38 protein-coding genes, 4 pseudogenes and 3 CRISPR repeat arrays (1 of these 45 running past the window's edge) are annotated in these 57,671 nt (G+C 44.6%); of the genes and pseudogenes, 9 read left to right on the forward strand and 33 right to left on the reverse strand.

What is annotated here, in order from left to right; all coding sequences use genetic code 11:
• The 12 genes from NC994_RS21390 to NC994_RS21445 form a co-directional block, all read right to left on the reverse strand.
• A partial coding sequence (locus NC994_RS21390; protein WP_190433813.1) for a type I polyketide synthase occupies positions 1 to 5,427 on the reverse strand: 5,427 nt, incomplete at its 3' end.
• 86 nt (positions 5,428 to 5,513) lie between these two features.
• Positions 5,514 to 6,632 (reverse strand): DegT/DnrJ/EryC1/StrS family aminotransferase, encoded by a 1,119-nt coding sequence (locus NC994_RS21395; RefSeq protein WP_190430785.1) that lies wholly within the window; start codon positions 6,630 to 6,632, stop codon positions 5,514 to 5,516.
• An 18-nt stretch (positions 6,633 to 6,650) separates the two neighbouring features.
• Positions 6,651 to 7,718 (reverse strand): glycosyltransferase family 1 protein, encoded by a 1,068-nt coding sequence (locus tag NC994_RS21400; RefSeq protein WP_190433815.1) that lies wholly within the window; start codon positions 7,716 to 7,718, stop codon positions 6,651 to 6,653.
• Position 7,719: 1 nt separating this feature from the next.
• Complete coding sequence (locus NC994_RS21405; RefSeq protein WP_190433817.1) at positions 7,720 to 15,216, reverse strand: non-ribosomal peptide synthetase; 7,497 nt, start codon at positions 15,214 to 15,216, stop codon at positions 7,720 to 7,722.
• A 742-nt stretch (positions 15,217 to 15,958) separates the two neighbouring features.
• Positions 15,959 to 16,189 carry a hypothetical protein gene (locus tag NC994_RS21410; protein WP_190429996.1) on the reverse strand — a complete coding sequence of 77 codons (231 nt, stop codon included), beginning with the start codon at positions 16,187 to 16,189 and terminating at the stop codon, positions 15,959 to 15,961.
• An 8-nt stretch (positions 16,190 to 16,197) separates the two neighbouring features.
• Positions 16,198 to 16,320, reverse strand: coding sequence for a hypothetical protein (locus tag NC994_RS21415; RefSeq protein ID WP_347276935.1), 123 nt, complete (start codon positions 16,318 to 16,320; stop codon positions 16,198 to 16,200).
• Positions 16,311 to 16,577, reverse strand: a complete 267-nt coding sequence (locus tag NC994_RS21420) for a hypothetical protein (RefSeq protein WP_242029118.1) — start codon at positions 16,575 to 16,577, stop codon at positions 16,311 to 16,313. Before NC994_RS21420 ends, NC994_RS21415 begins: the two co-directional genes overlap by 10 nt.
• Positions 16,552 to 16,905, reverse strand: coding sequence for a hypothetical protein (locus tag NC994_RS21425; RefSeq protein ID WP_242029119.1), 354 nt, complete (start codon positions 16,903 to 16,905; stop codon positions 16,552 to 16,554). The genes NC994_RS21420 and NC994_RS21425 overlap by 26 nt, the downstream gene beginning before the upstream one ends.
• A gap of 30 nt (positions 16,906 to 16,935) precedes the next feature.
• Positions 16,936 to 18,582 carry an SAM-dependent DNA methyltransferase gene (locus tag NC994_RS21430; RefSeq protein WP_190433819.1) on the reverse strand — a complete coding sequence of 549 codons (1,647 nt, stop codon included), beginning with the start codon at positions 18,580 to 18,582 and terminating at the stop codon, positions 16,936 to 16,938.
• 12 nt (positions 18,583 to 18,594) lie between these two features.
• Entirely contained in the window at positions 18,595 to 19,557 is a 963-nt protein-coding gene (locus NC994_RS21435) for a XamI family restriction endonuclease (RefSeq protein ID WP_190429998.1), read from the reverse strand.
• Between the two features lie 205 nt (positions 19,558 to 19,762).
• Positions 19,763 to 19,972, reverse strand: coding sequence for a hypothetical protein (locus NC994_RS21440; RefSeq protein WP_190429999.1), 210 nt, complete (start codon positions 19,970 to 19,972; stop codon positions 19,763 to 19,765).
• Between the two features lie 76 nt (positions 19,973 to 20,048).
• A complete protein-coding gene (locus NC994_RS21445; RefSeq protein WP_190433822.1) occupies positions 20,049 to 21,017 on the reverse strand; it encodes a site-specific integrase in 969 nt (322 codons plus the stop codon).
• A gap of 294 nt (positions 21,018 to 21,311) precedes the next feature.
• Between NC994_RS21445 and NC994_RS21450 the strand changes: the two genes are divergently transcribed.
• Positions 21,312 to 21,410, forward strand: coding sequence for a transposase family protein (locus NC994_RS21450; protein WP_206753517.1), 99 nt, complete (start codon positions 21,312 to 21,314; stop codon positions 21,408 to 21,410).
• Positions 21,411 to 21,692: 282 nt separating this feature from the next.
• On the opposite strand, the gene NC994_RS21455 is transcribed toward NC994_RS21450, so the two are convergent.
• From NC994_RS21455 to NC994_RS21490, 8 genes are all read right to left on the reverse strand, one after another.
• Positions 21,693 to 25,478 (reverse strand): plasmid replication protein, CyRepA1 family, encoded by a 3,786-nt coding sequence (locus NC994_RS21455; RefSeq protein ID WP_190433824.1) that lies wholly within the window; start codon positions 25,476 to 25,478, stop codon positions 21,693 to 21,695.
• Between the two features lie 494 nt (positions 25,479 to 25,972).
• Positions 25,973 to 26,131 (reverse strand): hypothetical protein, encoded by a 159-nt coding sequence (locus NC994_RS21460; protein ID WP_190433826.1) that lies wholly within the window; start codon positions 26,129 to 26,131, stop codon positions 25,973 to 25,975.
• 423 nt (positions 26,132 to 26,554) lie between these two features.
• Positions 26,555 to 28,162 carry a helix-turn-helix transcriptional regulator gene (locus NC994_RS21465; protein ID WP_190433828.1) on the reverse strand — a complete coding sequence of 536 codons (1,608 nt, stop codon included), beginning with the start codon at positions 28,160 to 28,162 and terminating at the stop codon, positions 26,555 to 26,557.
• Positions 28,163 to 28,317: 155 nt separating this feature from the next.
• Complete coding sequence (locus NC994_RS21470; protein ID WP_190433829.1) at positions 28,318 to 28,467, reverse strand: CopG family transcriptional regulator; 150 nt, start codon at positions 28,465 to 28,467, stop codon at positions 28,318 to 28,320.
• 155 nt (positions 28,468 to 28,622) lie between these two features.
• Complete coding sequence (locus tag NC994_RS21475; RefSeq protein ID WP_190433831.1) at positions 28,623 to 28,898, reverse strand: hypothetical protein; 276 nt, start codon at positions 28,896 to 28,898, stop codon at positions 28,623 to 28,625.
• A 351-nt stretch (positions 28,899 to 29,249) separates the two neighbouring features.
• On the reverse strand, positions 29,250 to 29,498 hold the full coding sequence (locus NC994_RS21480; RefSeq protein ID WP_190433833.1) for a hypothetical protein: 249 nt from the start codon (positions 29,496 to 29,498) through the stop codon (positions 29,250 to 29,252).
• Complete coding sequence (locus tag NC994_RS21485; protein WP_190433835.1) at positions 29,495 to 30,085, reverse strand: ParA family protein; 591 nt, start codon at positions 30,083 to 30,085, stop codon at positions 29,495 to 29,497. The genes NC994_RS21480 and NC994_RS21485 overlap by 4 nt, the downstream gene beginning before the upstream one ends.
• A 365-nt stretch (positions 30,086 to 30,450) precedes the next feature.
• Positions 30,451 to 30,636 (reverse strand): hypothetical protein, encoded by a 186-nt coding sequence (locus NC994_RS21490; RefSeq protein ID WP_348225609.1) that lies wholly within the window; start codon positions 30,634 to 30,636, stop codon positions 30,451 to 30,453.
• Positions 30,637 to 30,887: 251 nt separating this feature from the next.
• Here NC994_RS21490 and NC994_RS21495 point away from each other — a divergent pair, with 251 nt between their 5' ends.
• From NC994_RS21495 to NC994_RS21510, 4 genes are all read left to right on the forward strand, one after another.
• Positions 30,888 to 32,702: a site-specific integrase gene (locus NC994_RS21495; RefSeq protein WP_190433837.1), complete on the forward strand. Its 1,815-nt coding sequence runs from the start codon at positions 30,888 to 30,890 to the stop codon at positions 32,700 to 32,702.
• Between the two features lie 549 nt (positions 32,703 to 33,251).
• Complete coding sequence (locus NC994_RS21500; protein ID WP_190433840.1) at positions 33,252 to 34,103, forward strand: site-specific integrase; 852 nt, start codon at positions 33,252 to 33,254, stop codon at positions 34,101 to 34,103.
• 228 nt (positions 34,104 to 34,331) lie between these two features.
• Positions 34,332 to 35,198, forward strand: a complete 867-nt coding sequence (locus NC994_RS21505) for a site-specific integrase (protein ID WP_190433842.1) — start codon at positions 34,332 to 34,334, stop codon at positions 35,196 to 35,198.
• Positions 35,199 to 35,452: 254 nt separating this feature from the next.
• A complete protein-coding gene (locus tag NC994_RS21510; RefSeq protein WP_199299530.1) occupies positions 35,453 to 35,758 on the forward strand; it encodes a hypothetical protein in 306 nt (101 codons plus the stop codon).
• Between the two features lie 395 nt (positions 35,759 to 36,153).
• A CRISPR array of direct repeats spans positions 36,154 to 36,558; the repeat unit is 36 nt; unit sequence GTTTCCATTCAAGTTGTTTTCCCAGCGAGTGGGAAG.
• A 210-nt stretch (positions 36,559 to 36,768) separates the two neighbouring features.
• Here NC994_RS21510 and NC994_RS21515 read toward each other — a convergent pair.
• Genes NC994_RS21515 through NC994_RS21540 form a run of 6 tightly spaced genes read right to left on the reverse strand, consistent with a single transcriptional unit; the run spans position 36,769 to position 44,100 of the window.
• Positions 36,769 to 38,325: a hypothetical protein gene (locus tag NC994_RS21515; protein WP_190433844.1), complete on the reverse strand. Its 1,557-nt coding sequence runs from the start codon at positions 38,323 to 38,325 to the stop codon at positions 36,769 to 36,771.
• Positions 38,326 to 38,327: 2 nt separating this feature from the next.
• The gene (locus tag NC994_RS21520; RefSeq protein ID WP_190433846.1) at positions 38,328 to 40,046 is read right to left on the reverse strand and encodes an RAMP superfamily protein; all 1,719 of its coding nucleotides are present in this window, start codon (positions 40,044 to 40,046) and stop codon (positions 38,328 to 38,330) included.
• Entirely contained in the window at positions 40,030 to 40,452 is a 423-nt protein-coding gene (locus NC994_RS21525; RefSeq protein ID WP_190433848.1) for a hypothetical protein, read from the reverse strand. The genes NC994_RS21520 and NC994_RS21525 overlap by 17 nt, the downstream gene beginning before the upstream one ends.
• The gene (locus NC994_RS21530; protein ID WP_190433850.1) at positions 40,452 to 41,288 is read right to left on the reverse strand and encodes an RAMP superfamily CRISPR-associated protein; all 837 of its coding nucleotides are present in this window, start codon (positions 41,286 to 41,288) and stop codon (positions 40,452 to 40,454) included. The genes NC994_RS21525 and NC994_RS21530 overlap by 1 nt, the downstream gene beginning before the upstream one ends.
• Complete coding sequence (locus NC994_RS21535) at positions 41,264 to 42,394, reverse strand: type III-B CRISPR module-associated Cmr3 family protein (protein ID WP_190433851.1); 1,131 nt, start codon at positions 42,392 to 42,394, stop codon at positions 41,264 to 41,266. Before NC994_RS21535 ends, NC994_RS21530 begins: the two co-directional genes overlap by 25 nt.
• A complete protein-coding gene (locus NC994_RS21540; protein ID WP_190433854.1) occupies positions 42,373 to 44,100 on the reverse strand; it encodes a type III-B CRISPR-associated protein Cas10/Cmr2 in 1,728 nt (575 codons plus the stop codon). The genes NC994_RS21535 and NC994_RS21540 overlap by 22 nt, the downstream gene beginning before the upstream one ends.
• 882 nt (positions 44,101 to 44,982) lie before the next feature.
• Positions 44,983 to 46,624: a CRISPR direct-repeat array (repeat unit 35 nt; unit sequence GTTTCCATTCAAGTTGATTTCCCAGCGAGTGGGAA).
• A 468-nt stretch (positions 46,625 to 47,092) separates the two neighbouring features.
• Between NC994_RS21540 and NC994_RS21545 the strand changes: the two genes are divergently transcribed.
• Complete coding sequence (locus NC994_RS21545) at positions 47,093 to 48,298, forward strand: WYL domain-containing protein (RefSeq protein ID WP_190433856.1); 1,206 nt, start codon at positions 47,093 to 47,095, stop codon at positions 48,296 to 48,298.
• A gap of 211 nt (positions 48,299 to 48,509) precedes the next feature.
• Here the strand turns inward: NC994_RS21545 and NC994_RS21550 are convergent, their stop codons facing one another.
• The 3 genes from NC994_RS21550 to NC994_RS21560 form a co-directional block, all read right to left on the reverse strand.
• On the reverse strand, positions 48,510 to 48,872 hold the full coding sequence (locus NC994_RS21550; protein ID WP_190433857.1) for a hypothetical protein: 363 nt from the start codon (positions 48,870 to 48,872) through the stop codon (positions 48,510 to 48,512).
• A gap of 9 nt (positions 48,873 to 48,881) precedes the next feature.
• A complete protein-coding gene (locus NC994_RS21555; RefSeq protein WP_347276936.1) occupies positions 48,882 to 49,247 on the reverse strand; it encodes an SH3 domain-containing protein in 366 nt (121 codons plus the stop codon).
• A 317-nt stretch (positions 49,248 to 49,564) separates the two neighbouring features.
• A complete protein-coding gene (locus NC994_RS21560; RefSeq protein WP_190433858.1) occupies positions 49,565 to 49,798 on the reverse strand; it encodes a hypothetical protein in 234 nt (77 codons plus the stop codon).
• 39 nt (positions 49,799 to 49,837) lie between these two features.
• Between NC994_RS21560 and cas1 the strand changes: the two are divergent.
• Together cas1 and cas2 (NC994_RS21570) are read left to right on the forward strand one after the other, a co-directional pair.
• Positions 49,838 to 50,293 (forward strand): annotated as a pseudogene (cas1, locus tag NC994_RS21565) (CRISPR-associated endonuclease Cas1); the annotation flags it as partial.
• A gap of 9 nt (positions 50,294 to 50,302) precedes the next feature.
• Positions 50,303 to 50,401: pseudogene (cas2, locus tag NC994_RS21570) on the forward strand (CRISPR-associated endonuclease Cas2); the annotation flags it as partial.
• Positions 50,402 to 50,417: 16 nt separating this feature from the next.
• Here cas2 (NC994_RS21570) and NC994_RS21575 read toward each other — a convergent pair.
• A pseudogene (locus NC994_RS21575) lies at positions 50,418 to 51,251 on the reverse strand (IS5 family transposase).
• Between the two features lie 41 nt (positions 51,252 to 51,292).
• Here NC994_RS21575 and cas2 (NC994_RS21580) point away from each other — a divergent pair.
• Positions 51,293 to 51,481: pseudogene (gene cas2 / locus NC994_RS21580) on the forward strand (CRISPR-associated endonuclease Cas2); the annotation flags it as partial.
• A 189-nt stretch (positions 51,482 to 51,670) separates the two neighbouring features.
• A CRISPR array of direct repeats spans positions 51,671 to 54,765; the repeat unit is 36 nt; unit sequence GTCCCTACTCGCTAGGGAAATTAATTGAATGGAAAC.
• Between the two features lie 463 nt (positions 54,766 to 55,228).
• Here cas2 (NC994_RS21580) and NC994_RS21585 read toward each other — a convergent pair.
• The 3 genes from NC994_RS21585 to NC994_RS21595 all read right to left on the reverse strand — a co-directional run.
• The gene (locus tag NC994_RS21585) at positions 55,229 to 55,591 is read right to left on the reverse strand and encodes a hypothetical protein (protein ID WP_190433872.1); all 363 of its coding nucleotides are present in this window, start codon (positions 55,589 to 55,591) and stop codon (positions 55,229 to 55,231) included.
• A 455-nt stretch (positions 55,592 to 56,046) separates the two neighbouring features.
• The gene (locus tag NC994_RS21590) at positions 56,047 to 57,333 is read right to left on the reverse strand and encodes a DUF928 domain-containing protein (protein ID WP_190433874.1); all 1,287 of its coding nucleotides are present in this window, start codon (positions 57,331 to 57,333) and stop codon (positions 56,047 to 56,049) included.
• Between the two features lie 151 nt (positions 57,334 to 57,484).
• Positions 57,485 to 57,671, reverse strand: partial view of a hypothetical protein gene (locus NC994_RS21595; RefSeq protein WP_190433876.1) — the 3' portion only. It continues 101 nt past the right edge of the window; 187 of the gene's 288 nt are visible here — the last part of the coding sequence; the start codon falls outside the window, past its right edge — the gene reads right to left on this strand; its stop codon occupies positions 57,485 to 57,487.

Raw genomic sequence — 57,671 nt, forward strand, 5'->3', positions numbered from 1 at the left:
TATGGGAAATACTTTGTGAGGTAAGGATTGCAAATCGCCTTGCTTGAACTGTTGCGCGAGTTCCTCAAACATGGATGGGACTAATTCTGGAGTTTGTCGCCTGATTTCACCTAAATCGAAGGGAAAATAGGAAACATCCGGTCTCACTTCGCACACCTGTTGTTCATCCCAGATGCCAATTTTGCCAATTTCGATAAACCGACCGTTTTGACCCAAAACCTCAAAATTTTTGGCAATAAATTCGCCGTTTAAACTGTTGAGAATAACATCCACACCCTGTCCGTTTGTGAGACTCTTTATCTCATCGACAAAATCTAAACTGCGGGAGTTCATCACGTATTTGACTCCCATTGCTTTGAGGAATTCCCACTTACTCGGACTCGCGGTTGCAAAAACTTCCGCCCCAGCTTTTTGAGCTAATTGAACTGCTGCTTGACCGACACCTCCAGCGGCGGCGTGAATCAAAATGCGATCGCCCGATCTGATTTTCGCTAGATGATGCAACCCATAGTAAGCCGTTAAAAAAGCAAGGGGAATGGTTGCGGCTTCTGCAAAAGTTAAATTATCTGGTTTTGGAACGATAAATTGAGCCGGAATCGTGACAAAACTTGCGATCGCATTATGCACCTGCATCACCGCCATCACTTCATCGCCAACGCGATAGTTTTTCACCCCTTCTCCCACAGCAACTATCTTTCCCGCACATTCAAATCCAAAGCTCATCTCGCTGGCAGAAGTAATACCCAAATGCTGTGCGTAATATTCTTTGAGCATTCCTAACGCATTCAGCACGTCTCGAAAATTCAGTCCTGTGGCGCAGACTTGAATTTCCACCTCTCCCGCTGCTGGCGATCGCCGCTGCATTGGCATTAAGGTAAGATTTTCTAAACTGCCGTAGTTAGATGTTTTCAGTTGTACGGGTTCTTGAGATTTACTAACAGCTTCGACTTTCTGAGAACGTCGTATCAATCTGGCAACGTGACGGACTCCCTGACGATAAGTAATCTGATTTTCTGAATCTGGGAAAAGCGTTTCATTCAGCAGAATATCGATTTCACCTTCTGCAAGCGGTAAGTCAAGACAAGTGCAGTGCAATTCCGGATGCTCCATTGCAATGACGCGCCCTAATCCCCATAAGGGTGCTTGTTGTACTTGCAAAGGAACGGATGCAGGTTGTACGGGTTGAGTTTCTTGAGTGACTAACCACAAGCGAGGAACCGTTGACCATCCCGTTTGAGTTAAACTCTGAACGAGATGCAGCACGCTACCACAATTCACGACTTGGTTATCTTGTAAAGCAGTTACAGAGTTGATGTCTGTCTTTTCCAAACTCCATAAATGAACGATTCCTCGACAAGGAGATTGATTCTCAAGAGCGATATCCTGTAACAAATGTTGGAAGTCTTCTAGTTTGAATGGATTGATGCGATACTTTCCATCTCCAACTTTTTCGTAACCACTCCCTGGAGACACCAGAATGCAATTCGCACCCAATTCTTCGAGTTGTTGCGATAACTTTAATCCAATTCCGTTTGTATCGGTAAAAATCAGCCAATTGCCTGGTGTCTCAATATTGTTCGGATAAAGCGAACCTAGCCCCCCAACGCCACTTGCTACAAGGGAAGGAGGAGAATTTAAAGCCTGTCTCCTTGAAGGAGAAAGGTTCGGAGAGAAGTTTTCCAGATCGCGTGGTTGTGTTTTCCATACAAACTCATACAGCCAATCGCTGGTATCCTTCTTTCGGAGACGACGTAACAACACTTGACGATTCGTTCTCCGAGACTGCCGACCGATTACTTCGGCAATGACTTCTCCATTTTCATCAAATAGAATTAAATCTCCAAGGGTGCTTCCGTCTGGCGAGGCATCATTTCGCTTTTTAGCATGACACCATAGATGAGTAAACCGACTGGGACGCTTGTAAAACTTGAAGCGCTCGATGTGAAAGGGAATATAAATATAATCGCTGTTTTCTAGTTCTTTAAACCATAAAATCGCTAGAGTTTGAAAACAAGAATCAATTAAACCCGGATAAAACTGGTATCCGCTCAAAATATCATCTGGCAACTGAGGAATTTGCATCTTTGCTAAAGCATCTTCCTTTCCCAGCCAAATTGTTTCTATCCATTGAAATGAAGCTGCCCAGTTGTAACCCATTTCGATAGAGTTTGCGTAAAATTCCGAGCCAGAAATCTCCTGTTGACACCGCTGCCGAATTTCTTGCCAATTCACTGATTCAGAAGCTGTCACTGTCATTGATTGGGAGTAGCATACTTTTCCAGTTGCGTGTAGACTCCAGGAATTAGCATCGTTTTGATCGGCTCCTTTTTTGAGGCTCGCTAATTGGAAAGTAGTTTCTTCAAATTGAGAATTCAGTACCAATTGAACGAGCTGGCTACCTTCTTCAGATAAAAGCAAAGGATTTGGAATATATAAGTCTTTAATCTCGCAAGATTCTGCGCTAAAAGCTTCCTTAACCGCCGAACAAACCATTGAAATATGAGATGCGGCAGCAACTACTACTGCCCCATAAATTTTGTGATCCTTGGCATAGAAAGGTGAGTTGGGGCTAAATCGAGACTCAAAGCGGATTTCTTGAGAAAATGGCAATCGCAGACGTTGACCGAGTAGAAGATGGTATTGATTGTCTAGAGAAGGTTGAGAAGTTGCAGTTGCCTCTTTTTCTTCTTTATGAGGAGGTTCCATCCAAAAGCGTTTTTTCTGCCAGGGATAGGTTGGTAACGCGACTTTACGACGTACATAATCCCGGTCAAAACCCAACCAATCTACTTTAATTCCACGCCCGTATAATTCGCCTATACTTTGCAATATTTGCTGCCAATCTTGTTGCTCCTGCTGTAAGCTCTTAAGCCAGAGACAAGGAGAATCTGCATCAAAATTTGGGATACATTGGCGACCCATTCCTAACAGAATTGGTTTTGGTCCTAATTCGAGGAATATTTCATAGCCTTGTTGATGAAGTGTTTCCATACTTGTTGCAAATTTTACGGGTTTGCGGATATGACAACACCAATATTCCGGCGTGGCGATTTCAGCAGTCGCCTGGGTTCCCGTGACGTTAGAAATTAAAGCAATTTGCGGTTCGGAGTAAGTCACTTGTTTGGCAAGTTGCTCAAAATCCGCTAGCATCGGTTCCATCAAGGGGGAGTGAAAGGCGTGAGAAACTTGTAAATATTTTGTTTTTAATCCTTGAGTCTCTAAAGTGGCACAGATAGTTTCTATGGCTTGGTTGTAACCGGAAATTACAATACTTTGTGGGCCATTAATAGCAGCGATCGCTACTTCGGCTTTATAAGGTTCAATTGCCGCTAATACTTGTGCCTCTGTCGCTAGAACTGCTAACATTTTGCCATTCGGAGGTAGAGCCTGCATCAGTCGTCCCCGTGCGGCTATGAGCTTTAAGGCATCGTCTAAGCTGAATACTCCGGCAACGCAAGCAGCAACATATTCACCTACGCTATGACCCATTACTGCATCGGGAATAATGCCCCAAGATTTCCATAATTCAGCTAAGGCATATTCCAAAGCAAATAAGGCGGGTTGAGTGTAAGCAGTTTCGTCGATTTTAGATGGGTTACTATCCGATTCTGGATACAGAATAGAAAGCAAGGATACATCCAAAGAAGGTCGCAAAATTTTATCGCAACGGTCAAGGGTCTGACGGAAAGTAGGTTGGGTTTCGTAGAGTTGCCGTCCCATGTTGATATATTGGGAACCCTGACCTGTGAATAAAAATGCAATTTTGGGAGATTTACCGTGTACTTGTGCGTGTGTCAGTCCGCTAGTTTCTTCCCCTTTTACAAAAGCCCCTAGCTGTTCTTGTAACTGCACAATTGATTCAGTAACTACCGCTAAACGATGGCTAAAGTGAGTGCGTCCGCTATTAGCTGAAAAACAGATATTAGCTAGGTCTTCTGTTGGCTCTTTGATTAAAAGTTCCTGATAATGTTGTGCTAATTCTCGCAGCGCACTTTCAGATTTAGCAGAGAGAGCCAAAAGATGGGAGGAGCGCTCTATTGTTGCTAACGGAAATTTAGAATTAGTAGGTGCTTCTTCTAAAATGATATGAGCGTTCGTACCGCCAACTCCAAAAGAATTAACCGCCGCACGGCGGGGAGTGCCGTTAGTTTTCCATTCAGACAACTGGGTATTGACATAAAAAGGGCTATTGGCAAAGTCAATACTGGGATTGGGCTGTTCAAAGTGGAGACTGGGCGGGATTAATTTGTGTTTAAGAGTCAGCACAGCTTTAATAAGTCCCGCTACACCGCTGGCAAAAATCAGATGTCCGATATTGGTCTTGACCGAACCAATCGCACAGTATTGTTTTTTTTGTGTTTTGGCTGCAAAAACTTTAGTTAATCCGGCAATTTCGAGCGGATCTCCCAGTGCCGTTCCCGTACCGTGTGCTTCAACATAAGTAATGGTTTCGGGGTCAACTCCGGCTAATTCCTGAGCCTTGGAAATCGCTGCGGCTTGACCGTCAATACTAGGTGCTGTAAAGCTTTCTTTCACAGAACCATCATTATTAATTGCTGAAGCTTTGATTACAGCATGAATGCAATCTCCATCGGCAAGTGCTTCACTGAGTCGCTTTAAAAGGACAATTCCCACTCCATCACCATAAAAAGTTCCCTCTGCTTTAGCATCAAAAGCACGACAATGACCGTCGGGAGAAAATATCATCCCCGGTCGATAAACATAACCAATTTTTTGATGAACTCGGACATTCACTCCACCCGCTAGCGCCATATCGCATTCGTTATTGAGCAAACTTTGGCAAGCTAGGTGAACCGCGACCAAGGAAGTCGAACAGGCAGTTTGAACGTTAATTGCTGGCCCTTTTAAGTTGAGTTTGTAAGCCACCCGCGTTGGTAAACTATCGTGGGCGTTTGGTAATCTAATATGCCAAAGCTGGGTAAATTGCTGAATTTCTGAAGGGTTAAGGTGGGGATAAATGTTGTTTAACAAGTAACTGCTTAAACCTGCACCTGCGTAAACGCCAATCGCACCTGGATAAGATTCTGGCGCATAACCAGCACTTTCGATGGCTTCCCAAGCGTGTTCTAGAATTAGTCGCTGTTGCGGGTCTGTTAGGGTGGCTTCGCGATCGCTCATCCCAAAGAAAGCTGCGTCAAACAGGTCAATATCTTCTACAAAGGCGTTGGCTTTGACGTAATTGGGTTCGCTCAAAAATGTTGGGTCTACTCCTGCGTCGAGGAGTTCCTCCTCGGTGAAATGGGAAACAGATTCCACCCCATTTTTAAGATTTTCCCAGAATTCATCAATATTTTTGGCTCCTGGGAAGCGACCCGACATTCCGATAATAGCGATGGCATTGCGATCGCCTTTGGCACTGCGCTCCGCGCAATCACTTGGCTGGAATAACTGTGGTTTTTCTAACATTTTTTATATTAGTAGTAATTTTAAATTTGAATACTGATTTTTTGAAATTAATCTGAATTAACTTGTATCAACACAATCAAATCATACTAAGTTAAGACTTTTAATTCTAAGTGCGATCGCAAGCAGGTGCAAACATACTGTATCTCTTCTGGTGTAAGACCAAAATAAGAAGGTAAATTGATGCCGCGTTGATAAACTTTATGAGCAACAGGCGTTACATTTTGGGTTTGCTGATACATTGGCATATCTGAAACCGGGTAAAAGTAAGGTCTAGTCTCTATTCCCTTCAGTTCTAAAGCTTTCAGGAGAGTATTTCGTTCTGCTTCTGTGTATTCCTTTATTTCAAGGCAGACAAGCCAGTAAACATTGCGGGCATAATTAGCAGTAAAATTTAGCTTTATACCTGGAATATCTGACAAGTAATCTTTGTAGAGTTTAAAGATATTAATTTTACTCTCAATTAATTCATCTATTCTGTGAAGTTGAGCCAGACCTAAAGCTGCTTGTAGATTGGTCATACGATAGTTAAAACCAATCTCGTCATGCCAGTATCTTTTTACGGTACTCATTGCCTGGTCTCGCAAATACTTTGCTCTATGATAGAATGCTTCATCATTTGTGGTTATCATTCCTCCTTCTCCACAACTCACAATTTTGTTACCATAAAAACTAAAGATGCCGCAATCAGCTAAAGAGCCTGTTTTTTGTCCTGCTATTTCAGCTCCATGAGCTTCAGCCGCATCCTCTAGCACTAATAGATTATATTTTTTAGCCAGTCGATTGATCTCAATCGTATTCGCAGGATGTCCATAAAGATGAACTGGAATTATAGCTTTAGTCTTTTCTGTTATTGATTTTTCAATTTGAATTGGGTCAATACAGAGGGTGTCTTCTTCTATATCAATCGATACAACTTTAGCACCTGTATAAGCCACAGCATTAGCAGTTGCAATAAATGTTAAATCCGGGATAATAACTTCATCTCCTGCTTTAATTCCATAACTTGCAAGGGCAAGATGGATTGCTGTAGTACCGCTGGAAGTTGTTAAGGCGTATTTCGTGCCACAGTATTCAGCAAAGCTTGCCTCAAATTCGTTAATATAGCCGCCTTGAGAGGATATCCAACCCGATTTTATAGCATTATTAACATAGTCAATTTCTAATTGTGTGATTGATGGTTTTGATAGAGGTATAACTTTTTCCATGAATTTTATAGAATAGGTTTATTTGCTTAGGTAAGATGCAAATACTTTAGTGTTTTGTACAATATTATGATTTTCATACCAGGTAGATGAATTATTCACCACAGTTTGAAGCTGTGTTAAAGACAAATTTTTTAAAGAGGGATTGGGTACTAAATAATGCTTGTGCATTTCTAAACCATCGGCTTCTGAAGGGTTATAGCAAGAACAAATTGGAACTAATCCATGAGCGCAAAAAGCAGCAAAAACGCTCGATTTACCCAAATCTCCAGGGAAACGGCTATAGTCTATAAAACCTGCTAAAGAATTTAACAACAATTGTCTGACGGCTTCAGCAGGCTGAAAACCCATCTGCACTAAACGTACCCCCGGAAAGTTAGAGGGTTGTAAATTGAGAGATTTACCAATATCGCAAATTTCTTCGATACCTAAAGCATGGCAACTATAAAGGAGCGCTTTCAGGTGATTTTGGTAAACGCGGGAGCGATCGCTCCCACCAAAGACAATGATTCTACGACTGCGATCGCTTAAAGGTGGAATCCGCTCGTCGGGTTCGCCAATCGTTGAAAAATCAGGGATACAGGTAACAGGTTGCTTTAACCATCGAGAAAGAATCGCTTGAAATCGAGCGCTATCTGTTAAAACTGTAGTCGCAACTTTAACAAGGCGACGAGACACAAGACTCTGAATCGGGTTTAAAAAATTTAGCTTTTTAAATTTAAAAAATGGTAATTCATGAAACATGACAATTAATTTAATATTACGCTGCCTTACTGCCGTTGCCAAAGCTGTTGGTAGCCAAAAGGGAGCCTCAATTTTTCCCTGTATATAAGGATAGTTACTGTAATGTAAAATTATTCCCTCTATATTTCCGGGTAATACTGATAACAGCGCTTTTGGAGTATGGGCAGGTATAACAGTGGCGGCAAATCCTTCAATGATGGGTTCTATCTCGATATCTGGTTGGAAAACCAAAAACTGAGTGACGATTCCATGACCTTTTAATAGTTGGCTGGCTAGTCTGATTGAATAATCCCCCACTCCATCTGTATAAGGGGGGAGTCGGGGTACTATTTGAACAATTTTCATTTTATTTTTTTACTGATTTTTCTACTTTTGCGTTCTGTGCTTTATCTAAGGCACTTTTCACTTCTTGAACTAGAAATGGCATCGATGCTGCATTAAATAAATTACCAAAGATTCCAGGTATCTCATGAATTTCAACACCTGCCGCAGCCAGGTCTTCCCAACCTAACTTTTCACCAAAATACCATTCTAATTTTTGCTTTTTTGCTCTGAAAAGAAGCAGGCAGCCTGGGTAAACTTGAGGGCTATATTTAGCCTTAGCTTCTCGATTCATCTTTTCAGCTTGTAAATAGCGTACTTCGTAGGGGATAAATTTATCAGTATTTTGGGGGTTCGCTGAATTTTGATGAATTGGCTGAGGTTGGCTATTGTTACGTTTTTTAGTCGTTGAAGATTTGGATTTAGTCAGTTTTGACTCTACCTTTTTTTGCACCCAATCCGTCAAGTAAGTTAATTGACCAATTAAATTGGCCTGCTTCAGTTTATCAGCATGATAATAGAAGGTTTTGTAAATTAAAAAATCTAAATGGTAGTACAACGCCCTAAGTCCTAAAAATAGGTTATTATTGGGCATTGTTTTAGGTGCGTAAGCATCGACCAAGGCTAGCATTGACACTTCCTCGCCTTGAGCCTTAAGCTGTTGGGCTATCTCGAAAGCGATCGTACCGCCAAAACAATGACCTCCGATAAAATAAGGGCCATTGGGTTGAATAGACTGTATTTCTTTAATGCAGATAGACGCTATTTCTTCAACAGAATTTTGGAAAGTTGCTTTTCCATTCAGTGCCGGAAGTTGCAAACCGTAAAAGGGGCGATCGCTCAGCAATTGGCGACCAAATCCAGCCCAAGTCATCGCCTCCGCAGCACCACCGTGGAAGAAGAAAGGCGGTTGAGAACCTTCTGGTTTAATTGGCACCAAACTTAACCAAGGCGTTGACCATCCTTCTTGAGAAATTATATGAGCTAATTTTTCAACCGTTGGGGCTTTAAAAAGAGTGGCAATCGGAATATCTGCACCAATTATTTTATTAATTTGGCTAAACAATTCTATAGCAACTAGAGAGTGTCCTCCTAACTCAAAGAAATTATCGCGGATGCCTATCGGCTGAACTCCTAAAACTTTTTCCCAAATTTTTACTAACCGCAACTCTAAATCATTTTTAGGAGCAACAAAGCTTTCTACTGACTCCTGTTCAATTAAATTGGGTGCAGGTAAAGCGCGTCGGTCAATTTTGCCGTTGGGAGTCAAAGGTAAGGCGTCTAATATGACAAATGCTGCCGGAACCATATAGTTAGGCAACCTATCTTGCAGGAAGCTGCGTAATTCCGTAGCAGCGGGAATTAACCCTGGATGAGGAACTACATAAGCGATTAGACGCTTGTCGCTAGAGGATTCTTTAGAGGCCGTTACGACGGTTTCTTTAACAGATGGATGTTGAGCTAGAGTGGCTTCAATTTCGCCTAGTTCGATGCGGAATCCGCGAATTTTGACTTGAAAATCTCTCCGACCCAAAAATTCTAGATTGCCATCTGTTCTTAAACGACCCAAATCTCCGGTGCGATAAATACGGCACTTTCCTCCTTGAGGATCGGGTAAAAATGCTGCTTGCGTTAGTTCTGGTTTTTGCCAGTAACCTAAAGCAATGTGTTTGCTTTTGATAGCTATTTCCCCATAAATTTCCGCATTATTTCCAGCGCGATCGAGCAATAAAATCTCGGTATCTTCTACTGGATATCCTACAGGAACGAGATTTCCTATTTCGGCATTTTCCTTGTTTATAAAATATTGAATGGTAACAGTCGATTCTGTCGGGCCTAAACCATTAACGAAGATGCAGTTTTGGGAGAAATATCTTTGATATAATGCTACATCTTGTTTAACGACTTCTTCTCCCCCTAAAACTACTAACCGAACCTTCGGTAAAGCTGATTCTTCTTGCGGCGCGGGTAGGGTGGCGAGAAAGTATCGATAGACAGTGGGAGTTGAGTGATAAATGGTAATTTCTTGTTGCTTTAATCTCTCGGAAAAATTGTTTAGATTTTCTTCTTTGATGTCGAGCGGATATAGAGTCGCCCCATTTAACAAGGCTCCAAAAATATCCATAATCGCCGCATCAAAGCTGTAAGATGAGAGCAAAGTAAGTCGATCGCTAGGAGCAATGTGGAGATCATTTGTGTAGTTTCTGATGAAATGCAGAACGTTGCGATGGTTTTGGACGACTCCTTTAGGTTGTCCAGTAGAACCGGAAGTATAGAGAATATAAGCTAAGGTATCTGGTGCAATTGTTATTTGCACTTCGTTTTCAGTTTGGCTGAAGTCAATTTCATCGAGATTGATGAGGGGGATGCTCCCTTGGGTTAATTCTTCAGCTAAAGCCAAATTTTTACTGTTGCTTAGAAGTGCGGTAGCTTGGCAATCTTCCAGGATATAGTTCAGTCTGAGTTTAGGATAATTTGGGTCGAGAGGAACATAAGTTTTGCCCGCCTTTAGCACCCCCAAAATAGCAGCGATCGCCCAAGCATCATGTTCCAATAACAGAGCAATTTTTTCAGAAGTGCTGCCATAAAGTTGCAGGATAGATTGAGCGATCGCATTCGCTTTATCATTTAAGGTGTTATAAGTCCACTGATGTTTTTCAGTCCAAACTGCAATATTGTGTGGATATTTCCTCACCTGTTCTTCAAAGCGATCGGGAATAGATTGCTCAATGGCAGATTTAGGAAACTCTGTATAGGGTTGAGACGGACAGACAATATTTTTACTAGCTTGCAGTCTTTGCCGCTCTATTAGACTCAATAAAGACAGATTACCAATAGGTTGTTCTGGAGCGGTGATAATACTTTCTAATAAAGTTTGAAAACGCTCTTTCATCAGCGCGATCGTTTCCGCTCTGAACAAGTTACGATTGTACACCCATTCAATATTAATTCCGTCTGTATACTCCTGTACGTACAGGCTTAAGTCGAACTTCGTTAAGCGTTCTGGAAAGGACAATACCTCAAGGTCTAAGTTTGCCATTTTTAGGGTTCTATTCCCTAAATTGAGCATATTGAACCACACCTGAAAGATAGGCGTATAGCTCAAACTTCTTTGCGGTTGGAGTTGTTCGACTAACTTTTCAAACTGTAAATCTTGATGAGCGTAAGCTCCTAATGCCACCTCCCGCAATTGATTTAGTAAATTACGAAAATTGAAATTTTCTTCTAACTGAGTTCGCAATACAATCGTATTGATAAAAAATCCGATTACTCCCTCAATATCTCGACGATTTCGACCTGCTACAGGACTGCCAACAACAATATCTTCCTGCCCGGTATAGCGGTAAAGTAGAATTTTAAAAGCCGCTAATAAGGTCATAAACAGCGTCGCATTTTCCTGCTGGCTTAAAGTCTTGAGGCAATGCGAAAGTGTTTTAGGTAACAATTGAGATTCGCTAGCCCCTTGGAAAATTTGAACGGCAGGACGGGGATAGTCAAAGGGTAATTCCAAAACGGGGGGAACGCCTGCTAGCTGCTGTTTCCAATAAGCTAATTGAGTTTCAAGTATCTTGCCTTGCAACTGCTGTCGCTGCCAAAAAGCAAAATCAGCATATTGAACGGGTAGTTCTGGTAACTGGCAGGAATTTCCGCTGATGAAGGCTTCATAAAAACTCGATATTTCTCGAAAGAATATCCCCATTGACCAACCATCAGCAATAATATGATGTATTGTCAACAGCAAAACATGGGATTCTTCACTCAACCGTAGCAGAGAAACTCGCAGTAAGGGAGCGATGTTTAAATCAAAGGGGCGTTGTGCTTCTTCCTTGGCTAAGTCTTGAATTTGAGTTGATTGTTCTTGAGCGGTTAATTCTTGTAAGTTGATAACGGGTAAAGTAAAAATAATTTCTGGTTCGATTACCTGAATTGCAGAACCTTCAATTGCCTGAAAACGAGTCCGCAAAGTTTCGTGACGCTTAATAATAGCTTGGAATGCTTGCTCTAAAGCCGTGATGTTAACTCTTCCTTTTAAATGCAGCGCTCTGGAAATTTTGTAAGCGGTTCTTGCTCCTTCTATTTGCTCTAACAACCACAGTCTGACTTGTACAAAAGATAGGGGGATGTCTCTATCTCTAGGGATTGATGAAATAGTCTCTTCCAGTGGTACTTGAGCTTCTCGATCGAGATTTTCTGCGAGTTCGGCTACCGTTGGTTTTTCAAACAAAGAACGTAGGGGCAAATCCAACTCAAAAGCTTGGCGGATGCGAGATATAATTTGAGTTGCTAATAGAGAATGCCCCCCCAGTTCAAAAAAGTTATCGTAGATTCCGACTCGAACACCTAACAATTCGCTCCAAATATTGACTAAGATTTCTTCTGTTAAATTTCGGGGTGAAACAAAGTTAGTTGAAACTGTCTCCTCAATATTTGGAGCGGGTAAAGCACGGCGGTCGATTTTGCCATTAGGAGTTAAAGGAATGGCATCCAAAAACACAAAGGCGCTAGGAATTGCGTATTCTGGCAGTTTGGTTTGCACAAAACTTCGCAATTCCTTAACTGTTGGTTTTGGCTCTGAATGGGAAACTAAATAACCCACTAAGTATTTGTTTCCTAATTGGTCTTCTCTGGCAATAACGGCTGTTTGTGCGATCCCTGGATGTTGGCTAATTACGGCGGCAATTTCTTGGGGTTCGATGCGAATTCCCCGAATCTTCACTTGCTCGTCTATTCGACCTAGAATTTCCAGCAATTCATCTGGGCGATAGCGTCCGCGATCGCCCGTATAATAAACTAAATCTTGTTCGTCGTCGCGATAGGGATTTTTGACAAATCGTTTCTGAGTTTCTGTAGGATCGTTAATATAACCTAAACTGCGAAATGGCGTCCGCAGCACAATTTCACCGGGTTCTCCAATGCTGCACAATTGGTTATTTTCAGCCAAAATTAATGCTTGAGTTTCCGGCAGCGGCGAACCTATCGGTTGAATTTCAGCCGACATTTTCTCAGGCACAATATAGAAGCACTTCGCTAAAGTTGTCTCCGTTGGACCATAAAAATTAACGATGTTACCCGATTCCGGAAAAGCTTCTCGCCAAAGGCTTACCAAGGTTTCTGTCAGCGGTTCTCCGGCAAAGAATACCCAACGTAAAGCTTTTAAAGAAACACCTGCGGGTTTACCGATTAACCAAGATTGTGCCAAGGTTGGAACGGTGTGAAGTAGAGAAATTTGCTCTCGCTCCAACCAAGGTAAAATAAAGTTTCCGTTTAGGTCAAATCCAACAGGAGGTAAACAAAGAGTTGCGCCATTAACTAAAGGCAGAAAAATATCTCTGAGGATAACATCAAAGGATAATCCTGTTAATTGACCGACTCGATCCGTCGATGCGATTGCAAATGTTTCGCTTTGCCAATGGAGAAAATGGGCCAATCCTTTGTGACAACCTAATACACCTTTGGGAACGCCAGTCGTCCCAGAAGTGAAGAAAATATAAGCAGCATCGTCAGGGAATAGATTAGGTAAATTAGTTGAATTTTTTGAAGGTTCTAAATCGAGAATTTCTCCTGTCTCTGGATTAATTCTGATACAAGGTAAAGATTCTGCTAAATCTGCTGGCGGATGCTGAGTGCCAACGGAGATTAAATATTTTGCTTTGGCTTCAGCTAGCATCAGTTGCTGCCGTTGTCGAGGCAAGTTGGGGTCGAGTGTCAGGAGTACGCCGCCACTGATAAAAACTGCGATCGCGCTGGCAATTAGACCAAAACTTCTGATACCGTATACTGCTACGACTTCTCCCTTTTTAAGTCCTTGGCTTAATAAAATTTGTGCTAAAGAATGAGCAATTTGGGATAATTCGCTATAAGATAGAATGCGATCGCCTTGGCAAATCGCTGGATGTTCTGGCGTTTGCTTCACCCAGTTAACAAATCGATTCGTAACTAATTTATAATCCGGCTGTCCTAAAACAGCAGTGGGATCGGGAGATCCAAGCGGTAATGGCGGACGGGGTAAATCCGAAATGGCTTGGTTCGGATTAGTTGCAATGCCTTCCAGCAAAGCTTGAAAATGCCCTCCCATTCGAGCGATCGTTTCCTTCTCGAACAAATCCCCGTTGTACACCCAATCCAGTCTTATCCCTTCAGCTTGCTCCCGCACATATAAAGTTAGATCGAACTTAGATGCAGCTTCCGAACTCGGAATAAATTCTACTGCGAGTCCTGGCATTTGCATTGCCTGGAACTCTAAATTAACCATATTAAATAACACTTGAAATAGGGGATTGTAGCTCAAACTTCGTTCCGGTTGCAGTTCTTCTACTAACTTCTCGAAAGGCATCTCCTGATGCTGATATGCCCCCAATGTTACCTCCCTGACTCGACCCAAAAGTTCTCTATAACTAGGATTCCCATCCAACTGAGTGCGAAGCACAACAGTATTGAGAAAAAAGCCAATTAAACCTTCGAGTTCGGGACGATTGCGACCTGCGACAGGAGTGCCAACTACAATATCTTGCGAGCCGCTATAACGATAGAGTAAGACCTTGAAAGCCGTTAATAGGGTCATAAAAAGCGTGACCCCTTCGCCTTGGCTTAAAGTTTTGAGTGCTTCGCTGATACTTTTATCAAGCTGTTGCGATTGCTTAGCGCCACTGAAAGTTTGAACCGCGGGTCTTGGGCGATCGATCGGCAATTCTAATAAAGGCGGTACGCCGTCGAGCTGTCGTTTCCAGTAAAAAACTTGTTCATCAAAAACTTTTCCTGCCTGCCATTCTCGTTGCCAGTCAGCAAAATCAACGTATTGGATCGGCAAATTGGGTAGTGATGAATAATTACCTTTAGAAAAGTCCGAATAAAGAATTGTAAGTTCTCGATACAGCAAGTTTAGCGACCAACCATCAGAGATAATGTGATGCAGGGTTAATAGTAAAATATGTTCTTTTTCGCCTAAACAAAGTATAGTTACTCGAATTAATGAATCGTTTTCTAGATCGAAGGCTTGTAAACGTTCGTTGTCAATTAACTTTTGTAATTCAATAACACGTTTGTTTCCGGAATACTTCCGTAAATCTACTAGGTTTAAGCAGAAATTAGCTCGATCTCGAACGATAGCGATCGGGCTACCATCGCAGGAAGAAAAGTTAGTGCGTAGAACTTCGTGACGCTCGACGATTGACTTTAAAGCTTGCTCTAGGGCAGTTACGTTTAGCTGACCTTGCAAACGCAACGCCATCGGCACATTGTAGGCAGAACTTTCGCCCTCTAGCCGGTCGAGAAACCACACTCGTTGTTGGGCAAAGGATAGAGGTAAGTCTTGGTTTCTGGGAACAGGTTTGATGGACGTGGGGGCGTCTGGATTAACTTGCTGGAGAAAAGCGACAATCTCTGATTTACGCGATTTCATTTGAGCCAGCATATCTGGGGTCAGAATTCCTGGAGTAGCACTGTACCGCAAACGCTCTCCATCAATCCATAGCTTAATCTCAAGACGGCGCAGTTCCGATAAAAATTCTGTAATGGGTTTCATTATTCTTTTTCGAGATTATTCTATGAGGACTACTAATAAATTATGAATAGGTTAATGACAAAACTCCTGAATTTACTAGAGCTTATAGTATAAGATAGCCGACAGGTTCAAACAATGCCAACAGTTTTAGCTGTAACTGGTAACACTCGCTTGTTCTCCTTTTCCTCTGTGGAAAATCAATTGACTAGCAACAAGGACAATTTATTGATACCTGCTATCGATTTGAGAAACAGAAACTTCTAAACAATTTACTATTGCAAAAGTTGAAAAATTTTTATTAATATTGCAAGAGCTGAAAGAGTTTTATGGCACACTCCACGGTCAGGTATTTTCCTCTAAAAATAATATGGAGATGTTCTATTGCCTTAACTTCTTTAATCACGAATTCAGATACTAGCACCTGATGATTTAACCAGCATTGGGGCAAGTACGAAATCTTGATTCCTGTCAAAAATTCGGAGTTTATAGGTCAATTGAAGAAGTTCAATTATTCCTCAAGTAGCGATAAATTAGCGTGTAGAAGGTAACTCTAGCTTAGTGCCGCTTATCGCTAACAACGGATTCGCAGATTAAGCTCACATCTTTTACCTTTTCGGGCAGGGCATTAGGAAAGGATTCCTATATATTTCAGCTTTACAGATATATCTCGTCATTTTTCAACGCTTCAGAGTTATCAACTTGAATGGCTCCAGAAGAGCTGTTTATACATCCTCATTCGCACGTTTCTCGACTGGCGAACGCACTACGAGAAATGTGCGTATTCCGGATTGGAAGAAAATCCTCTCTCAACTCCAATCGAGGGTTCCTGAACCGCTGCCAAAAGTAGTAGGGTCATCGGTTCTGCTAGCTTCCAATCTGACCCAACGATGCCGCTGTACTTGAGAAAATCTGGGGTTAACAGGGTGGGATTGAAATTGGAAGCGATGAGGGCAATCGCAAGTTCTTCAAAAGCTGGTGTTGGTGTTGGGGTCATGGAGATATTTATTTATTCTGACGAAGATTAATTTTTACGTAATTGCATTGCTCCTGCAACGGACACTCAGCGCAGCGAGGGTTCTTAGCCGTGCAGACTGCTGCCCCAAAGTCCAGCAGCGTTAGTTCCACTTTCCCACTTCCGCTTCGGGAGCGACTTGCTCTGCCGCTTTCCAAAGCAGCTTGCAGCGCGACTTTACCCGATTGCCTTGCAACCCAAAAAATCGCTCCAAAATGCGAGCAACATTGGTATCGAGGATCGCTAGAGGCTGAGAGAAAGCATTGGCACAGATAGATCGTGCCGTGTACTTGCCAACTCCGGGCAAAGCGAACAATTGGGCTTCCGCGCTGGGGATTTTGCCTTCATATTGTTCGACAATGACCTGCACCGACTGGCACAGCCGTTCGGCTCGGAAAAAAAAGACCCAAAGGTTGCAAGAGTTGGGCAACTTCTTCTACTGGTGCTGCGGCTAAAGCCTTTAGGGTGGGATATCGAGAGATAAAAACGTTGTAAACGGGAGCTGCTGTCGAGGCTCCAGTCTTTTGCAGTAAAAACTCGGCAACGAAGATGGCGTAGGGATCGCTCGTGCGCCGCCAGGGGAAATCCCGCAAGTTCTGCTCTGCCCAAGCTGCGAGTTGGCGGCGAAGCCACTGAAGTTCTGGGGGTTTAACGTGTTTGACCAGGTTTTCCTCAATCTGAGAGATAGTGACCGTCATAGCAGTTGCTTGGCTCTGATTTAGGATAAGTCAATTAGGCTTTTGCCACAGTGGATTTGCCACATAGCTTAAACTTGGTAAAATCTCAAGAAATTTCTCTGCGATCGCGTTACCCAGTTCCTTCGGCTCCAGCTTATGCAGTCCACCCCCATATACTCGACCCTCACCCATCAGTGTCTCATCATTCATCTGATTGAGAGCCTGCCACACCAACCGTAGCAACTCAGGCTTCTTCAAGAGTGCCTTCTCCAAAGCTGGTTTCGGATACAACATCAAGTAGACATTGGTTGCCGTCGCCATTGAGTGATTCAGGATAAATCGGAAGGGTCTACCTCTACTGGTGTTCTGACGCCCCATATAGGTGCAGAGGAAAGGGGAAGCAGGACGCTTTTCCTGTGAATACCAGGGAGAGCGATGCTTGCACAGATAGCGATCGCTAATTCCATTCTCTACTCCCATCTGGAGATATTTCCAAAGCGACGGATACTTGGCTTTCACCTCGTATAAAGGCAAGTTGCACGTCAGTAGGAATAGCTTGCTTTCCAAAATTGGATTACCAACACTATCAGCTTCAATCTCATCAACTGATAAAAACCGGGGACTAGGCAGAATCGGCTTTAAGAACTCAAGAGGCAGTTGGTGAGTAGAAACTTGCTCTGGTGTCAGCACGAAGAAATGGTTAGCTCCAGTCGCCAAACCCCGTTTAATCGTGAATAAGTCTGACAATTTCAACGGCAGAAATTCGGAATTTCTGCCCTCAGAGGAAAGCGGCATTCCCTCAGTAGAGGCGGTGTCCTTAAGCTTCAACTGCTGACTATTGGAATTCCTGTTACTATACCCCAGCCCAAACTTAGTCCACTTGACCGTATGGCGTAGCACCTCCACTGAAACCAACTCTCTCACTTTTGGTGCTGTCAGACTCCCGCCATAAGTGAACTCAACAGCATGATTTACTGGTGGCAAAGCCTTCCTGAACCAAACAACTGCACTAGACACCAGTGCATCTTCAAACTGCACATCATCAGGATAAAAACGATGAACGCGCAGCAAGGTAACGCGATTGAGCAGATACTCCTTTACTTGCTGTCCATAATTCACGTCCATAAACCCACTGGGGATAAGCCACCCAGCCAGAGCATCAGAAGCCATCCAGGCATCTGAAAGACAGAGGAAGTGGCAGTAGAGTCCGGCTAACCCGCTCAGCTTTATACCGGATGTCTGCTCCGTTGTCCTTTTGAGCCGCAGCTTCTCAAGCCTGGTCAAATGATGATGTCGGACATACGGCGGGTTGCAAATGAGCAAGTTAGCTAGAGCTTCGTCAGAGTTGGGAGGTTTAGCTTGGGTGAAGTCAGCGATAGAGAGTTGTAGCGGCGTGTCACCCCAAAGCTTAATCGCTTCATTCCCGTAATGGGGGTCAATTTCGTATCCTACTGCCTCAACAATTTGTGATAGAGGAAATTGCTGCAATAATGCGGAGTAAAAGGAGCCAGTCCCAAAAGCCGGGTCAAGAAAACGAATCTTGAAGTTTGATGGTAATAGCCCTCTGGCATATTCCAGAATGTCTGTTGCCAGTGCCGTTGATGTGGCAAACTGACCAAGCTGATTTCGCTCAGTTTGGGTTTTGGCAGAATCAAGTTGCTTATTTAGCAATGCTCGTGTTAATTCAGTCGCTGACATTCCGCTTAGGTTTTACACTCCAAACAACGCTAAGTCATCGATGCGATGTTCCCACACCCAGTCAATTCCTTCAGCTGCTTCATAGCCCAAATAGCCACTATCAAAGTAACCGCAAAGGAACAGAATAAAACGAATATTATTGCCGTAGTTGAGTCTTAATTGAGCGACTTTAATGGCTTCTTCTTTGCGTCGCTTGTTGGGATTGGTATAGTCCCCAGCGGATTTTGCTTCAATCAGTAACGGTAAGTCACTAGGGCTGGACTGAAGCGGCTTAATTACAGTGTCAATCGGGATATTAACCTGTTTAATGCCTCCCTGTAAGCTCACCGGAATATTGAGCCGAAACGAGAAAGTTCCAGGCTGCATCGTCTGAAAGCTTAACCCAGCCCCTCCCCTAATGTATGAATAGCCACGCTGTTCCAGCCACTGCCTAATTGTAGCCAGCTGTCTGCGCTCTTGGGCATTGCGAACAATCGGGTCAGCAAGCGCACCACATAGACGATCTGCAACAATTGTCGCTGCTCGGTGAACTTGTGTATCGGTCGGTTCCAGCCCGTTCTCCAGCCAGGGAAAGATGTCTTTGTCGGTCAGTCGTGCAATGATTTGACTGATTTTCTGAAGTTCAACATCAACTAATGTACTGCTCATCCGGGGTGAAATTCGCTGTTTCTCTTCCATGTTTTTGACAAGGTTGGGCGGAACTCCCGCTAGACCAATCAGGCGATCGCGGGCGATGGGCGGTGCTGTCGCCATGCGGAGTATAGGCAGAACTTCCGGATGTTGCCGCAATACAGCGGGTGTGATGTTCGTTAGATTGGCTGTTCGGGCTAAGGCGGATTCGACAGAAATAGTGGTGGCAATGCGAGTATCGCGGTACGCTCCTGGAGCAAACTGCATGAACCAACTGTTGTAGAAGTCTACCGACTGGGCGATATCTGGCTTCCACAAGTGGGGTTTGTCGGCGTTGACTGGCACTGCGTTCCTCTGTATGACCTGAATGAGACAACCCTTGATTGTCGCCTCATTTCAGTCGGTATTGTTTATTTAGAGGTCACAATCACTGCTATCTGCTTGTCCTGAAGCAACGCTCCATCTGCTGTTTGCAGGATGCACTCGCGCTTTCATTTGGCGAGTTTTGATGGGGAGGGGAGATCGCGACTCTCTCATGTTCAGCCAAGATTCAGGTATGGAACACCTCATCATAGATTCCCTGCCATATCGGATGCACCCACCCAGCAATGCGAAGTGCCTTTCGCAGAACTGCTGCCGATAGCCCTCGCTCAATGCTCTCAAAAGCAAGTGCCCACCTGGACAGAACACATAAAAATTCATTCAGCTGTTGCGGGCTAAAAGTGGTGAATGCTTCTGTAAAGCGTCCTGCCTGAGCCAATGCTTCACTTACAATTTCTTCAAGCTCTGTAAAGACTCTATTGGCGAAGATATAACTACTGATTCATGCTACTACGCTATTGAGTAGTTCGCCCTTTGCTAGGAATTGATAACTTCTCCACAGCTTTTCGTTTAGTTTCCTCTCCCCGACGGTCATATTTAGCCACCACCTCCGGCGAAGAGTGTCCCGCTAAAGAAGCCACCGTCACAATATCAACCCCTGCATCCAATAAATCCGAGCAAAACGTCCGCCGAAAATCGTGAGGAGAAAACAGATCGACCTCAGCTTCCAGTGCCCGTTTGCGAAGAATCATCAGCACCGCTTGGGGCGTTAGAGGTCTAATATGGATTCGACCCCGTTTCCAAGTAGGACACAACAGCGCACCTGGAGAACGTCCCCTAACCTTCAACCAATCTTCCACCAGTGCAATAGCATCGCTTGGAAGGTACACCGTGCGGTTTTTCCCCCCCTTACCCCCCCGTACCTTCACTTCCCCCGTACTCGCCTTAAAATCTTTTAACTCTAAAAACACCACCTCAGCCCGACGCAACCCCACCCGAAGAATCGCAATCAAAGCAGCATCTCTAACACCCGCAGGCGTCGAGTCATTATGGCACGCTTCAAATAACGCCGCAATTTCATCCTCGCTTAAGGCACGGCCCCTGAGTTCCGGATTGCTCCGAATCTGAGGTAAATCAATTGCCTTGGCATAAGCAGTCGCATCCATCAAATCCAGCCGCAGCGCTTCTTTAAGTACCCGTCTCAAGGCACACATCATCTTTCTGACCGTCTCCGGCTTTCGCGAGGCCAGTAACGCTCCCTGCACCGCTGCCGCGTGCTGATAGCGCAACGCCGCCCAATTGAGCGTCATCGCGTCGCACTGACCGTTCGTGAGCAGAGACGCGATCGCATCCAAGGACTGGCGCATCGTCGGTCGAGAGCCGGGAGACAAAAGAGAAAGGTACACCGCTGCTGGGTGAAGCGTCAGAGGCAGCGGCTCGGTCAGTATCAACTCAGAGGTGTCCCAAGAGACAATCTGGGGCATAAATTTATTAGAACAACCCTTCTCGATAATACTCCTAATTGTCCGTCAGGCGGTGCATTCAAGCCAATAGACCTCTTGCGTGAATAGGAAAAAGACAGTTAGAAGTGGGTTAAGGAGGATTAGCAATGACCTACGAGCAACTCAAATTCCTTAAACCTAGTGCTTTCAAACGCAGGTGTGGCGTGAGAGCGTGAAACGTTTGAGCAAATGGTAGAAGTGTTGCGCCCTCAGTTAGACCGCACGGGCAAACGAGGTGGGCAGGCAAAGTTGAGTGTTGAAGACTAATTACTTCTAGTGTTGGAGTATTGGCGGGAGTATCGTACTCAATTTCACATTGCAACCAGTTGGGAAATCAGCGAATCTGCGGTATATCGCTTGAGGAAAGAAGGTTGAAACCTTATTAATGCAATCTGGCAAGTTCCGACTGCCTGGTAAAAAGCAACTGTACCAAAATGCTTACACTTGGAGCGTCGTGGTCGTCGATGTAACTGAAAGTCCAATCGAGCGCCCAAAAAAAAACAGTGAGGTTATTACACAGATGTAGGCGTGAGCCAACAGTAGGGTACACGAGATTTACACAGATGGTTACTCGGAAAGCCCCATCAAATTTGGGGATGAAGATTGATTCATGCAAGATGTCTTTTGTTGGAGTGGATTACTCGGTTCCGCCGATCGCTACCCTACTCCTGAGTGCAGTAAAAAGGACTCATCGAGCCATTTATAGAAATCCGGGGACATCTGCTCTAACCGCCTGACAGCTTCCTCTGAAAGCCTTTCCAGCAACAGCACAGCCCCCCACCGTCTCTCTGTGCGCCAGGGCTTAAGTAGGGATTTGATGGCATCAATGCCTTTCCCAACAGCATCCTGAAGCAATTGAACACAGGTTTTAATCGAGATGTGATATCCGTCTTCTGGCTCAAATTGGTCAAATCCCTCAACCGCTCTCATCGAAACAAAAACTGCATTGTCTGAGGTCTGGACTGCTTGCTCTATATGGGTTTGTGGTCGATCGCCTCGTTCCTGATTATTTATATAAAGCGCCGAGCGATCGCTGGCTTCTGTCTCCGAAGCCCGAACACCAGACGCAACAGGCACTTGAGCGGTTAAGTCTGCGTATTTCTCATCCAGCGACCGTAACACAGCATCACGGTCGCGGTCGTGCCAAAATTCCTCGTTAATCCCATAAAGCCATTCTTCCTGCTCGTGGTCGTACCCCAGTTGCTCAAGTTCCACCCCAAGCTTTTCTAGCAAGCGGCTGACGATTTGCATAGGAGTCAGCCCTTTACTCCTAGTGTCTCCTGGCTTTCTCAGCTTGATTGTCAGGTTGAGGGCAGTTTTGATTCGGCGTCTGTCTTTAAATGCCCTTTGTGCGATCGCTTGCACCTGGGGATGAGAATTTGACAACACCTCCCCAGTTTCGATTAACTCTAAAAGTCCCAAATCTCGCAATACCTTCACTTGCAAGCTGTAAGTACGGATGTCTGGCAGGAAGGGTAGAATCTTCGCTAAATGATAAAACCAAGTCTTTTTGTCCAACAGAGCCACTTTATCGGGATTGAGACAACTCCAGTAGAGCTTGATTTGACGCAGCCATTGACCATGTTCGGCGATCGCTGCCTTGTAAACAAACTCCGGTGTCAGCTTAATTCCTGGTAATCTGTCTTTCAAGACCGCTTTACGAGCCTGAAAGCGTTGCTCCTCAGTAGAAGGGTCAGTCTTGAGAATTCGCTTGGCTTCCTCTAAGGGAATGTCCTTAGCAGTAGCGAGTGCTGTCGCCTCTTCCCACTCTAATGCCTCCTTAATCCCTTTGATGGCATGAGCTGTCTCCTTCGATTGACCGATATTAACCACTTCAACATCATGACCTTCGGCTTTTAGTCCTGCGATTAACCTCTCTTGAAGATGCTTCAAAGAGCCATTACGCCGCGCTTGCAAGGATGCCCACATATCAAAATGAGAGCAATTAAAGTTATTCCCTTTCAGGAGTGCTGCCGCTGTTTCAAACAATTCAACAGCGTCAACCTCAGCTTCAATTAGTACAGCTGCCAAATTGACTATCCGAGAGGTGCTTTTGTGGAACTGGTGGCAGGTACGCTTAACTACATCGGGAAGTAGCGATGTACTCACGCCAGAGTCAGAGGCAAACTTCTTACACCATACCAGCCGCTGGATAGGCGATCGCACTCGTCCCAGCATCTGCCGTGCTTCGGTGTCGGTGATGCGTCCGAAAAACATTCCTACCATTAGATCAAAATAGGGAATGTCGATGCTGACACCAGTTCCCATTGTGGGAGTGTAGATTAAGACCTGTGGCTCAAGCGCCTGCAAGCCCTCGTTAGGACGCTTGACAAAATCCTTGATTAATTCCTGTTCTGATGTCTTGCGGTCGATCCGCAGCACTTTCAAGTTAGGGTAAGAATTGAGAATGTCGCGCTCTAATGCTTCCGCTTCTTTTTGGGAATCCACCGCTACAGCAATTTTCTCACCTGCGGACACATAGCGAATGATTGCGGCTTCGGTGCCTGATTTCATAGCATTCGTAGAGAATCGCACCTTCCAAGATGGAGCGAGTACAGTATTTAAAACTAAATGTACTGGTGTAGTATCCGGAGCAAAGGCTTTGATGTAGTTGAGGGACAAATCAGTTAAATCGGCATCTAAGGCGATAATTTGTCCTCCGGTGGACAGTACGGTTTCGATAATTTTGGCAAACTTCAGTTGAAGTAGTCCCCGCTTCTCTTCACAGGTAGTAGACATCATCAGATGGTTTAAGGATTGCTCGACTTCATCGAGAATTAGAATTGCCCCTTCCCAGTCAGAGGGATTCAATTTCCACAGGGAGTCAAAGCAAAGCCCCAAGGTGGGATTATGTCCCAACATCTCAATAGACAGCGCATAATTGCCAGCTACACCGATGTCGTCAATGTAGTCTGCACCGACTTTCAGGCAGCCTTCACGTCCTAAAATCCGCCGATGGTAAATCAATAAGACTTTCTGTTCTCTTCTCTTGGCGGCTTCTACAAGCGCGATTAATGTCCAAGTTTTCCCAGTGTTTTTGGGACTCTTGATGCCACAGATAGCACCTTTGAGGTTGGGTAACTTATTCCAAATGTCTTTCCCTAAGTAACGCTGGTTAAGGGAAAGTGTCGGTGGATAAGATAGAGCGCTCAGTTGGGCTTGTACGGCTGCTAGCCGCTGCTCGTACTGCTCCTTCTGAAGCTGTCCCCGTTCGGCTTCTTGTGCGGCTTCTAGGGCTTCCTCGTCGGCTTTCTGCTGCACATAGGCGGCGTATTCTTCAGGGTCGGGTTCGCTCTCTGGAACATTTTCCAATGGAAGATTGATACTAGATTGTCTCTGGCATTGGCTTTTAGCTAAAAATTCCTCTGGGGTAACGATAGCGATCGCTCCCAGGCCTTCTAGCTCGTCAATGTCAGGCGATTCTTTGGTCAGCTGACCCCACCAAGCTACCTGGACTTCGTACCCCCACCCCTGCACTAACTCAATCGTCAGCTGATATTGCCGCATTACGGAGGGGTTGGCAACGGCTCCCGCATCTGGGTACAAGTTAACTGTGTAAGTGTTGAGTTCAGCCGATAGCACCTCCAGATATATCTTGAGTTGTTGACGGCTAGCGGTAAAGTTCCCCCCAGCAGCACCGATAACTACAGAATTGAGCTTTTGGGCGGCAATGTAGGATTTGAGGAAGCCTTCTGCTAACCCGATGCTTTGAGTTGAGCTGGGGGATGAGGTGGTGAGGTAACTTCTCCTCATCTCGCCCGTCGCAGGACGGCAACAGCTGATGGGTAACTCTCCATTTGGCAGGTGAGAAGTGGCACCGTTTGGACGCTTGGCTGTGCGGCTGGTGGGCCACTTGTACTTGCTATCAGTGGCATCGTCAAAGCGGGTTTGGAAGCCGATTAAACGCCCTAATTCATCCCTTACGGGGCATCCAATGCCAGAAGCAGGAATCAGCAGCTTTTTACCCCACAAATCCACCCCGGCGAGTCTCGCATTGATGCCGCTGATTTCTTGCCAAGGTGCAATGCTGAAGAAAAACCCTGCGTCAATTTGGGCATCTGTTAGCCCTCGGTCGCGTAATTTCTGCCGATGTTTTGTAGAAAGCCCCAGCTGTTGGTGAAGCTTGCGGATATGGCGATTTCGCTCTTCAACATCAAGCAGAGAGGCAAAGTGTCTGGCTTCTGCTTGCAGTCGTCGCTCTCGTTCGGCTGCTATCTGACAACGGTGGGTTTCCCACTCTTGCTCGTTCCAAGAACCTTGTCCCTGGTCAACAGCCCACATGTTGAAGCCCCAGGTGTCTTGTTTGATGAAGCGATAAAGGGGCGCTGAAACAACATCAGCTCGACAGTGGATAATCTGGGTGTGGGCGTTCTCGCGGCAGTCTTTCCGAAGGCCGTTGCAGATGGGGCAGCTACCGCGCTTGAAGAGTTTAAATTGACTCATGCTGCCACCTCTAAGTGAGGTTGACGGCAGGATATGGGTTTCAGGAACTTTAATATTTGTAATGGCACAAGCAAACTCCTTACAGTGTGGGGTTTGTAGGAGTCAAAGTCGTGCGGTTTTTGGTGGCGCGTGCGTAGTTGCGCTGACTTTGGATTTCGAGATAAGCTAGATGGTATCTAGCTGCCATCTGTAGCTACAAATGCCAATTTATAGCTACAAGGCATCGAAGACCGTTAAAACTGCGTTTCAGCCAGTGCGATAGAGAACGAGTTCATCCGCCAAGATAAAAAGCGTTCCCTAATTGGACTGTCTGAGCGACTTTGCTCCGTTTATCGTTTATTAAGATGACCACAGACCAACTGGTCTGCACGATACCCCTACTCGTTTGAGTGGGGGTGTTGTTTTAGGGTTTTGACTATGGCTGCTTTTTTCGTAACCTCATAAACAATCCTCTAAATAGGTGTGTTTTTACTTTAGGGCAACTAAGCGATCGCCTAATGCTTTTGAGTTAGAGCATTTTCCAGCACCTTGACTAGCAAGGGGCTAAGTGCCACGTCAAGAGTTAGCTGGCTTCTTGGGTTTCCCCAAGTCGTCATTTGCCACTGTTTAGCCTTGCCATCGGCTGATTTTTGACGGTTTTTGTACCTTGCCATTGGTAGCGACTCTTTTTGCGATGCAGCGTTATTTTTTTCTTTCCACAATTATGCCAGCTCGGATTCAAGGAGGGCTGTACTCTCATCAAACTACTCAAACTGATCGGGATGTAAACAAAGGCTGAAACCTTTACAGAATAAGGGTTTCAAAAATACGTGGTGATGAGATGGGGCGTTTTGGTGATGAGATGGGGCGTTTTGGTGATGAGATGGGGCATTTTTTGTTAACCGCTGAAGTTATTGCCCCACAAAGATTTGAAGCTATTTTTAGCAAGTTTTTTTAGTTAACAAAGCTGTTAACCATTTATCCCATAGGGTGTTAACACCCTATGGGGGCGTAACCTACCTGATTCAAAACCCGAATTACCTTGGGGCTTAGGTTTTACAAACCTAAATCCAAAATTGTATTGCAGGAAGGTAAATTCATGGTTGGGCTGACTTATTCGCCAAAAAGTCAATACCTACCCAAAGCTCTTTTGCCTCTTTCGGATCTATCTTTCGTTTGCCCTTCTCCACCATGCACAGCCAAGCTTTAGTTTTACCCGCCCACTCAGCCAGGGCTGTTTGGCTTACTCCTTTGGCTTCCCTTTGCTTGCGGATATCAGCCCCTGTCAAGATAGGTTCTGACTTGGATGCAACTGGCTTCAGTTGTAATGGTTCTCTCTTGCTTGCTAGCAGGGCTGGAATTGGTTCTGGTGGTTTAATCGTCAACTTGGCTTTCCACAACCAATCAATGATTTTCTTGTCTTTCCAGCCAGAGGGTTTTTCAACTTTGCTATTGGGCCTTAACCATTCTGGGTAGGTGGCATCGTCAAACATGACCCGCCAACCCAGACTCATCAACAGGCTCACGGCATTATTCCAGTCATTCTTTAAATCGCGGGCTTTGTATTTGTCAAGACGAGCTGCATTAATTCGGGATTCCAGTTCTACCGCCTCTAAAAGATCCCCCACTTTATATTCGTAGGGTTTTATATCCCTAGCCTTGATCCGGCTTAACATAGTCAGATGAATTGCCAGTTTGAGGGCAAGTTCATCGTGGTAGGGGTCAATTTTCAAGATGTTCGTAGCTAGCCAGCCAAACTGACATAACGCCGTACCAGCTCTTGCTCCAACCCGGTTTAACCAGCTATCAACCCAAGGGCCAGGGCTGACAGTGATATAAACCTCATCAGGCTGCTCTACTTTCCCTGTCAGTAAGTTTTTTTGCCCTATCACATCTGTCTTAACAACCCACAGAGGAGAGACGCTAACACTGGCATTAACTTTATTGCCTTTGGGCTTTCCTTCAACCCACGTACAGCTCATCAGCATTCTTCCTAAATGGAAGGAAATGCTGGCAAGTTGAGCTAGCTTTTCAGAAAGGGTTAACCGATGTTTTTTATCCCAGCCTATTTGTTTGATAACTTCGGTTCCTTTCAGGGAAAACTTAGCAAGACAAGGATTAGGCTGATTAAGTAGATGCGAAGCAAAAACTAACTGAAGTTTTGCTGCATCAATGCCAATTAGATCGATGATTTGTCGGGCAGCTTCAAGCGCTAATATTTCGCCATCATTTCCCCCTGATATATAAACTTCTACACTATTGCTAGGTTTATTTTTGCAAGGAGATTCAAAAACTCCCCAGTTGTCAGGGCTATTTTTCCATTTATCAATTCGGTAGCAAGATTCTACTCCTACTCTAAAGGGAGATGAGGAAGGAATCTCTTCTAAGGGTGAAAGCTTGGGTTCTGTGACGGGTGTCGGGTTTTTTTCAAGTCCTAGTAGAGCAGTTATATCCTCTACAGGTAAGTCTTTAAAATTAATCTGCTCCAGCAAGGCTTCGGCGGCGAATGTTGCTAGCTTAGTGGTTAAAAACTTTTCTAATTCTGGATAGCTTTTTTTTATTTCATTGGGAAATTCAAATCCTTGCTCGTTTAAACGAGCGTAAAGAATTCTAGCTAGTTCTAATAAAGCTGGAGATTGCAACTCGCTTTCTTGTTGGAGTTGTTTAGCAGAGTTTTTAATTTGAGTGCGTCTGCTTTTTAACATTTATATCCAGTTTTTTACTAAACTACATCTAATTTGTGCTGGACAGTTCTTTTGAAAACCTGCTTACGTTCTGCCTAGGTTGGGCCAGGAGTGCGTAGTTCGGGTCACAGGCATCGCTACTTTTCACTTTGTCTCGACGATTGTTGGCGCTTCTGTTACCGACGCCTAAGAAGCGCTTCCTCAATCAATTTGGCAACAAGCCAAGACATAGAGCGTTTTTCCTCATTTGGCCATTCTTCCAGCTCTTTTTTCAGTTCATGGGTTATGTATGTACAAACATATGAGGCATTGGAATTTCGACGCATTAGGCGATTTTTAGCGCCGTTAATGCGTGGCTAAAAATACCTAATCAACGCCTTCTCAATCTTCGGTAGTAAGTTGGTGTCATCGCACTCCAGCCATGCTATCTGAATGTTTTCAGTAATTATTAGACTTTGAAATTGATTCCAACGATGATGAGCTAGCCAGCGACAATAGAGATTGTTAGCTCTGCCAATGTATAGCGCTTTTCTGTCAAACTGGGATGAAACCTTGATTTTTCGTGGGCTGATACAACGTAAACTCGTCGAATTTCCCGAAAGTGACACAAGAGCGATAGAACTTTACTGCCTTTCAGAGCAAAGTAAATAGCTGGACACTTGGGTAGATGACGATGTTCAAGCAGTAGTAGTGAGGGGAGAGCTAGTGGGTCAATCATTGCTGGATTCATTAATGCCACTTCGTCGCTTGAAGGCACTATGCTTTAGGTCTTTGAGGTGTTCGTAGGTCATGGGTGATTCCTCACTCTGATCTAATGAAAGCCATCTCCTACCTGACTCGTGCAAGAAGTCTAATGACCGCTCAGAACTGAGCTATCTGCCTTCAAAGGAGATATGTTTGTTCCGTGCTTGCTTCCCCAAATTTGCCTATAGCCTATCTGTAGCGCTCTCACTACTACTGACTCACCAGGAAAAGTCCGAAATCCAGCTAGTAGAACATTAATATACCAATTGGCTCAATAGCTGTTTCGGGGAGATGAGGCAGAAAAATAGGCGCTGGTAGCTACGATCGCCGCTATCAGGACGTAGTGGCGGGAGCGCACAAGAATTTAAACATCTAGATGAGTCGATCGGGATTTCAAATACTGGGCAAGAGATTCTTCAACAATCTGGCTCATCTCCTGCTCATCCGACACCGCGACAGACTTCAGTTGCCGATGTAATTCCTTGGGAAGGTAAACAGTCGTGCGGATATAGTTGGGGTCTTTACTTTTAGATAGTTTGGTACTTTTGGTCTGCTCGGTCTCAGGCGCAGGTACTTTTTTAGCGGCATTGAATAGCTCGTCAAAACGGCTCATGGCAGTATCTCCTCCCCAACAGCGGTATAGCAGCGCCAAGCATTTTTAGCATAGGGGTCTTTAACATCACACACTGGAACCCCTTCTAAGACAGCGCGTTGGAATACTGCTAGCCGTCGAATTTCCGACTTAAAGATAGGCAGAGAGGCATTTTCAATCGTGGCTCTTGCTTCTGCTCCCACTTTGCTGGGATGAGGAGGAATCAGAGTTAGCAAAATTCGGTAGTTAGAAGTAAGGGCATGCAGCGCCGCCACCATTTGCAGCATGGCACTGAGAGCCAGCGCATCAGGCGAAGTGGGCAAGACCAGGAGGTCGCAGCCCTCAGCCAAGGTTTTGAGTTCCTCTGGAGCAGGTCGGGCGGGTGTATCAATCACAATATGTTCGTACTGTTTGGCAAAGCGGATTGCCTGCTTTTCATCCACAACCTTAAACGGCAATTTCTCTTGACTAGCCCACTCACTAGCACTGCGGTTAAGATCCCCGTCTACTACAAGAGTTGGAGCATGCTGTTGGAGGTAGGCAGCCAAATGTAAGGCCGTGGTTGTTTTCCCCACCCCTCCTTTAAATGAAGCGACTGTCACAATCATGGGATGCGGCAATGAGTCCTGATGGAGAGATTCTATCGCAGTTCAAAGCATTTAAGCATTTAGATGCTTAAATGCTTGAATGTTTAAAAGCTTAGACCCACTGTCACAATCATGGAATGCGGCGATGAGTCCTGATGGAGAGATTCTATCGCAGTTCAAAGCATTCAAGCACCTAAATGTTTGAATGTTTAAAAACTTAGATGTTAAAAACACTTGAATGTTTAGATGTTTATCTGCTCATAACTGTCTCAGGTCTCAGCAGGAAGCGATCACACGGCAAGATAGCTGCCGTGTGATCGCTTCAATTCGCACTTCAAGACGCTTGACTCTGAACCTTAAACCACTTCTTAAAGATGAACCCTTTTTCATCCAGTCTCAAACCGGGCACCTTCCTCGTCAAAGCCTTCTGAAATATGCTCAGACAGAAGACTAGAAAGCTTACTGGGGTCATCTAGCTGCTTTCTATTTCGTTGTTTCCCACCGCTGCCACAGCAAGAGCTAAAGTCCTTATTGCCACAACTAAGCAACTTTTCGGAGTAACGATTAGTCACAAAACTTTATATAAGCCTTCCTATTTAAACTTGTGGTATCCCAAATTCCACAATCAAAGGTGTGAAATAAACGAACCAGAAACAGTTTCAACCACTTCACAAATTGCTCCTGAGATAGTATAAGAAGGCAGTAACTACCCTTTCCAGAGGAGCAAAAAGCCGCGAGCTGACTGCTGCCACACATAATGGCGGTAAACTCAACACGAAAGCGATATGCAAGCCGTTGGGGCAGTAGCTGGGATTAGGCAACCATGCAACCAAAGACAGTCAGTGAAGCATTAGAGCAATTTACCAAGACTAAGGCAGCTCAGGCTAACCCCCGACTCGTCAGTAATCTTCAGACAGCTTTGAGACGGTATATTTTGCCAAACTATGGGTTTGCGGAAGCTGAACTACGAAGTCATTTAGATGAGTGTCTGGCAAAAATTCCGCTGTCACAGTTTTTAGGAAACGCAAGACAACTCCTAGAAACCCTGGATACTGGCTCAAATCTGCATTCAAAAGCGCAAAAAGTTTCCCGTGGAACCCTCAACAACTACCGCTCAGCTTTGCAGAGATTTTTGAGCTGGACGTACACGCAAGCTGGCGATGACCCTACCCCAAGTAGTCGGATCGGGGAGTATGCACCTCAGATGTACAGCGGTCAAATGTTGTCCAAAACACAGCAGAAAGCAAGACCGCGTCAGGTAGAACCCTATGCCCTCAAAGAGGAAGAGCTTACCCATAAGCTAGAGCAGCAGCTCGAACAACTCGGCGACTTCTGGACTAAATCTCGAGTACGGGGAAGAAAAGGAAAAGCGATCGCGCTCGACACCTTTGAAACTTATAGAAGTAATCTTCTCTGCATTTTGGGATGGCTGCACAATATTCAGGGATACTCTTGCGAACGGCTCGCAATTGAGCAAGTGTCCGAGCTAGAGCAGCTCCAAGTTTTCATCAACTGGGGCCTTGAGCAAAAGGGCAACAGCTACGGCTGGGCGCTCAATATGGTTCAGGCATCTCTATCTGTTGCTAAATGGCTGAACTCCCAGAAGCAGCCCAACTCAGAAATTCCTGCCGTTAAAGCGCTACAGGATTACCTACATACCCTCAGAACTAATTACGAACAAGAGTCCTCACAACAGAACCAGGGCAAAGCAGAGCTAACCCTGGAAGAAGGGGAGCAGATTGTTGAGTATTTACGCCAGTGCTGTGCACCACGGCATCAGTCAGGAGCACCACGCTCAGAAGCAGCAATCTTGAAATCCTGGCAACGTTACCTGATTACTGCTCTTCTAGTTTATTCGCCGATTCGCCAAACAGAAATTTCTCAGTTGGAGTGGCAGCGCACGCTAGTTCGTGAAAAAAACGGCTACCGGGTTCAATCTGACCTGAAGTCGGAAAGGGGGAGAAAAACTTTAGCCTCCCGCGAGTTTCGATTGCCTAAGCATCTCGCTCAAGAATTGGATACCTGGAAGCAGCAGTGGCGTGACAAGATTCCCACCGATCATAATTTAGTCTTTGTACGGCTTGGTTCTAATCGCACACCCGAAACCCTAGGCCAACCCCTTAGTACCCGCGACATTTCTGAGCTGGTTTCCACAGCCATCTACAAAGCTACCTCAGTATTGTTTGGTACTCCCAAGCAAGTCACACCGCGAACTTTTCGACACACAGCTCTCGCTTACTTAGAACAAATCGGATGTTCAACACCAGATTACGCGACTAGGGTCAGCCAGGGACAAATTCCTCAATGGTCGCCATCTCCCCAGAGATATGACAGTCCGGCGGCACAGATTGCTCAACTTGGGCGATCGCCCAAGCACTCAATTAATCAACCTGACCCGTTACTGGGAGCGTTGACACCACCGCCCAAGCACTCAATTAATCAGCCTGACCCGTTACTGGGAGCGTTGACACCACCGCCCAAGCACTCAATTAATCAGCCTGACCCGTTACTGGGAGCGTTAACATCTCCAGAACAGACTGATACTAATATCGGCTCCACTAAACACATCATTGAACAGTTTCAGCTTGCTGAACAGTCGGAGCCAGAAGACTCCCCTGAAGATTTTTCAGAGCCTTAAACTGTGCAAGTCATTCCTGCATTCAATGAGGAATGACTTGCACAGACACGTCGTTAGCTCAAGTCTAACCGCCCCACTCTCTGGGTTAACGGAACTTAAACAAATTTCAAGACTCTAAAGGGGCTGAAAAGCTTTCTGGACAAGAAAAAAAGGTTGATGACCTAAAAACGCCTGAAACCCTTGTGAATATAAGATTTCTGCATATTCGGGCTGAAAGTCCTTCTCTGTTCAGGTTTTAAGCTATTTTTGCTTCGGTTTTTGTCTAAATCCCATTAGCTAAGTCTAACTGCCCCACTCTCTCGGTTAAAATCCCTCATTCCTCCGCTAAAAATTTTAGTGTAAGTTTTTAGGATTTGCTTTATACTATTTGAGTGAGCCTTTTTAGGATTTCATCGCAACTGGGGAAGATGTTCCCGAGTGACTAACTCTTATGGTTGGTCATTAATTTTCTAGTGCGTGTTGAACAAAAAGCTGTGTTTCGGAAAGTTCTAGTTAAAGGTTTACTCCCTAATTCACAACTCTATTCAATCTATAGTTGGGATGATAACAATGAAAGTAAATAGAAATGGACAAGCAAAAATTCTTACCCCACAAGAAAGAGAACTTTTGCTGACTCAAGGTTTTCTCTCTCAAAGAGACCGCGCTCTGAATGAACTTTGTTATTACACAGCTTGTCGGATTTCAGAAGCACGACAAGCTCGGTACACAGATATTTTTGATGGGGATAAAGTTCGAGAGACTATCGTGATTAGGAAATGCATCACTAAAGGCAAACAGGCTACTCGCTGCATTCCCACTCATCCGAAGCTAATCCCATCTTTAGAAAAATACATCCAAGACTCTATAGAACTTATAAAGATTCTACAGATTATCGGACAATGGGATTGCAAGAGCTTGCATTGTGGTCAAGTTTTTGACAGCGAACAGAGAATTATTTGCCCAAAATGCGCCAGCTACGATATTACAACTGCTGGGATGGGTCGGGATAAACAAATGTATAAATGTAAAAGCTGTTTATATCGCTTTCAAACAAAAACAGCTTTTGTGGATCATCCTGAATTGAGAGATACCATAATTCGTTTGGGAGTTTATAACTCAATGAGTTACGGTTTTCTTTTCATGCATCCCAACAACCCTTATTTATTCCCTGGCGCAAGAGGAAAAGGGTGTCTCGCTTTGAACACAGCTAGTGGCATCTTCAAGAATGGTTGTAAGCGAGTGAATGTAGTGGGAGCTTCTACTCATAGTTGGCGACGGACAGCACTAACAGAGATGCATAAAGCTGGGGTGCCTATCAGAGTGACTCAAAATATTTCTGGGCATACCCGGCTCTACAACCTCCAAAAATATCTAGAAGTTTCTAGAGAAGAAGTTGAACAGGCTGTGTTTCTTTTACCTTAACCTGAGTGTTTGGGTTAAATGAAGTAATTGTATCCTTGAAACCTCTGTAAAACTGCCCCAAACTTTTTTAGGAATCAAGGAATCATAAACTCATGTTGATTGACAGAAATGGTCAAGCCAAAGTTCTCAGTTCTCGAGAAATTCAACAGGTTCAATGAAGTAATTTTACCATTGAACCCCCTGTAAAACTGCCCCAAATTTTTTTAGGAATAAAGGAGTCCTAAACTCATGTTGATTGACAGAAATGGTCAAGCTAAAGTTCTCAGCAATAGAGAAATTAAACAGCTATTTGAGCAAGGGTTTAGATTAGCGAGAGATAAAGCTTTATTTGCCACCTGCTTTTATACAGCTTGTCGAGTTTCCGAAGCCCGACAAATGCATTTCGTTGACGCTTTTCATCAAGAAATCGTGCGAGATGACATGATCATTCGTAAAGCGAATACCAAAGGAAAACAAGCAACTCGGACAATTCCTACCCACCCTCATCTTAAAGAGATTCTCCAACAGTATCGCCAAGATTCTTTAAAATTACTCTGGCTGCGAGAATTATTTGGAAGATGGAGCCATAGGAACTTAAATTCAGAAGGAAAGCTGGTTTTGAACAATCTACTTCAATGTCCGGTTTGCGAAGCTAAGCATTTTAGTAAGCAAGGCTGGTATAGAGATAAAGAGCAAGTTTACCTCTGTAAAAATTGCGACCATTATTTTCATGAATCAAAACTCATCAAATGTCAACTTGATGCCAACATTCCGCCAACCATAGAGTATGACCCTTTAGGAGTAATTAGCACACTAAATTACGGATTTTTATTCGCCGAACCCAACAATCCATTTTTGTTTCCAGGATGGCAAGGGAAGGGATGTCTTAGCCTCAGAAAGGCTATCAACATTTTTGAGATGGCTTTTGACAAACTGGACATTTCTGGGGCTTCCTCTCACAGTTGTCGGCGGACATCGCTCACTATGATGCACCGCGAAGGAGTCATCCTTCGGGTCCTACAAGAAATCAGCGGACATAGAGATTTAGGAGCTTTGCAGAGATACCTGGAAGTGTCTCCCGACCAAACACGGGCCGCCATTCATGTTTTGGGGTAACTCAATATCACAAATAAAACTGATTGTCAATGACCAGCTATAAGGGGATTTCTAGGAACACCAAGCTGAAACGCTTGTCCTATAAGGATTTCAATTTTAGAGGTATTTTTAAGGATATTTTAATAATTTTGTGTCAAATCCAGAAAAGCATAGCTTACAGTTAAAAAAGCTTTTGAACAAAAGCAACTGGTTTTGTAACAGCAGCTACACAGTTTGATATTCCGTCAATTTAGTAACAAAACTTGAAGGGGTTAATGATGGTTAGTTCTGGTCGGGGTGGTGCAAGAGCGGGTGGGGGCCGTCCCTCACGGTGGAAAAATCAGCCGACAATTACAATCCGAGTGCCGGAAGTTTTCGCTGAAACGCTGTTGGAAATTGCTGAAAATCTAGACCAGGGAGTTGAGGATACCCTTGTAATTGACCGGAAGTCAATGAATGTTAGTCGGCAAACCAAAAAAGAACAGCTAGCTTTATCACAACTCCGTATTTATAAACATTCTGGGCATAAAGTCCTACGATTGGAGGAATTAATTAGTGTCTTACAAAGCAGTCTCGACTAGCGCTGCTTCATTACTCCAGGCAGAAGAAAATTGAAAGTTCTTTTCTAAGGCAATGGTTGGAACCTTCGGCAGCTGATAGACCTAAGGAAGATGTTTGGTTGAAAGACATTTGAAGCGCTCTTGATGGCAACGCCCCTAGAGTCTAAAGCTAAATCGCTCAGTTTAGTGGTCGGGTTGATGCCAGAGGAGGTGCAAAGGCAAATTCAATCCTTGGCGTTGGAAGCAATCTCCCCATGATCTCTGACCGCTAGCAAGCCGCGATCGCTACTGCCGTCCGAAAGCGTGATCGCTATCGTCGGTAGTGCCAGGGGATTCATTTGGTCTATTCAATTAGCCTTCCCGGCGAGTGAGAAGTCTACAACTAACTGGACAAAGTACCGCATAGATACCCGTCAGTTTCCATTCAAGTTGATTTACCAGCGAGTGGGAAGAGAAGACAAGCTTGCAGGTGCTCTTGGCTTTTGCGATCAGTTTCCATTCAAGTTGATTTACCAGCGAGTGGGGAGTTGTATATACGCTTATTAACACTTCCAGAGGATGGCAATAAGCGTTTTTATTCAAGTTTGTTTCCCAGCGAGTGGGAAGCACCTCCTCCAATTCCTCCTATTTGGAACAAGTAGGAGTTTCCATTCAAGTTGTTTTCCCAGCGAGTGGGAAGCCGTAAACGGTGCCTACTGCCGCACTGTTTACACGTTTCCATTCAAGTTGTTTTCCCAGCGAGTGGGAAGCACTTCAGAAACGCTTGTGGAAGGGAACAACGGGGTGTTTCCATTCAAGTTGTTTTCCCAGAGAGTGGGAAGAGTACGCCCGTGTAGCCCCTACCCTGTAAGGATTTTAGGCGAAAAATTAACGCATCTGGAGAAAATATTACCATTTCCTCCCAGCATTTCAACGGAAAAAATAGAATTTCGGCGATTTGTCGAGATGCATCGAGCGCTTCATTGGACACTTTTCTAGTACAGTTTCCAATGGTTAGTTGGTTGACTTATCGCCAAGATTAGTACATCTTTTTACGCGATCGCGTTTTCCAATTCCTCGTGTACTTGAAACATGAGGCTGGCATCTTCAAGCAATCTAAACTCTTGGGGTAAATCTTCTTTAGCAATAAAGTTGAGACAGCCCAGAATTCGCTGCTTCCACTCATCTTTAGTTTTAGTCTCCCAAGCTTCAAAAACCTCGGATTCTTGTAAACCTTCTATTTTATGAAAGCAATTATTGCGTTCTTTTTTAGCAGATTCCCAAACTATTTTTATGTCTGGATGGTCTTCCCAATCAGGTCGCGCTTGTTTGAGTAATTCATAAATTGGATCGCCATATAGACCTATCTGCCCCCATTTTTGGAATTTTGTCTGATTTGGCTCAGAGAGTGCCTTAAAGTAGTTTGGTAATTTTTGACAAACGGAAAGCTTAATTTGAAGCCCATATCTTGGATCTTTAACGATGTGAGAACTATAACGCTTTTCCACCCATTTAATAATCGAGCCTTCAGCGGCACGAAAGCTATGGAATAAGGCATCAACTGTGCTACCTTGTTCCAAGCGAACCCAAGCTAGATATATTGATTCAAATCCCGACTGATACCAAGGAAAATTAGTGACAAGTAATAATTTCCGCTCAACTAAAATTTTCTTAAATTTTTGAAATTCAGCAAAATTCCACTGTTCCCCTGCATCAAGTAAAGATTTAAGGCGTTTTTGTTCAGGATTACTTGGAGTTGTCCCTGTCAGTCCTAAAATATCCCGAACCCCTGAATAGTCATGACGAGCTAGCAGTGCTTTTGCCTCTTGCTGTTGAATCGCACCTAAATAAGTGGGTGATAAAATTTTATCCGTCAGTTGGTTATATTCATTACTAACTAGAAACTCTACATTCGTTCTAAATTGTGCCAAACTGACAAACTGTACAGCCGATGAAATAGCTGGAGTACCAGCTTGATGACTGACATAAACTTTATCACTGGCATTTACCTCGATTTGTTCGCTCTCAAGTTGATCGCGTAGATTGGTACGAACTAAGTCGAGAACAGAATTCCAGTCATCGAGTCCCTTTTCGTCAGAGACTGGAGATAGGGTAATCCATACACAGTTTGCATTAGGAAATTTATCTTGAAAGTACTGCTTCAAAATCGGCTTGAGAGTGCAGGTATCTTGCCAGGAAGGACATTTGGGTTTCCGTCTTTCGGCGTCACTGTGGAAAATCTTAGATTGGTCGGTTAACAGAACTGCGATCGCATTGGGAGAAGACTCCTCTAACTTTAACTTTTCTACAAAGTTATCCAATAGGGGATAGGTTAAATAGGACAAAATCTCCTTTTGAACATCTGGAGAACTTGCCTCATAAACCATACCCAAAGCCCTTGCTTCAATCCGGTACGGCTCATCTTTGTCTTTGTAGGATTGTTTGGGTTCAAAAGCGATGTCATGGCAATCTGCTTGAACCTCATCGTCATACCAGTAATGCCAAATCTTATTGCTTCTTTGTTTCTCAGTACGGTTTTTTTCACGACACTTGTTGTCGCTATCGAGTTGTACATCACTACTACCAATCGTGACAATCCAAAGATTCATGACTACTGTTCTCCCCAAAGGAGTTCAAATCCATCCGGCTGGTTGTTGAGAAACTCCAAAAAGTCCGTTGACTCTTGCGAATCATCGGGAAAAATCGTTAATAGCTCAATAAAGCGATTCGTTGGCTTTACCTGCGGCTTGCCCTCTTGTTTGACCACTAGCACCTTGGGCGGATACATCCGATGCCAGAGACGACCAATTTGACCGATTTTTCCAGTAAGCGATGTCGCCTTAATACTTTTATTGCGATCGCCTCTGGAAATTCCCCTTTGATAGGGTTCGTGTAACCAAGAGATAGCAGCACATTCATCTCGTGTTTGAGCAATTCGCCCCCACACCTGAACGCGAGACGGATGCCATGCCTCTCGCCAATCTGCATGACGAGTGGGAGTAGGTGTTTTACCTCGCAACTGCATCCAGACCTTTGCTGTTTCCAGCACCGAATCAATAAATCCACCTACTTTTTTAGGATTCCAAACCCGAAGGGCGTGAGATTTATCCGGCTTTTGCGCCCACTGCCAATGACAACCAATTAACTTTTGATAGTCTTCGTTGTCGTAAAATAATCGGTGGTCGGCACGTCGCCACGACTTGCCAAATCCCCCTAGAACCATTGCAAACCACATCAAGTCAGTCACGAGGTTCTGCAATGCAGTTTTCTCCTCATCCGGTAAGGGGCGCGTTAATGACCAAATCACATCGCCTTCTACGTTATAAGTGGGTTGTTCGTAGCCATTTTGACCGAAAGTTCCTAACTTTAAATCGGTCGTTTGAAACCCTAATCCCAACAGTCCAACGGTTCCCGTTCCTTTAACGCCACCAAACAATTCTTCAACTAATTGCTCTGCTGTGTCTGCATCTGTTAAGCCGCCAAAAATCCGTAAGGCATGACCCCGCAGACTGGCACGGAAAATATTCGGGCGAAACTCTCCTGTATCATCAATTAACTTAGCCGCTTGTCCTTGTCCTTTTAAGCGCACCTGATAGAGGACTGAGTGTTGGGCTGCCTCAGCTTGTCCGTAACCTGCACAAACTCGCGTCCCCAGTCCAAATGCGATCGCATTTTTCCAAACTCGCCAAACTTCTTGCCATTGTTCGGGTGACAACGGTTTAATACTGGAGATACCAAATCGCAAGGTCGGTCGATCGAGGGACACTAGGGCATAAGCACTTTCACCACTTGTCCTTGAATTTGTTTGCTGGTTTTTAACTTGCCATCCTTGCTGGGGATGCACCAAATCGACTAAACCTTGCGTCCAATCATTAATCGGATAAGCGCCCTCAAACCGCAGCCGTCCGGGTGTAATCTCAGACTCATCCCCGCAGTAATCGTTGCAAGTACCGTATTGAAGTTCTCCTGCTTTTTCAGCCCGTTTGCAGGCACCTCGAAATGCCCCTTTCATACTGCTGCCGGGATAAAAGGGAATACCTTTGGCACCAATCACAGGACGAATCATGCCGTCGTCCTGTCCGCCATTGGTCACAAACCGCCAACTAATCTGGTAAGTTTTGGTTTGGTAAGTTGGTGTTTCTACATCTTGTGCCTTGTCAGCCGGAATAAATTCAGCTTTTTCAATCCATTCAGAAGCCCAAAACTGAACATCCTGCTTCTCACCGGCTTTCTTCTTGTTGGAATCAATATAATGCAGTTGGCTGCGTCCGCTGACCTGGGCGCGAAACATCATCGGCACTTTTTTATAGGCATCAGGAATCGATTTCATCGGCTAGCCTCCCGGTTTTGTACCGTTGCGTCCACCAGACAATGCAGTCACACAGTTGGGTTAAGACAGTGATCGCTACTCGTTGGTCTTCTATCGGCAATTGCCACAGCTTTGCAGACATTGCCTGAATCTCTTGCACTTTGTTAGGGTTTACAGTGTCGTTAGGGATCGTGACACCTGCTTGACCCATTACCTTTTGCAAGGCATCCCAGGTGGCTTTCCAATATCTGGACTTGGTTTCTTCCCTGCCTTTGAGTCGCAAATGTTCGCCCCAGAAGCGCTCTAATCCATAAGCGACTGCCATTCGCATTTTATAGGACTGATTCAGGGATTTTGGATCGCGCTCTCGTGCATCTAGCACTAACTTTTGAGCAATGCGGTCAAGTTCGTAAGATTTCCAACCCATTACTGATACTCTCCTGCTAACGAAACACGACAACGACCAAAACCAATTGACTCCAAACCACCGAAATACAACTCTGAAGAGTAAACGTCTGATGAATTCTCTTGTTCGCCAAACGGTTTCCAGCCTTTTCGTTTCAAAGCGATTGGAAACACCAAAACGCTTCCCTCTGGCAAAGCTTCAGTATTGAAGAATGCACCGCGATCGGTATCCACTTTTTTCATTTCATCGAGCAGCTTGACGCGACTTTGACGATACAGCGCCATATCATGCAGCATGGCAATATCGTTATCACCCACTACCACCAGCTTGTTCTTATCTAAATCGGTTCCAGGCGGAATCCAAGCGGATAAATCCTCTTCATGTTCCAGTTCAATAAACCCTAAATTAAAAAAGAGAATTTTGCCCCTTCCTGCCATCTGCCGACCTTCTAAACCCACCGCTGCGGTATAAGGGTCGGGTACATCCGCGTTAATTTTGGCAATCCGTTTGTAGCGCTTGAGCAGCAAGGGACAGGTGACAAAAACAACAGGTTGACCAGGGCAAAATACAGGCAACCAAAGCAGAGAAGCATATTCAAATTTGACTAGCGCTTCAGTCGTGCCGCCATCAGGGCGACCATCCACCGATTCATGCCCGTACCAAGTTTGCTCTTCACCCTGTTTATCCCCTCGCATATCAGCCCGAAAGCGTCCCCGGATCGAGCTACCCGGAATCATGCCCGTTTGGGTAAATTGGTCGCGAAAAATCAGGTTGAGATTGCCCGTTTCTTCCCCGGCAGTTGCCCCAACATGGACAGGTGCCAAGGCTTCAATTACTCCGTAGGCGCTGTGGTACATGACGGTAATCCTTGAATATCAATGGGTAAACACAAACCACACCCCAAATGTTTCAGGGGAAATCCTTCTTTGGGGAACCATTCGTCGGGAAACTCCCACCAAGTTTGATTGAGGGGGTGCTTGAAAACGTAAACACTGCCTGCTGGAACGGCGTAGCGTCCTCGACTCAGCCGTCCAGTTCTGCTAGGGTCATAGGACTCATCTACTGTTTCTATCTCTTGCTGGGAATGACCGAGGCGATATCGGTAAGAGATAGGTTTGTCCGTCAGCATTTTGAGTCCTTGCCGAGGAAAACTCGAATGATTTGGGTAACGGTAGGAGCATTTATTTGACCCCCAAACTCCCGGTGTAATCAGAGCAAAAGCGTGCTGAATCTTTTGGCTCAACAATCGATTAATTTTGTGTTTCTCTGAGAGATCGTGACTCTCAACCTCCACCAGATGACCTTCCCCTCCAAAGCGATACCAGCCATCGGGTAACTCATAGTTAGAGAGATACACTAAACAATAGTCTTCGTGAAATTGCACCGCATTTTCTAAGAACAGTCCATCTTTTTCCACGACGTGACGTTCTTCTGCTTTTATTCTGGGATGTAGAAATGAGACAAAATCCCACGGTGCTTTTGCGATCGCTTGCTGTTCTCGGAGTTCATTCGGGGGGAAATTCCAGCTATTAATCGATTGCCAACTATACTCAGGTTTCAACTCTTTGTTGGTACGTTCCCATCGATGTTGACCCAGACACCATTGATTGGATTCTGACGCAACTGCTTCTGGTGAATTTGATTTCTTTTTCACAAAAACCCATTTATCATCCTCTTTTTCGGCAATGACGTTATGCCAAGGAATCGGCACAAAAAATTGTTTGGGCGTGTCTTGTTTTGCCCAAAACGGACCAGAGATGACTAGATGATTTCTCAGTTCTGTGCGCTCGGCAAATTGATGTTCGCGATTGGCGTTGAAAAAGAGTCCCGCCAGCGTGGCAGTATCCGGAGGAAATTTAGCACCCGATTTACCTACTAAATTCTCTGGAGATAAAAAGGCTCCAGCACTGCCGTACATGAATCCCAACGGCTTAATCGTAATTAAATATTGGAATTTCGACATAACTGCCACCCCACTTGAATGAGATCGTTAATCCAATTCACAATTGCTCGATTGATGTCATTGCTATCTCCGACGATGTCACCCCATCGGCGTTGCTGGGAGAAGGTTTTTCCCGCATCGTTGAAATACAAGTTGAATAGGGCAATGGCAATCTGCTCTTGGGCGGAAATCCCATCCTTTTCTATTTCTTTTAATCGAATCGCATGACGTGTTTTTAACTGCGCCCAATCGTTGTAAATATGAGTCCAGTTAGGGTCTTGTCCCCAGCTTCTACCGCCGCGGTCGCGATAAGTTTTTAATATAGATAAGTAATTCCAAGGGCACGTCCACTGCACGTATTGACCGCTATTAAAAACCACTCGAATGGTTACGCGATCACGTCCCAAACTTTTCGCCCGTTTTTCCGCTTCTCGGCAGTGTTGTAAAATATCGCGTTGTGGCACTTGATGCCCAGCCCAAACAAAGCCCACGCTATAGGTAAATTTAAGGTCGAGTTGCTGCTGAATTGTGTTTTGCAGGTCTTTCCAGTGGTTTTCTAGGGTTAATAACCAGTTCAAAGCCTCTATGGGTTTTACTTTCTCTGGCTCTTCTAACTTTTTGGTTTCTTCACTATAAAGGACTCCTAAAAAATCATCACCACCTGCATAAATAACCCGTCCTTTCCCTTCAGGTAACAAATTTCGCTTTGCCTGAAACTCTCTTCCCCAATCCCTCATTAAGTGGGTGAATTTTTTTAAGTCTTTATCCCGTTTATTTGTATCATTTTCATGGCGGCTGGCAAGTTCTTTGAGCTTATCTCCAACCTTGTCACCATCGCCCATAAACCAGCCTGTCCAATATCCAGCCTCACGAGTGATATCTTTGAACTCTGGGTCATTCTTGTTCTTTTTGAGTTTTTCTATCTGAATGTCATCGGCGATTTGGTCATAGGTAATTAAACGCTTGACCAGTTCGGGAATACTTAGGCGTTCGTTGGGCGCAATGTATTTGCCAATTTCATCGGGTTTAGATTGTTCGTACTCTCTCAACTGTTGCAAAGACAGACTCGGTTTTCCAACCCGATAATCTGGGTTATCTAGCAACCAAGACAAGCGTCGATAAAAGAGTTCTTGCTCATTTTGTTCTAGTTTTGTCAGACTTCGCCCTGGTTGGTTGGACTCTTTCCCTAAGTGATGCCACGCGATCGCATCTGTCCCAGTTAAACTTGAACTTTCCCCTATCCAGTTAATTGCAATCCAATCTCGCTTTAGTTTGCGAGTTTCCAAGTCGTCCATTGCCTCTTGAACAGACTCCCCATACCCCCAAAAGATTTCCCAGGTATAGCTTCCCCATCGTTCCCACTCGCCCTTTTGCTTGCCTATTTGGTCTTCAGTTTGCGACCAATAATATTGGTTTTTGGGGATACCCAGGTTGTTTTCTACCCACTCTCGGCATACTTGTAAGATGGTTTGCCACTCCTTCAAAAGCGTATTTTTTACATCATTGCGATCAAATTTCCCTTCAATCAGAATTCGGTTGGGCATTCCTTCTTGGATAGTTGGCAATCCCGGTGAAATCACCTTTAGTCCTAAAGACTCTGCTTTTTGCACAAGCTTAGAACTTAAGAAAGATAAGATGAGCGAAGCTCCATACAAGTCTCGAAGTTTACGAGACTTTTCAATAAACGCCTGCACGGGGGCAAAGCTGATGGCGGTATATTCAGACATGAGTTAGCAGGATTTGCGGCGTAGTGACAGGTTTTCTCAAGGTGAGAGGTTCGGCTTTACCTGCATATCAGATGTGGTTTTTCACCACATCGGTTGTATTTGCTTAGAATCTGCAATACCGGAGTGCGGCACAATCCCCAGAGTTGTGTTTGCCAAAATGCTTCTGACACGAATTTATGTCCTTCTGTTGTGTCTCAAAAACACTATAACCAGAGGTCTTAGCTGGAGGCTAGAAGTCTCAAGCTATTGAAAGAAAAATTTTTATTACGCCTTAAATGCTTATTAATACTCAACTTGAGGGACTTTGCAGGGTTCTGGGATAAATATCGGCTTTTACTTGACATTTGACTTAAAAGCGAATAACACTGCCCCGCTTTAAGAAAAACTGTCCTCTATGAATGATTATCTCCCGACAGCATCGGGGGACTTTTTTGGGTTGGTTGAGTTAAGTAGTACTGCGCCAATTGATTTGGAATTTTTTGCGAACTGCTGCTTGCAGCGGTGCTTTGCAATCGCATCATTTCCACAGTCCTCGCAATACCCCGCCAGTTTCAGGCATTTTCAGACATTAATATACACCGCGTTTACTTAACAGCAAATGCGGTGTGTATTTGTTTTGGATTTTTTTCTTTAGTTTTTGGACTCGGAGCATTCCGGGTTTACACCTTTACAAAATACTCCGATTAGACAGGCTTTTACTACCTGTTGATTTGGGTTATCTGGACTGTGCCTCTCGCGTTAAGAGGGTGCCAGTCCCCAAATCAACAGTAGTTTTTCTTCTCGGTTTTGTCAAGAGTTGGTTAACCTTAACAGGTTAACTACTTCTTTTTAAGTGCGAAGAATTAATCCTTTGCAAAACACTTCAATTAGGCAGGCTTTATAGTTTCCATTCAAATAGTTTTCCCAGCGAGTGGGAAAGATGACCGCTCTAGAGGGTATTGCGGAAACTGGTTTGTTTCCATTCAATTTGTTTTCCCAGTACGTGGGAAAGTATTCCTGCTCAAGTTTACCCCCATATGAAGTGTAGTTCGTTTCCATTCAATTCGTTTTCTCAACAAGTGAGAAAGACGAACATCGTCTTTGAGGTGGACGGCATAACGTACTCGTTTCCATTCAATTCGTTTTCTCAACGAGTGAGAAGCAGACACACGAACCATTCTTCCGCTCCTCTTATGAGGAAGGGTTTCCATTCAAGTTGATTTCCCAGCGAGTGGGAAGCTGACATGTGTAACAGGTTGACAGCCTACCCAGGCGTTTCCATTCAAGTTGATTTCCCAGCGAGTGGGAAGCACTAAGGGACCTGGCTACGCAACTAGCGGGTCCAATAAGTTCCCATTCAAGTTGATTTCCCAGCGAGTGAGAAGTTTGGCTATTGCATTTTTCTTTCAACTTCTTCATCCGCGTTTCCATTCAAGTTGATTTCCCAGCGAGTGGGAAGTTAACGTTTCCATTCTGCAAGGAATTACAGATGGTTCGTTTCCATTCAAGTTGATTTCCCAGCGAGTGGGAAGACTATTTGAAAAAATCTGGGTCGCCTGAACTCTTTCGTTTCCATTCAAGTTGATTTCCCAGCGAGTGGGAAGTTTCTCATATTTTCTTTCTTAAATAACCAAATTTTCGTTTCCATTCAAGTTGATTTCCCAGCGAGTGGGAAGTCAAACAAACTTGAAGGGTTTTTTGTAGGTAGTACATTCGTTTCCATTCAAGTTGATTTCCCAGCGAGTGGGAAGCCAAGGGAAATATTTCGATCGGCGTGATGACTACAAGTTTCTATTCAAGTTGATTTCCCAGCGAGTGGGAAATCCAATTCAAATTCGGGGGTTCACGGCAGCGGCAAGTTTCCATTCAAGTTGATTTCCCAGCGAGTGGGAAGTTCTCCCCCCAGGAGGCATCGCATGGTCCGCTCAAGGTCAATTGTTTCCATTCAAGTTGATTTCCCAGCGAGTGGGAAGTTGATTTTGAATGCTTTCTATATTGCTCCTACAGGGTTTCCATTCAAGTTGATTTCCCAGCGAGTGGGAAGTTTGTCGTAATTAAAAATGGTACGAGACATAATCGTTTCCATTCAAGTTGATTTCCCAGCGAGTGGGAAGTACACATAAGCCAAGCAGTATTTCGACCAACTGTATGGTTTCCATTCAAGTTGATTTCCCAGCGAGTGGGAAGAACCCATAACAATGGTAACGGTACAGGAGCTTGCGTTTCCATTCAAGTTGATTTCCCAGCGAGTGGGAAGTTCGGTTCAGCAGTCAGCCCACGCTGACCAGATTGTTTCCATTCAAGTTGATTTCCCAGCGAGTGGGAAGTTCTTAACCAGAACATGCAACGCCCGGAACTCCAGGTTTCCATTCAAGTTGATTTCCCAGCGAGTGGGAAGAAGTTTTAATTGTAGGGCCAACAGGTGGGTATACATGGTTTCCATTCAAGTTGATTTCCCAGCGAGTGGGAAGGTCCTTTCATTTGTTGGTTTCTGGTTTTAACCATTTAACGTTTCCATTCAAGTTGATTTCCCAGCGAGTGGGAAGAGTTCGTTCAGTAGCCCTTATCCCGTAAAGGTTTCAGCCGCCTCTCTCGACGCATCTCTAAAAACAGTAACATATGCTTCCAAGAATTGAGCCAAACACATACCTCAAACCCTTTCCCTGTAAGGTATCGACACACCTTAACGAAAAATATAGGGTTTCGGCGATTTGCTGAGGTGTGTCGATTAGCTTCATTGGACGCTTTTCTGATGCAATTTTTAAAAGTTAGTAGCTTGACTTATCGCCAAGATTAGTATGTATCAGGGCACTCATCAGCTGACAGCTTGCCAGCTCAGACTACAATGACACTCGCTAACTAACTTCGCAATAAAAAGACAATATCGAAACGATACTCAATGTGCAGACTCTCATGCCAGAGAAAGTAAAGTAACAGCGCTGATAAATTACATCACTATTAATATTGCCTTTTAATTAATCGTTAAATAAGGCTAGCGCTAATGTAGAATCCTATGCCCAAGAAACCCCAACCTCACCCCTATGGCGATCGCCTTTCCTTTGAACGCATCCTGCTCTTGATTGCCACTTTAGTACAGTATCCAGGTATCGGTAGCCCCGATTCACACGAGTCCTCATCTCAGGACAAACACCACGACGCATTAGAAGCAGTGCAAACCCAACTGCGACAAGTCGCTACAGCCATAGGAATCAACTTTCCAGATGGGTATCCCGCCCTAGCCACCATTCGCAAAGACTTGCAAACACTTCGCGACTACAGCATTTTAGACTGCCGTATGTATCGCTGGGGCTATTACCTCGGCACTGGGGCAATGACCAAAGACCAATTAAAAGTTGCCTTTAATGCTCTTGCATCCCTTGCTCATTATCAAGGCGACCCCCAAGTGCGGCAGATTTACCAAACTTTGGAACGACGATTGCGGGGACTAAACCTAGAAGAACAAGAGGATTTCTTTTACCCAGTCCGCGCTTACCTAAACCGTCCCATTATCTATACCGACCCGGATGAGATGATAGCCAAAGGGAAAAACCGCCATTCTCTATGCCACTGTTTGGAGACAGTGGAAAACGCGATCGCGCAGGGTCAAATCATTGAAATTTACCGCCAATCGGAACCTTATCAACAGCAGACTGGCTACCTGCAAATTTATCCGTTGCAATTGTTTTATCATGATATCGCCTGGTATCTTCTTTACGAAGAAGCCCGAACGCCTTCTTTATATACAGAATCTGAAATCCAACATCTAGAAGTCGGACGATTAGACCGTTTTAAAGACTATTGCCGAATTATTCAAAAGCAAGGAAGAGGACAAAAAGCACAGCTTTCTAGCCTCAAACTCGCACAAAAATTGATGAATATCGGCTGGGGTATTTTTTTAGGAAAACCCCAGGAGCAGCAATTAGAACGCTTGGGACATTTACCATTAGAAGAAGTGAAAGTAAGATTTTTTCCCCCAGCGACAACGTTTATTTTAGAAGGGGAATGCCGCCATCCCAGCCAAAAGATTCGCCTCGGAAAGAAAAATAACTCTGGGGAATATGAGTTCGTCGATTACATTGTGAAACTACCCCGTCGTTCCTTCCATGAATTGACACGCTGGATTTACCGACACATGGGGAATGCCCAAGTGCGCTCGCCGCAGGATTTAGTTGAAGAGCATCGTCAAGCGGCTCAATCTTTAGCTGCACGATACAGTTAGTTATTCGTCAAATGTCATTGGTTATTAGTAGGACTTAGATAAAAGTCAAGGCGAAAATGGCTTAAGACTTAGATAGAGAAAGACTTTCAGCTCGAATATGCATAAATATTGTATTCACAAAGGTTTCAGGCATTTTTAGGTCATCAACCTCTTTCCCTTGTCCAAAAAGCTTCCCAGCTTTTTTAGAGCCTTGAAATTTGTTTAAGTCCCGCTAACGGTCTTCTCTGATTAAATTCCCCTGCTCGTCGTACCACTTACACGACAAGTATTTACTGTTGACATAACCGACCCGTTCTGTAACTTGGGAGTTGGGACCCTTAATGACTTTAACTTCATCCCAAACTCCTCCATTCTCGTCAACCGTACCACTCAACGCTTGAACAATATTGCCATTGTTCAACCCTGCAAAGGGTCTACCATTGGGTTGGGGACGCAAGGCTAGCTGTCCCTGTTGCAGCCCCCGTACTGTACAGATAGCAGTTGCGTCATAGAAATCAGCACGGGCTTGGTTGCTGAAAACGGAAATTCCTAGTCCTGTCAAAACTAATAAGCGAACTATTGAAGTGCGTGACATGAAACCTCACTAATCATTTATAAGAGTACATTGCACGCGCAGGAAATCCTCGCGAATCCAACCCTTAGCTCCGCTTTTTGGGAAACCGATTCTATACCAACCATTCCCCTGCCCATCTTGCTCGTAATCCACTTCTGGAGGAGATACAGTCAGAACCTGAACGCGATCGCCTGCCAAGCCGTAACCCAAACTCTTATAATTCGACCCAGGCCCAGAACGCAGCGTGATTCGAGAGTTTGGCTCGTTAGCGGTTAGGGTTGCCCGACATTGAGAACGCTCGTTACCGAAAGTATACTGAGCTAAAACAGCAGGGGTTGGGATGGAAAATGCAGTCGTGCTTATAGCTAACCAAGGTATCAATCTTTTAAATTTCACAAATTCTCTCTCTTGCTTTTGCAAAGGGTACTCGCTAGTGTTAGTGTTCCCAGGACATCTCTGCTAAATCTCACGAGAAAGCGATCACGTCAAAAAATCTTGAGGCGGTTGATTTTATCGGAAAAGCTCCTATCATTACCCTTCGCTGCGGTTTTAAGCACTTAGCGCGATCGCTTCTGCTGTCGTCTCCGTTTTAAGTCTTCAGCCTGTCAAATATCCACCAGTTCCTCCTCCTCCCACCTTTCACCATTCGATTTAACTAGGCGTTACGCGAGTTTTCGGAGTTCGGAATCTGAAGCGCGATTGCCTTCTAGTAACTAATTAATCCGTTCCACAGCAATTTCAGCATCAGCCGCCAGTCTCCCAAGTACCCAGTCGCGGTTACTCAATGTTTCTTCAATCAGAGATGCGATCGTGGGTACAGAAGGCGGTGCAGTCGATGCAGTCACTACTACTGAAGTCTCAGACAGTGGGGAGTCTTCCTGCTGTTGCTGTTTTTCGATCCAGTTAGCGATCGCTTGCTCTAAACCGATATGAATATCCTGACCCAAACTTTTACAAATTCCCTTGAATTTCAGCAGCCATCTCAAGCGCGATCGCGTCGTCCCCCTGGAAATCCAGTCAATGCCATTCTCAGCTTTGGGTATCAAGTACTGTGGAATCATTTACTGAGCCTGATTGAACTTCAAGGGCTTGATCCTTATCATGCCTGTCTTCACCAGGGAACAGAACGTCATGCAGCCTTAGCCTCTGACCTAATTGAAGAGTTTCGTGCTCCTATCGTCGATTCTATAACTCTTTATTTAGTCAATCGGGGTGTGATGATTGCAAGCCAAGACTTTGAATATTACGACGGGGGCTGCTATCTTAATGACTCCGGGCGCAAGAAGTATCTACGAACGTTTTTGCAACGGATGGAGGAATCAATCCAAGTAGAGGATGGAGATCCGCAGCCGCGTTGGGATTCTCTGATGCATCAGGTGAAAGCTTATAAGCGATGCGTTTATGCTCCCCGTACTACCTATCAGCCTTACTTAATTCGCTAGGCGATCTTTATGTTATTTTATGTGGTGACTTATGACATACCTTGTGATAAACGTCGCAGAAAAATATCAAACCTATTAGAGGGGTACGGACGCCGAGTTCAGTACAGTAGACCTCTTGCATGAATCAGGAAGAGGAGGCAAGCTCAAAGTTAATAATGGCAGCAATCAAGTTGAATCGTAAGCCAAAGCGCCTGCGTCGATTCCGGTAACGCTCTGCCAGGATGCGAAAGACCTTCAGCTTGCGATTGATGTGCTCTGCTACTACTCGCAACCGTGCTAACAACCGATTGTGCTGACGCTCAAACTTGTTCAGCTTGGCTTTGCGTGACTTCTTGGTTGGGGTACAACTGCTTGGATGCAGTTTTGCCATGCCTTGATATCCCTTGTCAGCCTTTCCAAAGTTGCTCTGGCAGCATCGGGATACGATTGAGCTTGAACTTTTCGCTAATCATGCACTCGCCCTTTACCAAATGCTGTGCAGATGATCTGCCCGTTGGCTTGGTTGACCATCACTTGGGCTTTCAACGTGTGCCGTTTCTTCTTGCCACTGTAGTAGCCTCGCTGTTTTTTTTTGGACGTTCGATTGGACTCTCAGTCACATCGACCACCAACACATTCCAGGTGTAAGCGTTGGCATAAAGCTGCTTTTTTCCAGGTAAGCTGAACTTGCCAGAGCGCATTAGCAACGTTTCTACCTTCGTGGGGGAGGCGACACACCGCTGACTCACTGATTCCCCAACTGCTCGCAATATGAAACTGGGTGCGATATTCTCGCTCCTACTCCAGCACAACCAGCAGTTGGTCTTCGACGCCGAGTTTTGGCTGTCCACCTCGGAAGCCGCGACGATCGAGATGCGGACGCAGGATCTCGACCATCTGCAAGGGAGGTGTCTTGATGAACACCACATCTGCGCTTAAAGGCACTGGGCTTGAGGGATTTGATTTGCTCGTAGGTCATCGCTAGTTCCTCCTTAACCTACTTCTACCTATTCACGCAAGAGGTCTAGTGTCTTTGAGTGTGTCTTAGCTCCATCAAAGTACGAGGAATTACGCCAGAGACTTCAAAAGAAAGTCAATGTAGAGGAAGATAGTGTGCGTTTTTATCCTCTTTCTCGACACACCCTGAGTCAAGTAGACGTTTGGGGCGGTCTTCCGTTAACACAAGTACCGGGTTCAGTGATTATTTAGCTGCTGTGCGAGGGATTTGACTAATGGCTAGACTCCCTGATTTGGTGTTAGATCCCTCGCTCCCTGATGTAGTAAGACTTCCAGCGTTGTGAAGCTATGAGGTATTAGGAATTTTTGCGCCCCAAACAGGATCTCTCGCTAGCGCTGGCTGGACAATAGGCGGCGTAGGAGTTTCAATAGAGGTGAGTCCCTACTCGCTAGGGAAATTAATTGAATGGAAACTCGAAATAGTGCGGTAGCCATAACATATCGGTGAAGTCAATTTCAGTCCCTAATCTTTAGGAAAATTAATTGAATGAAAGCTTGGTTATCTCGTAACCTCTAAAGCTGAAGTTTGAAGCCCCTACTCGCTAGAGAAACTAATTAAATGCAAACTCATCTAGCATCGTCATACTGGAGTTGAACTGAACTGGTCCCTACCCGCTAAGGAAACTAATTGAATGCAAACATAATTGACACCAGCCACCCTTCTAATACAGGGAATTTTTGAGGTTCCTACTCGGTAGGGAAACTAATTAAATGCAAACTCTTCTATATTAGGATTAAAGTAATAAGTTACATAATCGCAGGTTCCTACTCGCTAGGGAAACGAATTGGGTAGAAACGTGACGAAACGGTCTAATTGCTTCGTCAACATTTTTCTACAAGTCCCTACTCGCTAGGGAAACTAATTGAATGGAAACCTGTAGAACACCCTTTCGTTAAGCGCCGCCAGCAGAGAATTGTCCCTACTTGCTAGGGAAACTAATTGAATGGAAACTGGTTGGCTGAAATTTCTCTGATTTGATAAAGATAAGTCCCTACTCGCTAGGGAAATTAATTGAATGGAAACGCCAGTAGTTCAAACTGCTTGTGTTCGATCAGCCAATCCGCGATCGCGGGTCTCTACTCGCTAGAGAAATGAATTGAATGGAAACACTCCCGGTACTTGTGCAAGGCATTGAAAGCCTTTTAATAGTCCCTACTCGCTAGGGAAATTAATTGAATGGAAACTAAAACTCCACTAATTGTTGAACTTTGTTGTGTGCATCCAGTCCCTACTCGCTAGGGAAATTAATTGAATGGAAACGTGATTGAGACAAACGGAGCCAAGCCGCTTGGCGTCACCAAAAGCACCCCAGTCCCTACTCGCTAGGGAAATTAATTGAATGGAAACGCAAATGGAGCCAAGCCTTGTGGGGTTTCCACGAAAACTCCAGCCCCTACTCGCTAGGGAAATTAATTGAATGGAAACTTCGATTGCGGAGAAGGGTGCAATATTTTCCCTAACTCCCTACTCGCTAGGGAAATTAACTGACTGGAAACGAATACTGATAATCACCCGTGTATTCGTATGATCCGTCCCTACTCGCTAGGGAAATTAATTGAATGGAAACTGCAAGTGCAGGATTAGCTTCTACCATTGTGTTGAAAGTGTTCAGTCCCTACTCGCTAGGGAAATTAATTGAATGGAAACGCGCTCTTGCGTTTCTTGGTTTGGCTGGTCTTCCAATACTTGTCCCTACTCGCTAGGGAAATTAATTGAATGGAAACAACTCTCCATCGTTTATATGGCATCTAGTCATGTAATTAATGGTCCCTACTCGCTAGGGAAATTAATTGAATGGAAACGGCAAAGCTCTTTTCAGCATCGTTTGCAGTTTCCACCGGAGCTAATGTCCCTACTCGCTAGGGACATTAATTGAATGGAAACGGTATTCTCTATCTGAGATTGCTGCAATTCTGTAAGAAAGTTGGGTCCCTACTCGCTAGGAAAATTAATTGAATGGAAACTTTAAATTGCTAAGCTGCGCCAGTTCTGACATTTGAGTCCCTACTCGCTAGGGAAATTAATTGAATGGAAACAACATCATTTCCAGCATTCTGTACACCGGAGTACCCGCCTTAACGAGTCCCTACTCGCTAGGGAAATTAATTGAATGGAAACGTGATTGAGGCAAACGGAGCCAAGCCGCTTGGCGTCACCAAAAGCACCCCAGTTCCTACTCGCTAGGAAAATTAATTGAATGGAAACCTCCCTACAGAATCCTTCCAGTTTTCATAAAAAGCGTCCCTACTCGCTAGGGAAATTAATTGAATGGAAACGTGATTGAGGCAAACGGAGCCAAGCCGCTTGGCGTCACCAAAAGCACCCCAGTTCCTACTCGCTAGGAAAATTAATTGAATGGAAACGCAAATGGAGCCAAGCCGTATGGGGTTTCTACGAAAACTCTAGTCCCTACTCGTTAGGGAAACTAATTGAATGGAAACAGTGAAGGTGTTCAAAGATTGATTAGCGCGAAGCGATCCCTACTCCTTAGGGAAACTAATTGAATGGAAACTGATTATTCTTTATTTGCAACGACCAAAGCGTTCCTGGGCTGACCATTAACGTCCCTACTCGCTAGGGAAACTAATTGAATGGAAACCTAATTCATTACCTGCAACTTTTACCTCTTGTGCTGCGACAAAGATCCCTACTCGATAGGGAAACTAATTGAATGGAAACTCATCGATCTTGGTATTTGAAACCGCATAGGGATGGTTGTCCCTACTCGCTAGGGAAACTAATTGAATAGAAACGGTTATATCGCTTAACCAACTCTGCAAGTTGATAATTAAACCGTTAAGTCAATTCATCCAAACGTCCCTACTCGCTAGGGAAACTAATTGAATGGAAACTCCACCTGCATCAAGAGCATTAGCTCCTCTTCAGTGGCATAAATTCGTCCCTACTCGCTAGGGAAATTAATTGAATGGAAACTCCATCACAATCTTGAAGGTGAAAAGGTTCACGTAACCCATCGCACGTCCCTACTTGCTAGGGAAACTAATTGAATAGAAACTTGATATACCCCTGCACCAGTGTGTGCGTAACCCATTGCACTAAGTCCCTACTCGCTAGGGAAATTAATTGAATGGAAACTCTAAGGGATAAGTAAACAATCTTATCCCTTTCTTGTCCCTACTCGCTAGGGAAATTAATTGAATGGAAACTAAAAGATCCCATGATTGTCAGCCATTTGTTTAGCGTCCCTACTCGCTAGGGAAATTAATTGAATGGAAACTCACCATCAGCCAACCCTGGAATGCACACCTCATCATCGTCCCTACTCGCTAGGGAAATTAATTGAATGGAAACCAGTCGCGCTCAATGCCGGTGCCGCTGCTGTGTCCGGTGCGTCCTCGCGTCCCTACTCGCTAAGGAAATTAATTGAATGGAAACTAGGAGGTTCAGACCCGAGGACAGCACCTGGAGGATCACGAGGGTCCCTACTCGCTAAGGAAATTAATTGAATGGAAACCTTTGCTTGAATTTTTTTAGCAACGAACCAACGTCAGAAAATCTCAATCCGTCGCGACGGATTGAGAAAAGATTGAGAACTTTAAATTCTCTAAGACCTGACAGATACCCTTTTCTGGCACTTTGGGAAAATTTGATGAACTTATCCGGTTACAACCCACAAAAAATCAAGCTTTCACCCCAGTTTTACAGAGCAGGGTTAGACTGCTATTTGTAAGTGATCGCACGATTGTGGCAGGCTCTTGTACCGGCAAGCATATTGGGTATTACTGCACTTTAACCATTGTGCTGGCATGGTTGCCGAGCGATCGCATACAATCGGACAGAGAATGAATGGCAGCAGCTCCCTACAGATATCTACGCGACTGGAGAGTTGCTGCAATCAAAAACTCCATTAGGCCGAGTAAACCACCCCGCAACCTGCACTGAAGACAGGTCAGATGAGATGGTTCGCAAAACACTAATTACTCCTGGGCGACCACTTTAGGTTTTGGCTTGGGTTTTGGGGCAGAGGTAGTTTTACGAGGAGGGAGGGCAGCATCGTTATGGGAACGCCCCTCATCGAACTGACGAGCTTTTGAAGCCGCCAGCCTTGTCTTGGCAACCTCAAGCTTATCCTTCTTACCCGCTTTCAGGTAGTTAGGAGGCTTAGAACTAGGAATAGCTAAAAGGGAAACAAATTCAAAAGTGTTTCGTTCGCTGTTAAACCGAGCCTTGATCTGGACAAAAGACGCTTTACCCCTCTCTTCTTTCTCCAGCTTGGGGTTGAATCGAAATGGAGGCACAGGGGCATCTCGCCAGAGGACAGGAATATGAGAAGCCTTCATGAAATTCACTTTTTTGTCCAACTGTGCCGATTTAATGAATTCAAGGCGTTGCTGATTGAAGTTCTTAAACACGGAAATGCATGGGATTCGGCAAACGGGAATGAACTGCCATAAACGGGGTCTGAGTAGTAACGGAACAGAAAGTCACGCTAAGAGGTGTACCAGTTGAACATACTGAGAATTAGAAGCCTGAAACCCTTGGTATTCCGTTCAAGATTTTTGTACCAAATAGCCTACTCTCTAGATGGGACGAATAATTCTTTATCTTGATTAAGCAGGGAAACTAATCTGCGCTTGTTTGCTCTCCATGCAGGGGGATATGAAACGCATGACTCTTCCATTCAGAGGAAACTTTAATGCTTGTCGTTGGAGGGAAGCGCAGAAAAAGTTAGTTTACTTGCTCTGAGAGTCAGAACAACTCAGTGGTAAAACTAGAGTTGAGAATATAAGGAATATTAATTATCAGGCTGGCAGCAGGCCAGTAGAGGTGTCTTGGCAATCTTATTCAATCCTACTGACCGCAAAAGTTCTTCCCACTCTGTCTTAGCAATCGAGTCATTAGGACTAGAAAGGCGCATCTGCGCTAGGGTTGCTAGAGTATCATGCCAAATCCCAGCTTTGGCATAGAGGATAGCTCGCTCTAGCGGTGCTGCCGACTCTAGTTCTTTTATTAGAGAAGAGTTCAATTCAATCCGTTGAATTACGCCTCCTATATCTAGGGAAGAAAATGGGAGATCTGGATCAATAGCAAAAAGTTCTAAATCAAAAATTACAACAAACGACCAAAAGTAAAGTTTGTTAATTTTTAGAAGATGTTTGGGTTCATCGTTAGGGAGAGTAATACTGATTATTCCTGGAGCGTCAGGAACAACAGTAGTTTCATAAATTTCTTCGTTGGTATCAATATCTGTCAGCACAAACTTTACTGCTTGTGGTCTAGACGAATTTTCATTGTTAGAGTGTCTACCAACTACACCAACAAAAAAGAAGAAGGTTGGAGATTCTGATGCGGTTAGCCCAAAGTTTGTGTCTTCCAGATTATCGTTGCGGCTATGTGGGCTATGTCCTGAAGTCTGATAAATTACTGCTCGTGGAGTAACAGCCTGAACGCAATCTCTACTTCTTCCATGAGATGCAGACCCCCCATTATTTCGCAGTTGGTCTACTATTGCTGGACTCAGAACTGAGGGGTGAAAACGTACCTGGCTATTTGGTGAAATCTCAAGATTTGCAGAATTTTCTGCTTGTCGAACTATTGCTGGCGGTGAGTCGATTTGGGAGTTTGGGATGTTGCAGTAGTGGTACACTGGCTGAATCAGTGCTAATTCACTCAGGGTAAGACCAGATTCTGCGACCCACTTATCAAGCGCAGGAAACGTCATCTCGGTTATATAAGCGTTATTAGCTTGATCGGCAATTTGAGACGCTAAGTCCGAGTATCCTGTAGCAATCAGCAGATGCGCTACCGCGCACACTTGCCCATCACGGTCAATAAAACAGGGGGTTGTTTGGTGCGGTAGCGAGTAGTTTCGGGGAAATTGTCCACTCAACCAGTATTCGTGAAGAAGGTCGAGGTAACGGAGCCGCAGTGGGTTAATGGCTTTTAGTTTGATTTTGCTTGAGATAGTTCTAAGTTGATGCTCAACACTTCTAAGATGCCGGCGTATCCGGATGTCTTCTATCTGATGTGCGATTGTTAACGCATCTTCTTCAACTGGAGAATGATTTGGGAGTGTAACCATAAAAAGAGTTTTACAAGTTGAATAAATTTGGTTTAAGCATATCTGACTTCCGGGATTTATGCTGGTTAATTGTTTATTAGAGACAGGAGCGAGCGCCCGCTAGACTCGATACTTGTAACGGGTAAAACTTGCTTTCGCCTCTTCGTAGGCTTTAGTAGGGACTCCAAGAAGCGATCGCTTTGAATACTGCGTTGAGTGTCTTCGGCTGAGGCGGTTCTACTCCAGAAACCAGGGTCAATTCAGTAGCAAAGAACTCGTGCAATTCCCCCTCACACTCCACGCCGATCCAATTGCTGCCAATTGCCTTGACCTGACCAATCTTTCCTCGCAGGCGGTAG

The organism is Trichocoleus sp. AS-A1, assembly GCF_039962015.1.
Lineage (GTDB): Bacteria > Cyanobacteriota > Cyanobacteriia > Cyanobacteriales > FACHB-T130 > FACHB-T130.

What these genes read in the sequence shown, in the direction of transcription:
- NC994_RS21395 (WP_190430785.1), bottom strand. Translation starts at nt 6,632, where the DNA reads ATGGAAAAAGTTATACCTCTATCAAAACCATCAATCACACAATTAGAA.
- NC994_RS21400 (WP_190433815.1), bottom strand. Translation starts at nt 7,718, where the DNA reads ATGAAAATTGTTCAAATAGTACCCCGACTCCCCCCTTATACAGATGGA.
- NC994_RS21405 (WP_190433817.1), bottom strand. Translation starts at nt 15,216, where the DNA reads ATGAAACCCATTACAGAATTTTTATCGGAACTGCGCCGTCTTGAGATT.
- NC994_RS21410 (WP_190429996.1), bottom strand. Translation starts at nt 16,189, where the DNA reads ATGACCCCAACACCAACACCAGCTTTTGAAGAACTTGCGATTGCCCTC.
- NC994_RS21425 (WP_242029119.1), bottom strand. Translation starts at nt 16,905, where the DNA reads ATGACGGTCACTATCTCTCAGATTGAGGAAAACCTGGTCAAACACGTT.
- NC994_RS21430 (WP_190433819.1), bottom strand. Translation starts at nt 18,582, where the DNA reads ATGTCAGCGACTGAATTAACACGAGCATTGCTAAATAAGCAACTTGAT.
- NC994_RS21445 (WP_190433822.1), bottom strand. Translation starts at nt 21,017, where the DNA reads ATGCCCCAGATTGTCTCTTGGGACACCTCTGAGTTGATACTGACCGAG.
- NC994_RS21455 (WP_190433824.1), bottom strand. Translation starts at nt 25,478, where the DNA reads ATGAGTCAATTTAAACTCTTCAAGCGCGGTAGCTGCCCCATCTGCAAC.
- NC994_RS21460 (WP_190433826.1), bottom strand. Translation starts at nt 26,131, where the DNA reads ATGGCAAGGTACAAAAACCGTCAAAAATCAGCCGATGGCAAGGCTAAA.
- NC994_RS21465 (WP_190433828.1), bottom strand. Translation starts at nt 28,162, where the DNA reads ATGTTAAAAAGCAGACGCACTCAAATTAAAAACTCTGCTAAACAACTC.
- NC994_RS21470 (WP_190433829.1), bottom strand. Translation starts at nt 28,467, where the DNA reads ATGCGTCGAAATTCCAATGCCTCATATGTTTGTACATACATAACCCAT.
- NC994_RS21480 (WP_190433833.1), bottom strand. Translation starts at nt 29,498, where the DNA reads ATGAGCCGTTTTGACGAGCTATTCAATGCCGCTAAAAAAGTACCTGCG.
- NC994_RS21485 (WP_190433835.1), bottom strand. Translation starts at nt 30,085, where the DNA reads ATGATTGTGACAGTCGCTTCATTTAAAGGAGGGGTGGGGAAAACAACC.
- NC994_RS21495 (WP_190433837.1), top strand. Translation starts at nt 30,888, where the DNA reads ATGCAACCAAAGACAGTCAGTGAAGCATTAGAGCAATTTACCAAGACT.
- NC994_RS21500 (WP_190433840.1), top strand. Translation starts at nt 33,252, where the DNA reads ATGAAAGTAAATAGAAATGGACAAGCAAAAATTCTTACCCCACAAGAA.
- NC994_RS21505 (WP_190433842.1), top strand. Translation starts at nt 34,332, where the DNA reads ATGTTGATTGACAGAAATGGTCAAGCTAAAGTTCTCAGCAATAGAGAA.
- NC994_RS21510 (WP_199299530.1), top strand. Translation starts at nt 35,453, where the DNA reads ATGATGGTTAGTTCTGGTCGGGGTGGTGCAAGAGCGGGTGGGGGCCGT.
- NC994_RS21515 (WP_190433844.1), bottom strand. Translation starts at nt 38,325, where the DNA reads ATGAATCTTTGGATTGTCACGATTGGTAGTAGTGATGTACAACTCGAT.
- NC994_RS21520 (WP_190433846.1), bottom strand. Translation starts at nt 40,046, where the DNA reads ATGAAATCGATTCCTGATGCCTATAAAAAAGTGCCGATGATGTTTCGC.
- NC994_RS21525 (WP_190433848.1), bottom strand. Translation starts at nt 40,452, where the DNA reads ATGGGTTGGAAATCTTACGAACTTGACCGCATTGCTCAAAAGTTAGTG.
- NC994_RS21530 (WP_190433850.1), bottom strand. Translation starts at nt 41,288, where the DNA reads ATGTACCACAGCGCCTACGGAGTAATTGAAGCCTTGGCACCTGTCCAT.
- NC994_RS21535 (WP_190433851.1), bottom strand. Translation starts at nt 42,394, where the DNA reads ATGTCGAAATTCCAATATTTAATTACGATTAAGCCGTTGGGATTCATG.
- NC994_RS21540 (WP_190433854.1), bottom strand. Translation starts at nt 44,100, where the DNA reads ATGTCTGAATATACCGCCATCAGCTTTGCCCCCGTGCAGGCGTTTATT.
- NC994_RS21545 (WP_190433856.1), top strand. Translation starts at nt 47,093, where the DNA reads ATGCCCAAGAAACCCCAACCTCACCCCTATGGCGATCGCCTTTCCTTT.
- NC994_RS21550 (WP_190433857.1), bottom strand. Translation starts at nt 48,872, where the DNA reads ATGTCACGCACTTCAATAGTTCGCTTATTAGTTTTGACAGGACTAGGA.
- NC994_RS21585 (WP_190433872.1), bottom strand. Translation starts at nt 55,591, where the DNA reads ATGAAGGCTTCTCATATTCCTGTCCTCTGGCGAGATGCCCCTGTGCCT.
- NC994_RS21590 (WP_190433874.1), bottom strand. Translation starts at nt 57,333, where the DNA reads ATGGTTACACTCCCAAATCATTCTCCAGTTGAAGAAGATGCGTTAACA.